At 72.6% G+C, this 57,258-nt stretch carries 51 protein-coding genes; 25 read left to right on the top strand and 26 right to left on the bottom strand.

The window, feature by feature from the left end; translation table 11 throughout:
* Positions 1-245 precede the first annotated feature (245 nt).
* Positions 246-875, top strand: a complete 630-nt coding sequence (locus OIU81_RS31875; RefSeq protein WP_329153380.1) for a TetR/AcrR family transcriptional regulator — start codon at positions 246-248, stop codon at positions 873-875.
* A 311-nt stretch (positions 876-1,186) separates the two neighbouring features.
* Here the strand turns inward: OIU81_RS31875 and OIU81_RS31865 are convergent, their stop codons facing one another.
* Together OIU81_RS31865 and OIU81_RS31860 are read right to left on the bottom strand one after the other, a co-directional pair.
* The gene (locus OIU81_RS31865) at positions 1,187-1,678 is read right to left on the bottom strand and encodes a helix-turn-helix domain-containing protein (protein WP_443074173.1); all 492 of its coding nucleotides are present in this window, start codon (positions 1,676-1,678) and stop codon (positions 1,187-1,189) included.
* Positions 1,679-1,743: 65 nt separating this feature from the next.
* Complete coding sequence (locus OIU81_RS31860; protein ID WP_329153378.1) at positions 1,744-2,445, bottom strand: alpha/beta fold hydrolase; 702 nt, start codon at positions 2,443-2,445, stop codon at positions 1,744-1,746.
* A gap of 121 nt (positions 2,446-2,566) precedes the next feature.
* Here OIU81_RS31860 and paaK point away from each other — a divergent pair, with 121 nt between their 5' ends.
* Positions 2,567-3,883, top strand: a complete 1,317-nt coding sequence (gene paaK, locus OIU81_RS31855; RefSeq protein WP_329153377.1) for a phenylacetate--CoA ligase PaaK — start codon at positions 2,567-2,569, stop codon at positions 3,881-3,883.
* 20 nt (positions 3,884-3,903) lie between these two features.
* Here paaK and OIU81_RS31850 read toward each other — a convergent pair whose 3' ends face one another.
* From OIU81_RS31850 to OIU81_RS31825, 6 genes are all read right to left on the bottom strand, one after another.
* Positions 3,904-4,767, bottom strand: coding sequence for an alpha/beta fold hydrolase (locus OIU81_RS31850; protein ID WP_329153376.1), 864 nt, complete (start codon positions 4,765-4,767; stop codon positions 3,904-3,906).
* A gap of 157 nt (positions 4,768-4,924) precedes the next feature.
* The gene (locus OIU81_RS31845) at positions 4,925-5,725 is read right to left on the bottom strand and encodes a VOC family protein (protein WP_329153375.1); all 801 of its coding nucleotides are present in this window, start codon (positions 5,723-5,725) and stop codon (positions 4,925-4,927) included.
* A 109-nt stretch (positions 5,726-5,834) separates the two neighbouring features.
* A complete protein-coding gene (locus tag OIU81_RS31840) occupies positions 5,835-7,379 on the bottom strand; it encodes an acyl-CoA synthetase (protein WP_329153374.1) in 1,545 nt (514 codons plus the stop codon).
* 60 nt (positions 7,380-7,439) lie between these two features.
* Entirely contained in the window at positions 7,440-8,999 is a 1,560-nt protein-coding gene (locus OIU81_RS31835; protein ID WP_329153373.1) for an acyl-CoA synthetase, read from the bottom strand.
* A 20-nt stretch (positions 9,000-9,019) separates the two neighbouring features.
* Entirely contained in the window at positions 9,020-10,123 is a 1,104-nt protein-coding gene (locus OIU81_RS31830; protein ID WP_329153371.1) for an NAD(P)H-dependent flavin oxidoreductase, read from the bottom strand.
* Between the two features lie 77 nt (positions 10,124-10,200).
* On the bottom strand, positions 10,201-11,763 hold the full coding sequence (locus tag OIU81_RS31825; protein ID WP_329153369.1) for a phytoene desaturase family protein: 1,563 nt from the start codon (positions 11,761-11,763) through the stop codon (positions 10,201-10,203).
* A 179-nt stretch (positions 11,764-11,942) separates the two neighbouring features.
* On the opposite strand from OIU81_RS31825, the gene OIU81_RS31820 reads away from it, so the two are divergent.
* The gene (locus OIU81_RS31820; protein WP_329153367.1) at positions 11,943-13,250 is read left to right on the top strand and encodes a glycoside hydrolase family 27 protein; all 1,308 of its coding nucleotides are present in this window, start codon (positions 11,943-11,945) and stop codon (positions 13,248-13,250) included.
* 34 nt (positions 13,251-13,284) lie between these two features.
* On the opposite strand, the gene OIU81_RS31815 is transcribed toward OIU81_RS31820, so the two are convergent.
* The 6 genes from OIU81_RS31815 to OIU81_RS31790 all read right to left on the bottom strand — a co-directional run bounded on the left by OIU81_RS31815 (position 13,285) and on the right by OIU81_RS31790 (position 20,408).
* On the bottom strand, positions 13,285-15,402 hold the full coding sequence (locus OIU81_RS31815) for a serine/threonine-protein kinase (RefSeq protein WP_329155502.1): 2,118 nt from the start codon (positions 15,400-15,402) through the stop codon (positions 13,285-13,287).
* Positions 15,403-15,436: 34 nt separating this feature from the next.
* On the bottom strand, positions 15,437-16,336 hold the full coding sequence (locus OIU81_RS31810; RefSeq protein ID WP_329153365.1) for an oxygenase MpaB family protein: 900 nt from the start codon (positions 16,334-16,336) through the stop codon (positions 15,437-15,439).
* A gap of 30 nt (positions 16,337-16,366) precedes the next feature.
* Positions 16,367-17,557, bottom strand: coding sequence for an acyl-CoA dehydrogenase family protein (locus OIU81_RS31805; protein WP_329153364.1), 1,191 nt, complete (start codon positions 17,555-17,557; stop codon positions 16,367-16,369).
* 195 nt (positions 17,558-17,752) lie between these two features.
* Positions 17,753-18,169, bottom strand: coding sequence for an SH3 domain-containing protein (locus tag OIU81_RS31800; RefSeq protein WP_329153363.1), 417 nt, complete (start codon positions 18,167-18,169; stop codon positions 17,753-17,755).
* Positions 18,170-18,345: 176 nt separating this feature from the next.
* On the bottom strand, positions 18,346-19,110 hold the full coding sequence (locus tag OIU81_RS31795) for a VOC family protein (protein WP_329153361.1): 765 nt from the start codon (positions 19,108-19,110) through the stop codon (positions 18,346-18,348).
* A 155-nt stretch (positions 19,111-19,265) separates the two neighbouring features.
* Complete coding sequence (locus OIU81_RS31790; protein WP_329153359.1) at positions 19,266-20,408, bottom strand: FAD-dependent oxidoreductase; 1,143 nt, start codon at positions 20,406-20,408, stop codon at positions 19,266-19,268.
* Positions 20,409-20,732: 324 nt separating this feature from the next.
* Here OIU81_RS31790 and OIU81_RS31785 point away from each other — a divergent pair, with 324 nt between their 5' ends.
* The 13 genes from OIU81_RS31785 to OIU81_RS31725 all read left to right on the top strand — a co-directional run bounded on the left by OIU81_RS31785 (position 20,733) and on the right by OIU81_RS31725 (position 41,153).
* Positions 20,733-21,743, top strand: coding sequence for a FecCD family ABC transporter permease (locus tag OIU81_RS31785; protein ID WP_329155501.1), 1,011 nt, complete (start codon positions 20,733-20,735; stop codon positions 21,741-21,743).
* Positions 21,740-22,816, top strand: a complete 1,077-nt coding sequence (locus OIU81_RS31780; protein WP_329153357.1) for a FecCD family ABC transporter permease — start codon at positions 21,740-21,742, stop codon at positions 22,814-22,816. The genes OIU81_RS31785 and OIU81_RS31780 overlap by 4 nt, the downstream gene beginning before the upstream one ends.
* A complete protein-coding gene (locus OIU81_RS31775; RefSeq protein WP_329153356.1) occupies positions 22,813-23,625 on the top strand; it encodes an ABC transporter ATP-binding protein in 813 nt (270 codons plus the stop codon). The genes OIU81_RS31780 and OIU81_RS31775 overlap by 4 nt, the downstream gene beginning before the upstream one ends.
* 64 nt (positions 23,626-23,689) lie before the next feature.
* Positions 23,690-24,709, top strand: coding sequence for an ABC transporter substrate-binding protein (locus OIU81_RS31770; RefSeq protein WP_329153353.1), 1,020 nt, complete (start codon positions 23,690-23,692; stop codon positions 24,707-24,709).
* Positions 24,710-24,830: 121 nt separating this feature from the next.
* The gene (locus OIU81_RS31765) at positions 24,831-26,024 is read left to right on the top strand and encodes an ATP-grasp domain-containing protein (RefSeq protein ID WP_329153352.1); all 1,194 of its coding nucleotides are present in this window, start codon (positions 24,831-24,833) and stop codon (positions 26,022-26,024) included.
* Positions 26,021-27,838, top strand: coding sequence for an IucA/IucC family protein (locus OIU81_RS31760; protein ID WP_443074076.1), 1,818 nt, complete (start codon positions 26,021-26,023; stop codon positions 27,836-27,838). The genes OIU81_RS31765 and OIU81_RS31760 overlap by 4 nt, the downstream gene beginning before the upstream one ends.
* On the top strand, positions 27,835-29,121 hold the full coding sequence (locus tag OIU81_RS31755; protein WP_329153350.1) for an MFS transporter: 1,287 nt from the start codon (positions 27,835-27,837) through the stop codon (positions 29,119-29,121). The genes OIU81_RS31760 and OIU81_RS31755 overlap by 4 nt, the downstream gene beginning before the upstream one ends.
* A complete protein-coding gene (locus OIU81_RS31750) occupies positions 29,109-30,899 on the top strand; it encodes an IucA/IucC family protein (protein ID WP_329153349.1) in 1,791 nt (596 codons plus the stop codon). The genes OIU81_RS31755 and OIU81_RS31750 overlap by 13 nt, the downstream gene beginning before the upstream one ends.
* Positions 30,896-32,143, top strand: coding sequence for a type III PLP-dependent enzyme (locus OIU81_RS31745; RefSeq protein ID WP_329153347.1), 1,248 nt, complete (start codon positions 30,896-30,898; stop codon positions 32,141-32,143). Before OIU81_RS31750 ends, OIU81_RS31745 begins: the two co-directional genes overlap by 4 nt.
* Before the next feature lie 307 nt (positions 32,144-32,450).
* A complete protein-coding gene (locus OIU81_RS31740; RefSeq protein WP_329153346.1) occupies positions 32,451-33,683 on the top strand; it encodes an NAD(P)/FAD-dependent oxidoreductase in 1,233 nt (410 codons plus the stop codon).
* A 175-nt stretch (positions 33,684-33,858) separates the two neighbouring features.
* Entirely contained in the window at positions 33,859-38,094 is a 4,236-nt protein-coding gene (locus tag OIU81_RS31735; protein ID WP_329155496.1) for a bifunctional nitrate reductase/sulfite reductase flavoprotein subunit alpha, read from the top strand.
* A gap of 265 nt (positions 38,095-38,359) precedes the next feature.
* Complete coding sequence (locus OIU81_RS31730; RefSeq protein ID WP_329153345.1) at positions 38,360-38,557, top strand: hypothetical protein; 198 nt, start codon at positions 38,360-38,362, stop codon at positions 38,555-38,557.
* Positions 38,558-38,732: 175 nt separating this feature from the next.
* Positions 38,733-41,153, top strand: coding sequence for a phosphoketolase family protein (locus OIU81_RS31725; protein ID WP_329155495.1), 2,421 nt, complete (start codon positions 38,733-38,735; stop codon positions 41,151-41,153).
* 13 nt (positions 41,154-41,166) lie between these two features.
* Here the strand turns inward: OIU81_RS31725 and OIU81_RS31720 are convergent, their stop codons facing one another.
* Complete coding sequence (locus OIU81_RS31720) at positions 41,167-41,826, bottom strand: endonuclease (RefSeq protein ID WP_329153344.1); 660 nt, start codon at positions 41,824-41,826, stop codon at positions 41,167-41,169.
* A gap of 954 nt (positions 41,827-42,780) precedes the next feature.
* Between OIU81_RS31720 and aroQ the strand changes: the two genes are divergently transcribed.
* From aroQ to OIU81_RS31690, 6 genes are all read left to right on the top strand, one after another.
* Positions 42,781-43,251 (top strand): type II 3-dehydroquinate dehydratase, encoded by a 471-nt coding sequence (aroQ, locus tag OIU81_RS31715; RefSeq protein ID WP_329153342.1) that lies wholly within the window; start codon positions 42,781-42,783, stop codon positions 43,249-43,251.
* Between the two features lie 41 nt (positions 43,252-43,292).
* Complete coding sequence (locus OIU81_RS31710; protein WP_329153340.1) at positions 43,293-44,132, top strand: hypothetical protein; 840 nt, start codon at positions 43,293-43,295, stop codon at positions 44,130-44,132.
* Positions 44,133-44,232: 100 nt separating this feature from the next.
* Positions 44,233-44,631, top strand: a complete 399-nt coding sequence (locus OIU81_RS31705; protein WP_329153339.1) for a DUF7144 family membrane protein — start codon at positions 44,233-44,235, stop codon at positions 44,629-44,631.
* A 17-nt stretch (positions 44,632-44,648) separates the two neighbouring features.
* On the top strand, positions 44,649-46,040 hold the full coding sequence (locus OIU81_RS31700; protein WP_329153338.1) for a DUF2252 domain-containing protein: 1,392 nt from the start codon (positions 44,649-44,651) through the stop codon (positions 46,038-46,040).
* 132 nt (positions 46,041-46,172) lie between these two features.
* A complete protein-coding gene (gene ku / locus OIU81_RS31695; RefSeq protein ID WP_329153337.1) occupies positions 46,173-47,132 on the top strand; it encodes a non-homologous end joining protein Ku in 960 nt (319 codons plus the stop codon).
* A gap of 109 nt (positions 47,133-47,241) precedes the next feature.
* The gene (locus OIU81_RS31690; protein WP_189096941.1) at positions 47,242-47,469 is read left to right on the top strand and encodes a DUF6458 family protein; all 228 of its coding nucleotides are present in this window, start codon (positions 47,242-47,244) and stop codon (positions 47,467-47,469) included.
* A 40-nt stretch (positions 47,470-47,509) separates the two neighbouring features.
* Here OIU81_RS31690 and OIU81_RS31685 read toward each other — a convergent pair whose 3' ends face one another.
* Complete coding sequence (locus OIU81_RS31685) at positions 47,510-49,045, bottom strand: alpha/beta hydrolase (RefSeq protein WP_329153335.1); 1,536 nt, start codon at positions 49,043-49,045, stop codon at positions 47,510-47,512.
* Between the two features lie 444 nt (positions 49,046-49,489).
* On the opposite strand from OIU81_RS31685, the gene OIU81_RS31680 reads away from it, so the two are divergent.
* Positions 49,490-50,539 carry a histone H1-like repetitive region-containing protein gene (locus OIU81_RS31680; RefSeq protein WP_329153333.1) on the top strand — a complete coding sequence of 350 codons (1,050 nt, stop codon included), beginning with the start codon at positions 49,490-49,492 and terminating at the stop codon, positions 50,537-50,539.
* Between the two features lie 6 nt (positions 50,540-50,545).
* The gene (locus OIU81_RS31675; RefSeq protein ID WP_329153331.1) at positions 50,546-51,547 is read left to right on the top strand and encodes an SRPBCC family protein; all 1,002 of its coding nucleotides are present in this window, start codon (positions 50,546-50,548) and stop codon (positions 51,545-51,547) included.
* Between the two features lie 51 nt (positions 51,548-51,598).
* Here the strand turns inward: OIU81_RS31675 and OIU81_RS31670 are convergent, their stop codons facing one another.
* Positions 51,599-51,925: a plasmid stabilization protein gene (locus OIU81_RS31670; protein ID WP_329153330.1), complete on the bottom strand. Its 327-nt coding sequence runs from the start codon at positions 51,923-51,925 to the stop codon at positions 51,599-51,601.
* A gap of 322 nt (positions 51,926-52,247) precedes the next feature.
* On the opposite strand from OIU81_RS31670, the gene OIU81_RS31665 reads away from it, so the two are divergent.
* Positions 52,248-52,778, top strand: coding sequence for a Dps family protein (locus tag OIU81_RS31665; protein ID WP_329155494.1), 531 nt, complete (start codon positions 52,248-52,250; stop codon positions 52,776-52,778).
* A gap of 90 nt (positions 52,779-52,868) precedes the next feature.
* On the opposite strand, the gene OIU81_RS31660 is transcribed toward OIU81_RS31665, so the two are convergent.
* The 9 genes from OIU81_RS31660 to OIU81_RS31620 all read right to left on the bottom strand — a co-directional run bounded on the left by OIU81_RS31660 (position 52,869) and on the right by OIU81_RS31620 (position 57,045).
* Positions 52,869-53,042, bottom strand: coding sequence for a CsbD family protein (locus OIU81_RS31660; RefSeq protein WP_329153329.1), 174 nt, complete (start codon positions 53,040-53,042; stop codon positions 52,869-52,871).
* 17 nt (positions 53,043-53,059) lie between these two features.
* Positions 53,060-53,467, bottom strand: a complete 408-nt coding sequence (locus OIU81_RS31655) for a gas vesicle protein K (protein ID WP_329153328.1) — start codon at positions 53,465-53,467, stop codon at positions 53,060-53,062.
* Positions 53,457-53,708: a gas vesicle protein gene (locus OIU81_RS31650; RefSeq protein WP_329153326.1), complete on the bottom strand. Its 252-nt coding sequence runs from the start codon at positions 53,706-53,708 to the stop codon at positions 53,457-53,459. Before OIU81_RS31650 ends, OIU81_RS31655 begins: the two co-directional genes overlap by 11 nt.
* Entirely contained in the window at positions 53,705-54,520 is an 816-nt protein-coding gene (locus OIU81_RS31645; protein WP_329153324.1) for a GvpL/GvpF family gas vesicle protein, read from the bottom strand. Before OIU81_RS31645 ends, OIU81_RS31650 begins: the two co-directional genes overlap by 4 nt.
* Positions 54,517-55,044 carry a gas vesicle protein gene (locus OIU81_RS31640; protein ID WP_329153322.1) on the bottom strand — a complete coding sequence of 176 codons (528 nt, stop codon included), beginning with the start codon at positions 55,042-55,044 and terminating at the stop codon, positions 54,517-54,519. The genes OIU81_RS31645 and OIU81_RS31640 overlap by 4 nt, the downstream gene beginning before the upstream one ends.
* A gap of 78 nt (positions 55,045-55,122) precedes the next feature.
* Positions 55,123-55,380 (bottom strand): gas vesicle protein GvpG, encoded by a 258-nt coding sequence (locus tag OIU81_RS31635; RefSeq protein WP_329153320.1) that lies wholly within the window; start codon positions 55,378-55,380, stop codon positions 55,123-55,125.
* Positions 55,381-55,389: 9 nt separating this feature from the next.
* Positions 55,390-56,103: a GvpL/GvpF family gas vesicle protein gene (locus OIU81_RS31630; RefSeq protein ID WP_329153319.1), complete on the bottom strand. Its 714-nt coding sequence runs from the start codon at positions 56,101-56,103 to the stop codon at positions 55,390-55,392.
* Positions 56,104-56,106: 3 nt separating this feature from the next.
* Complete coding sequence (locus OIU81_RS31625) at positions 56,107-56,562, bottom strand: gas vesicle structural protein GvpA (RefSeq protein WP_329153318.1); 456 nt, start codon at positions 56,560-56,562, stop codon at positions 56,107-56,109.
* An 87-nt stretch (positions 56,563-56,649) separates the two neighbouring features.
* Positions 56,650-57,045, bottom strand: coding sequence for a gas vesicle protein GvpO (locus OIU81_RS31620; protein WP_329153316.1), 396 nt, complete (start codon positions 57,043-57,045; stop codon positions 56,650-56,652).
* Positions 57,046-57,258 lie beyond the last annotated feature (213 nt).

Genomic DNA, 57,258 nt, shown 5'->3' with positions numbered 1-57,258 from the left:
GGGGCCGGGGTGGCCACGCCCATGAGCCGGTACAGGAGCAAGGCCGGCACGCCGGCGCCGAGGGAGACGAGAGCGTGGACCGGTGCGCCGATCATGCGACCGCTCCGGCCGCCGGCGCCTGGAGGTAAGGCAGCATCGCTCGCCCTCGATTCCGAGTCCGGGCGGACTCCGGCCGCATCCGACGTCGCGACCATAACATGAATATGAATTCACATTCACTTCTCGGTGGATGCGACAATCGATCCGTGACCACGCGCAACGACCCCCGCCCCCCGCAGCAGCAGCGCAGCCGCGCCGCAATGGAACGCATCCTCAATGCGACACAGGAGCTTGTGGCCGAACGCGGCGCCGCGGTATTGACTGTCGCGGACGTCGCGACCCGCGCCGGCGTCGCGGTCGGCACGGTCTACCAGCGCTTCGCCGGCCGGGACGCACTGCTCGCGGCGGCCCAGGACTGCTGGCTGGACCAGCTGATCAGCCGCGAGCTGGCCACACGGGAGGCCGTCGGAGAGGCGGCGGACTTCGAGGACCTCGTCACCCGATATATCACCGCCATGGTCATGATCTTCCGACAGAATGCCGCGCTCATCGGCGAGTTCGCTCTCCGTACCGCGCTTCATCCGCACCGTGGCGAGGCGGTCCTGGGCAAGCTCCAGGAAGTCTTCACGGGGCTGTGCGATGCACTGATGGCTCACCCGGACCGGCCCGCGCATGTCGACCGGGACCGGATCGCATTCGTACTGCGCGCGGCGCAGGCCATGCTGGAATGGCGGGTGACCGCCCCCGAGGGCGTGGCCTCGGACAACGGCTGGGCCACGCTCAGCGAGGAACTGCCGCGGATGGCCCTGTGCTACCTGCGGGACAAGTCCGACTGACCTCGATCTTCTCGTTCAGATGGTCAGCGCCGTCCACACGTCGGCGCATCGGCTCTCGTCCCTGCCTATCGTCTCGCCCTGCCGACAGGGCCGCCGATGCCGCATTCCCACCAACCCGCGGCGCGCCATCAGTCAGACCTACCGGTCTGACGGGGCTGAGCGCGCAGGGGTGCCGGTCCAGGGTCAGCTGGGGCACGTGGCCCCGCAGCTCGGTGAAACCGCTGTCGCCGGCAGCGAGGTCCTTGAGGAGCCGTTCCATACGCCCGTGATCAGTTTCCTTGTCCGCCAACGCACCGCCCTGTGCCAAGTGTTCACGCACGGCCGGGTAGAGGAGGATCGAGGTAGAGGCCCACGACATCACGGACCTTGTCGATGAACAGCGGGTCCGTGGAGAGCTTGAACGTCTGTGACCGGTGCGGGGCCAGTGCGAAGGCCCGCCAGATCCGTGAGACCGCGGGCTGCGGCCTTCCTGTGGCCGCCGCCGTCGGCCTGATCGACCAGTGCGTCGCGTTCCTGGGCTTCTCCTCCGGCGTCTTGACGATGACCCGTTCGGCAGCTACGTCGGTGATCTTCCGTGGGACACCAGGCCGCGGAGCGTCGGACAGGCCGTCCAGGCCACGTGCGATAAAGCGCTGCCGCCAGGTCCGGACCGTGTCCGGGGTGATTCGCAGCCGACGGGACACCCCCATGACCGAGTGCCCGTCGGCGCACTCCAGCACGATCCGCGACCGCTGGGCCAGAGCCTGAGCCGTCGTACGACGACGCACCCAGCCTTCCAGTACAGCCCGCCGGGCATCGGTCACCGACAACGGAGGAATCTCCAGACCAAGGCGACTCCTATCCAACCAACGGCGAATTTCCGGCTCAGTCACCAGGAGTGCGGCGCGAGGAACGAGTTGACGGCGGTGAGGAACTCCCCGGGGCGCTCCTCGTGGACGAGATGGCCGGCGCCCTCCACCGTCACCAGACGGGCATCGGGCAGCCGCTCGACCAGCTCGGCGAGGTGCGCCTGCGGGATGTGGCTGGTCTCCCCGCCGGCGAGGACCAGGGTCGGCGCGGTCACCCGCGCCACCGCCTCCCACCATCCGGGGTCGGGTGCGTTCCGCTCCGCCACCACCGCGATCTTGGCCTGCCAGTCGAACGAGGACGGGCCCGCCGGCTGCGCGGGCACCTCCTGCGGCGGGTCGGCGGGCAGCGGCGGGGCGACCTCCTCCAGGACCAGCCGTGCCACCAGGTCCGGCCGGTCCGCGGCCACCAGCAGGGCGGCCACCGCGCCCAGCGAGTGCCCGATGAGGAGCACCCGCTCCAGGCCGAGCGCCCGCAGAAATCCGACGGCGTCATCCCGCCAGCGCGCGAAGCCGTAGTCCCCCGGCCAGTCGCTGTGGCCGTGTCCGCGCTGGTCGAGGGCGAAGACACGGTGGGTACCGGCCAGCCGGCCGACCACGCCGCGCCAGTCCTCGCCGTCCTCGCCCAGGCAGTGCAGCAGCACCGCCGGCGGGGCGTCCTCCTCACCCCACACCCGGTATGCCAGCTGGACCTCACCGACCTGCACCATCCGGACCTCACTCATGCGCGGGACGCTACCCGCGAGCGCGCCGCGCCACGCCCCTTGACGTGTTCGCCGCGCGCTGATTACTTGGATCAGCACGTGGCTACCGAATGATCGGTAGGGAAACGAGGCGGTGAACTCCATGCCGGCAGCGGCTGAGGGCAGTGAGACGTTCGACGAGGCGGAACGGCTCTCCCGGGACGCGTTGCGCGACCGGCAACTGACCCGGCTGCGCGCCTCGTTGCAGCACGCCTATGACCACGTCCCGTTCTACCGGGAGTCCTTCGCCCGGGCCGGGCTGCATCCGCAGGACTGCCGTTCGCTCGACGATCTCGCCCGCTTCCCCTTCACCGTGAAGGATGATCTGCGCGCCCAATACCCCTTCGGGATGTTCGCCGTCCCCAAGGCGGAGGTGCGCCGTATCCATGCCTCCAGCGGCACCACCGGCCGCCCCACCGTCGTCGGCTACACCGAGGGCGACCTCGCCCGCTGGGCGGACGTCGTCGCCCGCTCGCTGTACGCGGCCGGCGCACGGCCGGGACACACCGTCCATATCGCTTACGGCTACGGCCTGTTCACCGGCGGTCTGGGCGCGCACTACGGCGCGGAGCGGCTCGGCTGCACGGTCGTGCCGGCGTCCGGCGGGATGACCAGCCGCCAGGTGCAGATCATCCAGGACTTCCGCCCCGAGATCATCATGGTCACCCCGTCGTACATGCTCACCCTGCTGGACGAGTTCGAGCGGCAGGGCATCGACCCCCGGACGACCTCGCTCAGGGTGGGCGTCTTCGGCGCCGAGCCCTGGACGCAGGAGATGCGCCGCGAGATCGAGGAGCGGTTCGCGATCGACGCCGTGGACATATACGGCCTGTCGGAGGTCATGGGCCCCGGCGTGGCCCAGGAATGCGTGGAGGCCAAGGACGGGCTGCACATCTGGGAGGACCACTTCTATCCGGAGGTCGTCGACCCGATCACCGGCGAGGTGCTGCCGGACGGGGCGCACGGCGAGCTGGTGTTCACCTCGCTCACCAAGGAAGCGATGCCGGTGATCCGCTATCGCACCCGTGATCTGACCCGGCTGCTGCCCGGCACCGCGCGCCCCGCCTTCCGCCGGATGGAGAAGGTCACCGGTCGGTGCGACGACATGATCATTCTGCGCGGGGTCAATCTCTTCCCCGCGCAGGTGGAGGAGATCGTGCTGCGGACACCGGGCGTCGCCCCGCACTTCCAGCTGAAGCTGACCCGCGAGGGCCGGCTGGACCGGCTGACCGTGCGCGCCGAGGCACGTCCCGACGCCACGCTCCAGGAGCGCGCGGCCGCCGTCGGACTGATCACCCGCGCCGTCAAGGACGGGATCGGCGTCTCGGTGGCGGTCGAGATCGTCGATCCGGAGACCCTGGAGCGGTCGGTCGGCAAGATCAAGCGCATTGTGGACGCCCGGCCGCGGGACAAGGGGTAGGGCGAGTCCGCGGCGTCCTCTCACCGAGCCGTCGGGCCTGTTCGGTCCGGCAGGTTCAGGCGGGCTGCGAGGTCGGCGAAGGCGGTGCGGACGGCCGTCGGGTTCTCGAGCCAGGGGAAGTGGCCGGCGTCGGGGATCCGGCGGTGCAGGACGTGCGGGCCGTGGAAGCCGGGCTGGTCCTGCCAGATGTGCTGGTCGACGATGTGGTCACGGGCGCCGCTGACGATCAGAGTGGGGAGGGTCGTCGGCTGCCAGCGGGCCCGGTAGCCGTCGTCGAAGTGGGCACCGGCCCAGGCCACCGCGTCATGGCAGTAAGTCAGACCGGCCAGCAGGGCCCGGCCGTCGGCCAGGGCGGAGGGGCGGAAGTTCCATGGCGCGGCGGCGAGTGTCAGGGCGCGGAGGTGGTCGTCGTCCGGCTGGCGGGCATAGCGCTCGGCGGCGGTGGCGACATCGGGGAGCGGGTGGTCCTCGGCGTAGCGGGCGAAGCCGGGGCGCCAGCCGGCATGCGGGGCGCTGCTGAGCAGCACCATGCCGGTCAGCAGACCTTCGAGTTCCGGGACGGAGAGCAGGAACATACCGCCGGTGGAGTGGCCGGCCATGACCACGTCGTCCAGTTCCTGCGCGGCCTCGGCGAGGGCTCCGGGCCAGTGGGCGTAGGGCTCGGCGGGAAGCCCGGGGTGACCACGGTTGGAGCCGTCGCCGGGCAGATCGACCAGCCAGGCGGCTCCGGGCACCTCAGCCGCCCGCACCAGGCCGAGCAGGGACTCCGAGCCCAGCCCCGGCCCGCCGGGCACGAACAGCCAGTTGCCGCGCCCCGCGCCCGAAGTGACCTGGCGCAGCCTGACTCCCGACGCCGTCCACCGTTCCTGCGGATGTGCACCCACCGCGACCGCTCTCTTCGTCGTGCGTTCCTCCGCCCCGGACACGACGGTAAGCCGTGCGGGCCGCCGGGCGCGTGGCATTTTCCCGCGGGCACGGGAGCCGCGGGGCAGGACCGGCGGCGCGCCGCGTCCGGGGAGCGTGCGCCCGGCGGCGATGGGCTCAGGTCGTCTTCGGCTCCCCCTTGAGCAGGGCGAACGGGGCTCCTGCCGGGTCCTTGACCATGGCCAGCCGGCCGACGCCCGGGGCGTCGGAGGGCGGGATCATGACCGTGGCGCCGTGGTCGGTGGCCGCGGCGAAGGTGGCGTCACAGTCGGCCACACCGAAGTAGGGGTGCCACTCCGACGGCGAACCGGCCCGCAGATGCTCCTGCTGCAGCTGCATGATGCCGCCGTGCGCGGAGTCGCCGGCCTTGCCGCCGCCCGGTGCGGAGACGAGGGAATAGACGGAGTCACCGCCCATGGGCATGTCCTGGTACGCCCAGGAGAAGACCGAGCCGTAGAAGTCCTTGGCCCTGGCCGCGTCGGTGGTGTACAGCTCCGTCCAGCACAGCGTGTTCGCTTCCATGACCGTGTCGAGGCCCTGGGTGTCGCCGGGCTGCCATACGGCGAAGTCGGCGCCGGTCGGGTCGGTGAAGGCCGCCAGCCGGCCCGCGGTGAAGACATCCATCGGCGCCATGCGCACCGCGCCGCCGGCCTGCTCGACGGCCTTGACCGTGGCGTCCGCGTCGGGGGTCTGGAAGTAGACGTTCCAGGCGGAGGAGGCGCCCTCCTCCGTCAGCGGGCCGACGGCGGCGACCGTCTTGCCCTCGAGCTGGAAGAAGCCGTATCCGCCGGAATCCGGGCCGGCGGACTGGAAGGTCCAGCCCAGCACGGCGGAGTAGAAGGCGGCGGCGGCGTCGACATCGGGGGCTCCGAGGTCGAGCCAGTTCGGTGTGCCCGGGACATAGTTGGTGGTCAGCATGGGTGGTCCTCCGTTGCGCGGATGGTGACGTACATGGCTGTTTCCCGCCGTTTCTCAGCATGGCAGGGGGCACTGACAGTCGCCCTTCACGCGCGCCGCGCCCGGCGGCTCAGGACTCCCCGAACCGTGCGCGCAGCTCGCGCTTGAGGACCTTGCCGCTGGCGTTCCGCGGCAGCGCGTCCACGAACACCACCCGTTTGGGGGCCTTGAACGGCGCGAGGCGGGCGCGGGCCGCCTCGATCAGCTCCTGCTCCCCCACCGGCCCGGCCCCGCCGTCCGCTCCCCCGGCGCCGGACGGACGCCGTACCACCACCGCGGTCACCGCCTCGATCCAGCGCGCGTCCGGCAGTCCGATCACCGCGACCTCGGCCACCTGCGGATGCGCGTAGAGCACGTCCTCGACCTGGCGTGAGGCGACCAGTACGCCCCCGGAGTTGATGACGTCCTTGACCCGGTCGACCACGGTGAAGTAGCCCTCCGCGTCGCGGACGGCGAGGTCCCCGGAGTGGAACCAGCCGTCCCGGAACGCCTCCGCGGTCTCCTCCGGCTTGTCCCAGTAGCCGGTGCACAGTTGCGGGGACCGGTAGACGACCTCGCCCCGGGTGCCGTCGGGCACTTCCCGGCCCTGTTCGTCGACCACCCGCGCCTCGACGAACAGCACCGGCCGCCCGCAGGAGTCCATCCGGCCCTCGTGTTCGTCCGGGCCGAGCACGGTGGCCAGCGGTCCGATCTCGCTCTGCCCGAAGCAGTTGTGGAAGGCGAGCCCGGGCAGCCGGGCGCGCAGCCGCTCCAGTACGGGGACCGGCATGATCGAGGCGCCGTAGTAGGCCTTGCGCAGTCCGCTCAGCTCACGGGTGGCGAAGCCGGGGTGGTTCGCCAGCGTGATCCACACGGTCGGCGGCGCGAACAGGCTGTCGACCAGGCCCGCTTCGACCAGGTCGAAGATCCGGTCCGGGTCGGGGCCGTCCAGGATCGTGTTCTGCGCCCCGACGGCCAGATAGGGCAGCAGGAACACATGCATCTGCGCGGAGTGGTAGAGCGGGAGGGAGTGCAGCGGCCGGTCCGTCTCCCGCAGGCCGAGGGCGATCACGGCGCTGGTGTACTCGTGCACCAGCGCCCGGTGGGTCATCATCGCGCCCTTGGGCAGCGCGGTGGTCCCCGAGGTGTAGAGCAGCTGGACCAGGGCGTCCTCGGGCACCTCGGCCATTGGGCCGGCGTCCTCGGGCACCTCGCCGGCGGCCAGCCGTTCCAGCAGCCCGTCGGGACCGCCGTACAGCGGCATGCTGCGCACCCCGTCCGGCAGCCGGTGTGCCAGTGCGGCCTCGGTGAGCACCAGCGCGCTGCCCGACTGGTCGAGGAGGTAGCGCAGATCCTCGCCCGTGAGGGCGTGGTTGACCGGCACATGCACCAGTCCGGCGCGGGCGCAGGCCAGAAAGCCGATCAGATACGCGTCGGAGTTGTGCCCGTAGGACGCGACCCGGTCGCCGGGGGCCAGGCCGTCCGCCAGCAGCGCCCGGGCCGCGGCGGTCACCGCGTCGTCGAGTTCCCGGTAGGTCCAGGCCCGCTCCCCGTAACGCACCGCGGTCCGCCCGGGCACCCGGCGGGCGCTGCGCCGCAGGACTCCGTCGACCGTATTGCTCCGCGCTCGCATCATGGCGCGATCCTCGACCGCGTCCCACCCGGGGTCAAGGCACCCGGCCGCCGGGGGGCGCCGCTAGACCGCGCGCTCGCGTCCCTCCCAATACGGATCGCGCAGCCGGCGCTTGTAGAGCTTGCCGTTGGGGTCGCGTGGCATGACGGCGATGAAGTCGAGGGACTTGGGGCATTTGTAGCCGGCGAGCAGGCGCGTGCAGTGGGCCAGGATGTCGGCGGCCAGTTCGGGGCCCGGACGGTGGTCGCCGGCGGGTTCGATGACGGCCTTGACCTGCTCGCCCCAGTCGTCGTGCGGGATGCCGAAGGCTGCCGCGTCGGCGACCGCGGGGTGGCTGAGCAGGGCGGATTCGATCTCGGCGGGGTAGATGTTCACACCGCCCGAGATGATCATGTCGATCTTGCGGTCACGGAGGAAGAGATAGCCGTCCTCGTCGAGGAAGCCAAGGTCGCCGACGGTGAAGAAGTCCCCGATCCGGTTCTTCCTCGTCTTGTCCTCGTCCTTGTGGTAGCGGAAGCCGCCGGTGCTCATCTTCATGTACACGGTGCCGAGTTCGCCGGCCGGCAGCCGGTTGCCGTCGTCGTCGAAGACGGCCAGCTCACTGATCGGCCAGGCCTTGCCGACCGTTCCGGGCTTCTTGAGCCAGTCCTCGGCGGTCGCGAAGGCGCCGCCGCCCTCGCTCGCGGCGTAGTACTCCTCGACGCAGCCGCCCCACCAGTCGATCATTGCGCGTTTGACGTGGTCGGGGCAGGGCGCGGCGCCGTGCAGGGCGTGCCGCATGGCGCTCACGTCGTACGCCGCCCGGATCTTGTCGGGCAGCGCGAGCAGCCGGTGGAACTGGGTGGGGACCATGTGGGTGTGGGTGCAGCGGTGTGCGTCCATGAGGGCGAGCATCTGCTGCGGCGTCCACTTGTCCATCAGGACGATGCGGTGCCCGATGTGGAGTGCGGCACCGGCGAATTGCAGGACGGCGGTGTGGTAGAGCGGCGAGCAGACCAGATGGACGTTGTCGTCGAACGGCTTGATGCCGAAGATGGCGAGGAAGCCGCCGAGGTGGGTCTCCTCGGGCGGTTTGCCGGGCAGCGGGCGGCGGATGCCGCGCGGGCGTCCGGTGGTGCCCGAGGTGTAGTTCATCACCCAGCCCAGCGTGCGGTCGGCGGGCGCGGACTCCGGCTGTCCGTCGAGGAGTTGGGCGTACGGGCGGAAGCCGGGGATGTCGCCGAGGGCATAGCGCCGGGTGGCCGGCAGGTCCGCCTCGTCGGCGGCCTGCCGCGCCGCGGCGGCGAACCGCTCGTGCGCCAGCAGCACCTTCGCCCCGGAGTCGGCGACGATCCAGGCGATCTCGGGGCCGACCAGATGGTGGTTGACGGGGACGAGGTAGAAGCCGGCCTGGGACGCGGCGAGGTAGGCGGTGAAGAACTCGACGCCGTTGGGGAGGACCACGGCGAAGGCGTCGCCGCGTTCCAGGCCCGCCGCCCGCAGCCCGTGGACCAGTTGGTTGCTCGCGGCGTGCAGCCGGCCCGCGGTCCATTCCTCGCCGTCCGGGGCGATCAGGACCGTGCGGTCCGGGGCGGCGGTGGCCTGCGCCCAGAAGCCGTTGGGGGGTGGGGAGTCCGGTGTCATTCCGCTGTCCTCCTCGGGTTTCACGCGCGTCCGGCGATGCGGTTGACGCGGTCGATGGCCCGCTCGAAACCGCGGGTGAGGTCGTCGAAGACGGCCTGTACGCTGCGTTCGCTGTTCATCCGGCCGACTATCTGGCCGACCGGGGTGCCCAGCAGCGGCTCGACCTCGTGCCGCTGGATACGGGAGTTGGCCTCGGCGACCAGCAGGCCCTGGAGCGGCATCGGGAGCGGGCTGGGGCCGTCCGGGTCGTCCCAGGCGTCGGTCCACGCGGTGCGCAGCTGGCGGGCGGGTTTGCCGGTCAGCGCGCGGGAGCGGACGGTGTCGCCGGGGCCGGCGGCGAGCAGTTTGGCGGTCAGCCGCCGGGAGTGCAGCTCGGCCTCCTCGCAGGTCAGCCACACCGAGCCCAGCCAGACGCCCTGGGCGCCGAGGGCGAGCCCGGCGGCGATCTGCTCACCGGTGCCGATGCCGCCGGCGGCGAGCACCGGCAGCGGGCCGACGGCGGCGACGACCTCCGGGGTGAGGACCATGGTGGCGATGTCGCCGGTGTGGCCGCCCGCCTCGTAGCCCTGGGCGACGACGATGTCGATGCCGGCGTCCTTGTGGTGCCGGGCGTGCCGGGGGCTGCCGGCCAGCGCGGCGACCAGGATGCCGTGGTCGTGCGCGCGCCGGATGACGTCGGGCGGCGGGGAGCCGAGGGCGTTGGCGAGCAGTTTGACGGGGTAGTCGAAGGCCACCTCGAGCTGGGTGCGGGCGACGTGCTCCATCCAGCCGGTGATCCGCCAGCCGGCCGTCTCGCCCGCCGCGAGAGGCGGTACCTGGTGGGTGTCGAGGAGTTGGGTGACGAAGCGGCGGTGCCCTTCCGGGATCATCGCCTCGACCTCGGCCTCGCTGACGCCTGCCACCTTCTTGGCGGGCATCACCACATCGAGCCCGTACGGCAGTCCGTCGGTGTGGTCCTGCATCCAGTCGAGGTCACGGGCCAGTTCGTCCGGGGCGGTGTAGCGGACCGCGCCGAGCACCCCGAACCCGCCGGCCCGGGTGATCGCGGCGGCGACGGCGGGGAAGGGGGTGAACCCGAAGACGGCGTGCGCGATGCCCAGCGTGTTGCTCAACTCCGTCTGCATGCGCGCAGGATGCCGCAGCGGATCGCACGAGGGAAGAGGTTTTCTGATGCAGCGTCAGAAACTTTGGCCGGGGCGGGTCACCCCTCCTCCAGCACCGCCATCGCCGCGTTGTGCCCCGGGATCCCGCTGACTCCCCCGCCGCGCACCGCGCCCGCGCCGCAGAGCAGGACGGTGGGGTGCCCGGTGGCGACGCCCCAGCGGCCCGGCGCGCCACCGGCCCGCTCGTCCTCGGGATCCGCGTACGGGAAGGCCAGGTCACGGTGGAAGATGTTGCCGCCCGGCAGGCCCAGTTCGCGGTCCAGGTCCAGCGGGGACCGGGCCTCGATGCAGGGGCGGCCCTCGGCGTCGTGCGCCAGGCAGCCGGCGAGCGGCTCGGCGAGATGGGTGTCCAGCTCGGCGAGGGTGGCGGCGAGGAGGCGGTCGCGGGTCGTGTCGTTATCGGCGGTGAACAGGCGCGCGGGGGTGTGCAGACCGAACAGGGTGAGCGTCTGGTAGCCCTGGCGGACCAGGTCGGCGCCGAGGATGGAGGGGTCGGTCAGGGAATGGCAGTAGATCTCCGAGGGCGGGGCGGTGGGCAGCGCACCGGACGCGGCCTGCCGGTAGGCGTCCTCGAGCTGGCGGTAGCCCTCGGCGATGTGGAAGGTGCCGGAGAACGCCTCGCGGGGGTCCACCCGGGTGTCCCGGAGCCGCGGCAGCCGGGTGAGCAGCATGTTGACCTTGAGCTGGGCGCCCTCGGCGGGTGGCGGCGGGGCCTCGCCCAGGAGGCGGGCCAGCTCCCGCGGGGCGGCGTTGACCAGGACCCGGCGGGCGCCGATGGTGCCCGCCTCGCAGCTCACCTCGGTGGTCCGGCCGTCCGTCGCCAGGCCGGTCACCGCGCAGTCGGTGACGATCTCCGCCCCGGCCCGGCGGGCGGCGTCGGCCAGGGCGTCGGTGAGTGCGCCCATGCCGCCGATGGGGACGTCCCAGTCGCCGGTGCCGCCGCCGATGACGTGGTAGAGGAAGCAGCGGTTCTGCCGCAGCGACGGGTCGTGGGCGGCGGCGAAGGTGCCGATGAGGGCGTCGGTGAGCACCACGCCGCGGACCAGGTCGTCGGCGAAGGTCTCCTCGACCAGCTCGCCGAGGGGACGTGCGAACAGGGCGTGCCAGAGGGCGTCGTCGTCGATGACGGCGCGGAGCCGCTCGCGGGTGGGCAGCGGCTCGGTCAGCGTGGGGAAGACCCTCTCGGCGAGCCGCCGGGTGGCGCCGTAGAAGTCCTGCCAGGCGGCGAACTCCCGGTCGGATCCGGTGAGTTCGGCGAACGCCGTCCGGGTGCGGGCCTCGCCCCCGCCGACGAGGAGCCCGGTGGGGCGGCCGTCGCGTACGGCGGGGGTGTAGGAGGAGACGGTGCGTTTGCGGACCGCGAAGCGCAGCCCCAGGTCCCGCACGATCTTCGGTGGCAGCAGGCTGACGAGGTAGGAGTAACGCGACAGCCGGGCGTCGACCCCGGCGAACGCCCGCGTCGACACGGCGGCACCACCGGTGTGGTCCAGCCGCTCCAGCACCAGCACGCTGCGCCCGGCGCGCGCGAGATAGGCGGCGGCGACCAGCCCGTTGTGGCCGCCGCCGACGATGACCGCGTCATACGAAGTCCGTTCCGGCATGCCTCTTGGTAGCACGCGCCGAACGGGGTCGCCAGGTGCACGCGGCTGAAACCTCCTCCCCGGCCGGTGCGGCTTCTTGACCGGGCAGGGGGGTGCTCCTAGCGTCCGGCCGTGCTCCGCCCCGGCACCGCCCGCGCCGTCCTCTCCTCAGGCCGTCCCGCCCACTCGTGAGGTGACCCGTGTCCCGTTCCCCGGTACCCCGCCCCGGCCGCGCCTTCGCCGGACTGACCGCCGTCGCCGCCTGCTCCGCCGGGCTGCTCGCGGCCCCCGCGCCGGCCTCGGCCGCCCCGGATCCGGCCCGCGCGCCCGGCGCCGCACAGGCCGCCGGGACGTACCCGAATCTGGCCCCCAGACCCCCGATGGGCTGGAACAACTGGTCTTACTACATGTGCAACATCAACGAGCGGACGGTCCTGGACAATGCCCGCGCGCTGGTCCGTACGGGGCTGGCGGGCAAGGGCTACCGCACCGTCACCATCGACGACTGCTGGATGAGCAGAGCGCGCGGCTCTCAGGGCGAGCTGGTGGCGGACCCCGTGAAGTTCCCGCACGGCATGGCGTATCTGGGGCGGCAGCTGCACCGGATGGGACTGAAGTTCGGGATTTACGAGGACGTCGGCACCCTCACGTGTGAGAAGTTTCCGGGCAGTCTCGGCCATTTCCAGGAGGACGCCGCGCAGTTCGCCCGGTGGAAGGTGGACTACGTCAAGGCGGACGGCTGCAATGTGCCGGTCGCGCCGGGACACACCAAGGAGGAGACCTACCGGGATGTGTACGGGCAGATGAGCCGGGCGCTCAGGGACACCGGCCGGCCGATCACCTTCTCGGTGTCGGCCCCGGCCTACTTCCAGTTCGACGGGGACAGCGTCTGGCACCAGGTCATCGGGTGGTCGGCGGAGGTCGGCAATCTGTGGCGCGGCGGGCGGGATGTGGCGCTCCAGCAGAGCACCCCGGCCGCCAAGTGGTCCTCCATCGTCTACAACTTCCGCTACAACGCGAAGCTGTCCGGCCTGCAGAAGCCGGGGCGCTGGAACGACCCGGACTTCCTGCTGGCCGGTGACACGGGCCTGACGCGGGAGGAGATCCAGAGCCAGCTGTCGCTGTGGGCGATGATGGCCGCGCCGCTGATCTCCAGCACGGACGTCGCCGGCCTGTCCCCGCAGGCGCGCACGGTGCTCGGGAACAAGAAGGTCATCGCCGTCGACCAGGACGCGCTCGGCGTCCAGGGGCATCTGGTGCAGCAGGACGACGGCTCGGCGGTGCTGGCCAAGCCGCTGAAGAACGGCGACACGGCGATCGCGCTGTTCAACTCGGGTGCGGCGCCGCGCACCCTGTCCGTCACGGCCGCCGCGGCCGGGCTGCCCCAGGCCGACTCCTACCGGCTGCACGAACTGGTCACCGGCCGCCGTACGCACAGCGACGGGGACATCGTGGCGCGGGACGTGCCGCCGCACAGCACGGTGCTCTACCGGGTCACCCCGGGCTGAGCCGGCGGCAGCACCCCGGACGCGGGCCGTCCGCTCACTGCCGCCGGCGTACGGCGCGCTCCTGGCGCCGTGCCGCGATCCGGCGGTGGACGGCGGCGGCCTCGTCCGTGCGGCCCAGCTGTTCCAGACACTGGGCGAGGTCGCTCAGGCTGGCCAGGGTGTCGAGATGGCCGGCGCCCAGCACCCGTTCGCGGGCGTCGGCGACCCGGCGGTAGTGGTCCAGTGCCTCGCCCCAGCGGCCGAGCCAGCCCAGGGCGACAGCGGTCTCCCGGCGGCTGACCAGGGTGTCGCAGTGCTCCTCACCGAGTACCCGGGCGCGGGCCGCGGTCACCTCCCGCGCCTCCACGAGCGCCTCCTGCCAGCGGCGCTCCCGGCCGAGGTTGACGCCCAGGCCGTGCCGGGCGCGCAGGGTCTCCGGGTCGTCGGCGCCCTGGGCGCGGGTACGGGCCGCGGCCAGCTCGCGGTAGAGCGCCAGCGCGTCCGCGCTGCGGCCGAGCCGGCCGAGGCCGATACCGACCTCGTAGCGGGCGGCGAGGGTGTCGGGGTGGTCGGGTCCGAGCACCGCCGAGCGGGCCGCCGCGACCTCCTCGTAGACCTGGAGCGCCGCCGTCCACATGCCCAGCTTGCCCAGTACGAAGGCGAGTTCACCGCGGGTGACGAGGGTGTCGGGGTGGCGCGCGCCCAGGACCCGGGCGCGGGCCCCGGCCACGTCCCCCAGCATGGTGTGGCAGTCCTCCAGCCGTCCCAGCCGGCCGAGGTTGAGGGCGACGTGGTGGCGGCAGTCCAGCGCGTCGGGGTGGTCGGGGCCCAGCGCGCGTTCGCGGCCGCCCAGCACTTCGGTGTAGAGCTGGTGCGCCTCGAAGTGCCGGCGCAGGCGGCTCAGCGCATGGCCGGTCTCCAGCCGGCTGGTGAGGGTGTCGGGGTGGTCGGGGCCCAGCAGGCGGGCCCGCTCCGCGGCGAGCGCGCGGTGTGCGTCGCCGGACTCCGCCCACCGGCCCAGCCGGCCGAGGTCCAGTGCGGCGGTGTGCCGGCCGGCCAGCGCGGCGAGGGCGGCGCGGCGGTCGTCGGGCAGCGGCGGGCCGGTGACGCCGGCGGCCGGGGACGCGTCGTCACGCCGCGTCTCGCTCCCGCCCGTCCAGGCATCGGTGAGCACCGTGGCGGCCCGGTCCGGTGCCGGGCCGCGCGCCGGCCGGGCGAGGTGCTGCGCCGCGCCGAGGGTCATGCCGTGGGTCCAGGAGGGCAGCGGGTGGGCGGCGACGGTCGTCTCGTCCGGGTCGGCCGCGGCGCGGGGCGCGAGCCGCGGCCGGCGGGCGTCGGCAAGGCGTTTGCCCAGCTCGTGGGCGTCCCGGGGCCGGTCGTCGGGGTCCTTGGCGAGGAGTTCGAGCATGATCTGCTCGTAGCTCTCCGGCAGGTCGGGCCGGAGCGTACGGGGCGGCTCGGGCGCCCTGTCACGATGCCCGACGAGCACCGCCCAGGTGTCACCCAGGTCGAACGGCGGCACACCGGTGGCAATCTCGTACAGCACACAGCCGAGGGAGTAGAGATCGCTGCGGTGGTCGACGCCGTGGCCGCCGATCTGCTCGGGCGACATGTAGTGCGGGCTGCCCATGGCGATGCCGGTGCCGGTCAGCCGGGCGGTGAACCCGATGTCGTGGCCGAGCCGGGCGATGCCGAAGTCGCAGATCTTGACCGTGCCGTCGGCGGTCCGGACGATGTTCGCCGGCTTGAGGTCGCGGTGCACGACGGCCTGTTCGTGGGTGTAGGCCAGCGCGGCGGTGACCTGTTCGGCGATCTCGGTGAAGTCCGGGAGGGGCAGCGGCTGGCGCCGGTTGTCCTCCAGCAGCTGGCTGAGGTTACGGCCGCTGAGCAGCTCCATGACGATGAAGAGGGTGCCGTCGTCCTCGCCGAAGTCGTGGACGACGGTGATGCCGCGGTGCTGGAGGGCACCCGCGACCCGGGCCTCGCGGCGGAAACGTTCGCGCAGGACCTGCAGGAGCGAGGGTTCGTGCTCCGGGCCGAGAGGCTTGAGGCATTTGACCGCGACCTGCCGGCCCAGCGACTCGTCGCGGGCGCGCCACACCTCCCCCATGCCGCCGCGCCCGATGGTGTCGAGCAGTCGGTACCGCCGCTGGATCAGTCTGCTTTCTTCCACCATGAATCGCCGCCCCCGTCCCCGTTTCCCGCGGTCAGTCGCGCAGCTCCCCCTGCGTGCCCCGCTTCCCCTCCAGTATGGCGGGGGAACGGCGGAGCTTGTAGGGCGCTGGGCGGGTGTCGGGACCGAGTCGCTCGACGGCGCGCAGGATGTGCCGGGGCGGGAGCTGCCAGCGGAGCGTGGCGGGAAGGGTGCGCAGCAGGCGGCCGGTGGCGCGCAGCCGGCGGGTGACGGCGGCGGGCGGGGGTGCGGGGCGCCCGTAGAGGTCGTGGGCGTACGCCGGAAGTGCGCCGTAGGCCAGGCCGGCCACCCGCTGCCACAGCAGTGCGCGGGCCGGCACGAGCACCGCCGGGGTCGGCGGCCGGCGCAGAAAGGCGTCGACCTCGCGGGCCTCGGGGGTGAGCGCCAACTCGGGCCGTACGCGGGCGAAGTAGGCGGCCAGCGCGGCCCGGTCGCCGGGGACGGCGGCCGGGTCGAGGCCGACGAGCCGGGCGCTCTCGCGCTGCTCGGCGAGGTAGGCGTCGGCCCCCTCGTCGCCGACCGGGCACCCGGAGCGGCGCAGGACGTGCAGATAGGAGTCGACCTCCGCGCAGTGCACCCACAGCAGCAGGTCCGGCGCGTCGACGCCGTAGCGTGCGCCGGTGGCGGGGTCGGCGGCGGACAGCCGGCGGTGGATGCGGCGGACCCGGGCGCCGGCCCGTTCGGCGGCCCCGGTGGTGCCGTAGGTGACGGTGCCGACGAAATCGGCGGTCCGCAGCAGCCGGCCCCAGGCGTCCCGCCGGAAGTCCGAGTTCTGCAGCACGCCGCGCACCGCGCGGGGGTGCAGCGCCTGGAGGTACAGCGCGCGCACCCCGGCGATCCACATCATCGGATCGCCGTGCAGCTGCCAGGTCACCGAACGGGGCCCGAACAGCCCCGGGTCGCCCGTGGACACCTCTGACTCGCCTCCTCTTGCCGTGCCGGGTCAGCGCCGCACGCGCGGCATCCCCAGGCCGAGCCAGGAGATGATCTCGCGCTGGATCTCGTTGTTGCCGCCGCCGAAGGTGAAGATCACGGCGGAGCGGTAGCCGCGTTCCAGTTCGCCGTGGAGCACCGCGCCGGCCGAGCCCTCCTTGAGCGGGCCCGCGGATCCGACGGCCTCCATCAGCCAGGCGTAGGCGTCCCGCCGGGCCTCGGAGCCGTAGACCTTGACCGCGGAGGCGTCCTGGGGGGTCAGGGTGCCGTGCTGGAGTGCGTCGACCATCTGCCAGTTCAGCAGCTTCATGGCATCCAGTCTGGCGTGGGTGCGGGCCAGCCGGCCACGCACCCAGCCCAGGTCGATGACCCGGCGGCCGTCGGTGAGCTTGGTGGCGGCGGCCCAGCGCTGGACGTCGTGCAGTGCGCGGATGGCCATGGTGCCGTGCGCGGCGAGGGTGACCCGCTCGTGGTTGAGCTGGTTGGTGATGATCCGCCAGCCCTTGTTCTCCTCGCCGACGCGGCGGGAGGCGGGGACGGTGATGTTCTCGTAGTAGCTGGCGGTGGTGTCGTGCGAGGCGAGGGTGTTGATCAGCGTGCAGGAGTAGCCGGGGTTGCCGGTGGGGACCAGCAGCATGGTGATGCCCTTGTGGGGCGGCGCGTCGGGGTCGGTCCGTACCGCGAGCCACACCCAGTCCGCGGTGTCGCCGTTGGTCGTCCAGATCTTCTGCCCGTTGACCACGTAGTGGCCGCTGTTCTCATCGCCTTCGCGGACGGCGCGGGTCTTGAGGGCGGCCAGGTCGGTGCCGGCGTCCGGTTCGCTGTAGCCGATGGCGAAGTCGATCTCGCCGGACAGGATCCGGGGGAGGAAGAAGGCCTTCTGCTCGTCGGTGCCGTACCGCATGAGGGTGGGCCCGACGGTGTTCAGCGCCATCAGCGGCAGCGGGACCCCCGCCTGGGCGGCCTCGTCGAAGAAGATGAACTGCTCCATCGGGGACATGCCGCGGCCGCCGAACTCCTGGGGCCAGCCGACGCCGAGCCAGCCGTCGGTACCCAGGCGGCGCACGGTCTCACGGTAGAAGCGCTTCTGGTCGGCGGGTGCGGCATACCGTGCGGCGGCGTCGTCCGGCACCAGCCGGGCGAAGTATGTGCGCAGTTCGGTGCGCAACTGCTGCTGCTCGGGGGTGTATTCGAGGTGCACGGCCCCTCCAGTTCGTCCGCTCCGGTCGTCCGGCCCGGGGGCGGCCCGCGAAGCTGACGGGTCGTCGGCTGCCGGATCGAGGGGCACAGTAGAACTTGTTCCAGTAATACGGAAGGGCGCGCGGTCCGGCCGCGGACACACGAAGACCCGGCCCGGCACCTCCGCGGCACCGGACCGGGCCTTCCCGGGACTCCATCAGCCCACGGCGTGCTTCGCCGGGTTGTTCGGCTGCACCCGGGCGTGCTGCACGTCCTTGCAGTACTTGACGTAGCCCGTGTTGGTCACGTACTTCCCCGCGACCCAGCCCGGGCGCTCACCGCGCGTCAGGTACCAGACGGAGTTGCCGCGGACGTTCTGGGTGCGCACCTTGCAGACCAGGCCGACCTGCGCGCGGTGACGGAGGTAGCCCCGTACGGAGGAGTCGGTGCTGGGGTACTGACGCTGGCTCAGGCCCTTCTTGGCGGTGACGACGCCGTAGGGCTTGAGGGGGCCGGGCGCCGCCTGGGCCGGGGCGGCGAGCAGCGTCGCACCGACGGCGAGGGCCGCGGTCAGTGCGCCCGCGCCGGCCGCGAGCTGTTTTCCTCGGGCCATGAGGGATTCGGTCGTCGACATAGAGGGTCTCCTGTTCTTGACGCGCAATGCCACCCAATGGTGCACAGTCGGACATTACGCGCACTTCACCCTCGGAATGTGGTGAAACGACGAACAGGCGGCCGATCGTGTGACAGTGCAAGGGTTGTCGGGTGACGACCCGTCATCACGGCGCGGCCGGCGCGGGGTCGGCCGGCTCAGCCCTCGGCACCGGCACGGTGGATCCCGAAGGAGCCGCCCTGCGGATCCCGGATCACCGCGACCCTGGGGCCCGCCGGGACATCCGTCGGGGGCACCAGCAGCATGCCCCCCGACTCCGCGGCCCGGGCCGCCGTTCCGTCCACGTCGGCGACGGCGAAGTACGGCAGCCAGTGCGCCCTGACGTCGTCCGGGTAGAACTCGTCCAGCGCGCTCAGCCCGCCGAAGTCGGCGCCGTCGATGCCCCACTGCGGGTAGTCCGCGTGGGTGCCGACGGTCCAGCCGAAGACGCGGGTGTAGAAGGCCTTGGCGGCCTCGGCGTCCCGGGTGGCGAGCTCGACCCAGCCGAGCGAGCCGGGCGCGTTGAACACGCCGGCACCCGTGAAGGAACGGGCCTGCCAGATCGAGAACACCGCACCCTCCGGGTCGCTCAGCACGGCGAAGCGGCCCAGGTCGAAGACGTCCATCGGCCCCATCAGCTGCCGCCCGCCCGCCTCGGTGACCGCGGCGGCCTGCGCGTCGGCGTCCCGCGTCGCGAAGGACACGGTCCAGGCGGTGGGCTGCCCGGGGGCGTAGAGCGGGGAGAGCCCGGCGACCGGGGCGTCGCCCAGGTACAGCATGGTGTAGCCGCCCGCCTCCTCGCGCGGGTCGGTCTCGGCGCGCCAGCCGAAGACCTGGCGGTAGTACACCTTGGCGGCCTCCACGTCCGAGGTGCCCAGCTCCACCATGCAGGGCGCACCGGGGGTGGGCTCAGTGATCTTCACGGTGCATCCCGTCCTCCGCGCCGGGCCGTGGCCCGGCGGTGCTGCGCGCGCGTCCGCTGCCGGTCGGCAGCCGTACGCTGCCGATGCTCCGATGGGCGCGGCCGGGCCGCAACCGGAGCGCGGGGCGGCATCCGCGGCGGCGGGCGGGCCGCAGGTCAGGGGGCCTCGGCCCGTAGCCGGCGCAGGGTGCCGTGCGGGGCGTCGGGGGCGAAGGCCTCGGCGAGGGCGGTGGCGGCGGCCTCGGCGGCCCGCGCCGCCCGGGGCCGCATGGCCGTCTCGTAGGTATGGAGCGCGGCGTCGGGGTCGCGGTCCCCGGCGAGGGCGAGGGCGAGTTCGGCGCCGTCCAGCAGCGCGAGGCCGGCGCCTTCGGCGGCGAAGGGGGCCATCAGGTGCGCGGCGTCGCCCAGCAGGGTCAGCCCCGGGGTGGGGGTCCAGGTGTGCGGGCTCGGCAGGGCGAACAGCGGACGGTTGCGGAATCCGCCGTCGTTGTCCCTGAGCAGCGCCAGCAGCCGGTCGTCCCAGCCGGCGAAGGCGTCGAGCAGCACGGCGCGGACCGCCGCGGTGTCCGTCATCGCCACCCCGGCCGCCGGCGCCCAGTCCTGGGAGCCGCGGAAGGCGGCCTGGACGCGGAGCCGGCCGTGGCCGTGGCGCCGGGCGAGCAGGCCCTTGCCCGCGGAGAGCGCCAGCATGATGCCGTCACCGACCAGGCGGGCGAGGTCCGGATGACGGGTGTCGGCGTCCTCGAACCGGGCCTCGACGAAGGTGACGCCGCAGTAGTGGGGGGTGGCGTCGGAGAGGACCGGGCGCACCCGGGACCAGGCACCGTCGGCGCCGATGACCACACCGAAGTCCTCGGTGTGACCGTCGTCGAACTCGGCGGTGTGGCGGCCGCCGCCGAGCGGGTGCAGGGTGCGCAGATAGCTGCCCCAGCGCACGGTCGCGGGCGGGAGGGAGTCCAGCAGCAGCCGGCGCAGCGCGCCCCGGCCGATCTCGGGCCCCGCCGCGCCGGGGGCCGGGGTGTGCCGGAAGCGGACGGTCGCGGTGTGGTCGAGCAGCCGCAGCTCCTGGCCCGCCGGGCGGGTGAGCCCGGCGAACTCCGCCCGCAGACCGGCCGTGCGCAGCGCCTCCTGACCGGACGTCAGCCACAGCTCCGGCACTCCGTGCCGGTCGGGCGCCTCGGCGGAGGCCTCCTGCTCGAAGACGGTGACCGGCAGCCCGTTGCGCCGCAGGACGCGGGCGCAGAGGAGGCCGCCCGGGCCGGCGCCGATGATCGCGATACGGGGCGTGGCGGGGTTCATGGCGCTCCTCGGCTGAGCGAAACGGCAGCCCCCCGGCCAGAAAAGCACAGCGGCCCACCGGGTGCCAGCACGGCGCCGGGCCGGCGCCCACCGCGGCGCTCCCGCCGGATCCACGGCCGGGACGCCGGTGGAACGGGTGCGTGGGCGGGCGGGGCAGCGGGTAGGTCACCCCAGGTCGGGGGGTGTTGAGGGCCCGTCGGGAAGCGTCCGTCCGGAATATGGGACAGATGACCGCATCCGGAGCGCGAGGTTGCGGATTTAGGTATGCCTAACCTAATGTAACGACGCGTGTCGACGACCAAACCACGTGCCACCGCACCCCCTGTGCCCGATGCGCGTCCCGCCGCGAACGTCCTTCGGCGCGTGCCGCTGCTCGTGGTCGGGCTCGGCGCGCTGGCACTCTGTGCCGCCCTCAGTCTGGCCCTCGGGACCCGGTCCGTACCGCTGTCCACCGTCTGGGACGCGCTGACCGGCGCCGCCCACGGACAGGACGCCATTGTGGTGACGGGACTTCGGCTGCCGCGCACGCTCGTCGGGCTCGCGGTCGGCGCGGCGCTCGGTGTCGCCGGGGCGGTCGTCCAGGGCATCACCCGCAATCCGCTCGCCTCCCCGACCACGCTCGGCATCAACGCGGGCGCGGGCTTCGCGGTGGTCACCGCCATCTACGCCCTGCATCTGACCCGGCCCGTCCAGTACATCTGGTTCGCGTTCGCGGGCGCCGCGGCCGCCGCGCTCTTCGCCCAGGCGCTGGCCCGGCGCGCCGGTGACCTGGATCCGGTGCGCCTGGCACTGGGCGGCACCGTGCTGCAACTCGTCCTGGTGTCCTGGACGTCGACGGTCATGCTGACCAGCAAGCGGTCGCTGGACGAGGCGCGGTTCTGGCTGGCCGGTTCGCTGTCCGAGCGTCCGCTGTCGGTGCTCTACCCGGTGCTGCCGACGCTGGTGATCGGGCTGGTCGTCGCGCTGGCCATCGCCCCGGCCCTCAACGCGCTGGCGCTGGGCGACGATTCGGCGCAGGCGCTGGGCGTGCCGGTGTCGAAGATCCGCAGCGCCGGCGGGCTGGCCGTCGTGCTGCTCGCCGCGTCCGCGGTGGCCGTGGCCGGGCCGCTGGCCTTCATCGGGCTGGCCGCACCGCACCTGGTCCGCCAGCTGCTGCGCACCTCCGACCACCGGATCGTGGTCCCCGGCTGTCTGCTCGCCGGCCCGCTGCTGCTGCTCACCGCCGACATCCTCGGACGGCTCGTCATCCGCCCGTCCGAATTGCAGGTCGGCATCATCAGCGCGTTCCTCGGCGCGCCGCTGCTGGCACTGCTGGCCCGGAAGGTGGCCCGATGAACGACCTCCTCCGCACCGCCACGCCGCACGGGGCCCCGGCGGCCGGCACCGGCAGCGGCCGCCGCCACAGTGCCGCACGCGGGCGCACCGCGCTGACCGCCGTCGTCGGCGTCGTGGTGCTCTGTGCCCTGGTGACGGTGTCCGTGGCCAACGGCGACATGCCGCTGCCGCCCGCCGACGCGGTGCAGGGCCTGTTCGGGCTCGGTGATTCCGCGACGGTGCTGGTGGTCCAGGAGTTCCGGGCCCCGCGCATGGTCGCGGCGATCGTCGCGGGGGCGGGGCTGGCGGTGGCCGGCGCCCTGCTCCAGCGGCTGTTCCGCAATCCGCTCGCCTCGCCCGACGTCATGGGGGTGACCGGCGGCGCCTCGTTCGGCGCGGTGGCGATGCTGGCCGCCGGGGCCTCGCAGGCCCTGATGCCGCTGGCCGCCCTCGGCGGCGGACTGCTCGCCGCGGTGCTGCTGGGGGTGTTCGGCTGGCGCTCCGGCGTCAGCGTGACCCGCCTGGTGCTGGTCGGTCTCGCCGTCCAGGCGGGCCTGTCCGCGGCGGTGACCTTCATGGTCGTCCGCTTCCCCACCGAGCTGGCCGGGTCGGCCCTGCAGTGGACGACGGGCTCGGTGTACGGGCGGACCTGGACCGAAGTGACGTCCGCGGGCGGTGCGGTGGCCGTGGGCCTGCTGGCCGCCTTCGCGCTGCACCGCCGGCTCGCCGTCCTCGACCTGGGCGACGACTCGGCCGGCGCGCTCGGCCTCCACACCCACTCCGCCCGGCTGCAGGTCCTGGTCATCGCGATCGTGCTGGCCTCGCTGGCTGCCGCGCTCACCGGCCCGGTCGCCTTCGTCGCCCTGGCCGTCCCGCACATGGTGCGATTCCTCGCCGGGCCGCCGACCGCCGGGACGCTGGCGCTGTCCGGCCTCGCCGGCGCCGTGCTGCTGCTCGCCTCCGACCTCGTGGCGCAATATCTGCTGCCGGTCAGCGGGCTGCCGGTCGGAGTGGTCACCGCCACTCTGGGCGCGCCATGGCTGCTGGTGCTGATGATCCGTCAGAGCAGTTCCGTGAACAGGAGTGTCCGATGACCGCCAATCAGCTTTCCACCCACGGTCTCGATCTGCGCTACGGCGACCGGCTGATCGTCGGCGGCCTGGACCTGGTGCTGCCCGGCGGGGCCGTCACCGCTGTCGTGGGCCCCAACGCCTGCGGCAAGTCGACCCTGTTGCGCGGACTGACCCGGCTCTTGGCGCCGGCCGCCGGCACCGTCGCCCTGGACGGCTCCGACATCCACCGGATGCCGGCCCGTGCGCTGGCCCTGCGGATGGGGCTGCTCCCCCAGCAGCCGGTCACCCCCGACGCGATCACCGTCGAGGCGCTGGTCCGGCTCGGCCGCTACCCCCACCAGCGGCTGCTGAGCCCGTGGTCGGCGACGGACCAGCAGGCGGTGGAGGAGGCACTGCGGCGCACCGGCACCCTGGAGCTGCGCGACCAGCCCGTCGACCGGCTCTCCGGCGGCCAGCGGCAGCGCGCCTGGATCGCGCTCGCGCTGGCCCAGGACACCGATCTGCTGCTGCTCGACGAGCCGACCACCTTCCTGGACCTGCGCCACCAGCTCGATGTCCTCGACCTGGTCGCCGCCCTGCACGCCGAGGCGGGCCGCACCGTCGTGATGGTGCTGCACGACCTCGGACAGGCCGCCCGTTACGCGGATCACCTCGTGGTCCTCAAGGACGGGCAGCTGGCGGCGGCCGGCGCCCCGGCGGACGTCCTCGACGCGGAGCTGGTCAAGTCCGTGTTCGACGTGGACTGCCGGGTGATCCCCGACCCCGAGACCGGCACCCCGCTGGTCGTCCCCAAAAGCGGTGCGAAACGGCTCTCCGCCGTCACCGTCTGACCGCCTCCCCCACGTGCGTTTTCTCCTCCCCTCCCTCCGCTCCCGGCAAGGAAGACACACCCTCATGCTGACCAGAATTCCCCTCCGCACCACCGCCCGCCGGCTGCCGGCCGCGCTGCTCACCGTCACCCTGGGCGCCACCGCCCTGACCGCCTGCGGCGACGGCACCGCCTCCGGCGACGACGCGGCGAAGGGCAAGGCCGGCGCCGGCTTCCCGCGCACCGTCAAGAGCGCCATGGGCGGCGACGTGCAGATCCCCGCCAAGCCCAAGCGCGTGGTCGTGCTGGACACCGGCGAGCTGGACGACGTCACCACCCTGGGCGTCAAGCCCGTCGGCGCGGTCTCGCCGCACATGAAGACCGAGGGCGGCTTCCCCTCCTACCTCAAGGACGAGATCGGCGGCGTCAAGGACGTCGGTCCACTGCTGGAGCCCAACCTCGAAAAGATCATCTCCCTGAAGCCCGACCTGATCCTGTCCTCCAAGGTCCGGCACGAGAAGATCTACGACAAGCTCAAGGCCATCGCGCCGACCGTCTTCACCGAGACCACCGGCGGCCCCTGGAAGGCCAATCTCAAGGTCCACGCCAAGGCGCTGGGGCTGGAGAAGGAGGCCGACCAGAAGCTGAAGGAGTACGAGACCCGGGCCAAGGCGCTGGGCGAGGCCATCAAGAAGAAGTACCACGGCAAGATGCCCTCGGCCTCGGTCGTGCGTTTCGTCGCCGGCCCGACCCGCCTCTACCAGAAGTCCTCCTACAGCGGGGTGGTCCTCAACGACATCGGCCTGGCGCGGCCGACGTCGCAGAGCTCCACCGACCCGGCCAAGACCATGCTCGACGTCGGCCCGGAGCAGATCGACAAGGCCGACGCGGACCTGGTGTTCGTGACCTCCGCGGACCTCCCCAGCAAGACCCAGCAGAAGGACGTCACGTCCAACCCGGTCTGGAAGGACCTGCCGGCCGTCAAGCAGCACAAGGTCTTCGACGTGCCCGACGAGACGTGGATGTCCGGCATCGGCATCCAGGCCGCCGAGCACATGCTCGCCGACGTGGCGAAGGCCACCGGGGTGCCGCTGCCGAAGAGCTGACCCCTGGGCGGCCCCTGCCCGCGGGGGCCACCCCCTTTCTTCGCCCTTCTTCGCCCTTTCTTCGCCCTGTCCTGCCCCTCTCGTTCCCCCGCACCGCCCTCGACCCCGAAGGGGCCCGCTCATGCGGATGTATCTGCTCGCCCTCAACCCCACCGACTCGGTCACCGAGGGGTTCCTGCCCGCCGCCGCCCGCCTCGGCCTCGACGTCACGATCCTGACGGACCAGCCATCGGCGCACCGGGACGTGTCCCCGCAGACAGAGGTCCTGGAGTGCGACGTCCATGACTTCCGCGCCGTCATCAACCGGATAGCCACCCACCACCGCGCCGACGCGGTGTTCACCAACAGCGACCATCTGCAGACCCAGGCCGCCCTGGCCGCCGACTACTTCGGGCTGCCCGGCAAGGACTGGCGGGCCACGCTGCGCACCAAGAACAAGGGCGAGATGCGGCGCCACCTGGCCGCCGCGGGCCTCGACGCCGTGCGGTCCGTGGAGCTCGCCGCCGGGCAGGACCCGTCCGCATTCACCGCCGACGACGACCTGCCCTACCCCGTGGTCCTCAAGCCCCGCGAGGGCGTGGCGAGCGAGGACGTGATCCTGGCCCGGGACCCCGAGGAACTGGTGGCCCTCGCCAAGGAGATCCAGGCGCGGCGCCCCCACGCGGCGCTGCTGGCCGAGGAGTTCCTGACCGGTGAGCTGCACACCCTGGAGACCCTGGGCGACGGCCGGGTACGGCATGTCCTGGGCGGTTTCCACACCACCATGTCCGCGCCCCCCGTCTTCATCGAGGAGCGGCTGGACTTCGTCGCCGCCCCGCCGGAGCCCGTGGTCGCCCAGGTGTCTGCCCAACTCGACGCGCTGGGCGTCGGGTTGGGCGCCTGTCACACCGAGTTCGTGGTGCACGAGGGCCGGGCGCGGCTCATCGAGGTGAACTACCGCGTCATCGGCGACCAGTGCGACCTGCTGCTCGCGCAGATCCTGGGCATCGAGCTGTTCGCGCACATCCTGCGGGCGCATCTGGGCGAGCCGCTGCCCGCGGACCTCGGTGCCCGGCGCGACGGAGCGGGCCGGGTGGACTACGCCCTCGCCGACCGGGCCGGCACGCTCGCCGCGGCGCCCGCCGCCACCGACCGGACGGTGGACGGCGTACAGCTGGCGTACCGGCCGCTGCGCGCCCCCGGTGAGCGCCATCCGCACTACGGCACCAACCGCGACTACCTCGGCGTGCTACGGGTCACCGGCACCGACCGCGGCGCGGTGGACCGGGTGGCGGACGACTTCGTCGCCGCGGAGCGCTGGGAGATCACCCCGTGAACACCGCACTCGCCACAGACGGGAGCCTCGTCACGCACCGGACCGACGACCCGGCCGGGGCGGCCGAAGAGGCCGAGCTGCTGGTGCGCGTCCTGGGTGCGCTGCTGCGGGAGGACGTCGTCGGCCTGCGCACCCGCGGCACGCTGCTGGAACGCCCGGACGGGCGCTGGCTGCGGCTCCCCGCGGGCCCGGCCGCCGGCGCCCTGCTGCTGCCGCTCGCCGCGGACGGCTACCAGAGCGCCTACACCGCCCGGCTGCCGTTCCTGGTCCGCGAGTCCGACGGGGCCCGGCTGCGCACACTCGACGAGGTCGTCACCGCGCTGCGCGACCTCGCCGACCCGGCCGACCGGGGCGGCTTCGACGCCTTCGCCGGGGAATGCCGCCAGACCCTGGCGACGATGCGGCTGCACACCCGGACCCGGGACGAGGTCGATGCCGAACTGACGAATCGTCACGGCAGCGATCCCGGCGCCTGGCAGGGCCTGCCCGGCGGCCTGGCGTACGACACGCTGGCCGCCCGGACCGACCACCCCGTCTACCCGACCGCCCGCGGCCGATCCGGTCTCGATGAGGGCCAGCTCCGGGCGTATGCACCCGAGTTCGGTCCGCAGTTCGCGCTGCGCTGGCTCGCCCTGCCGCGTGCGGCGGTCACCGTGCCGGGCGGCGCGGCGGCGCTGCCCGGTTGCTGGCCGACGCCCGGGGAGCTGGGCCTTCGCCACCTCGACGAGAGCCATCTCGCCTTTCCCGTCCACCCGTTGACCCTCGGCGACCCGCTGGACGACGCACTGCGCCGGACCGGCCTGGAGGGCGCGGCGGTACCGGCCGACCGCGAGCCGCTCACCGCGGTTCCGACGCTGTCGATGCGTACCGTGGCGCTCGATGCCGACCCGCGGCTGCACCTGAAGCTGCCGCTGGCCACCGCCACGCTGGGGCTGCGCAACCGTCGCACCATCAAGCCGGGCACGCTCGTCGACGGCGCGGCGGGCCAGCGGCTGCTGGAGACCGTGCTCGCCCGCGAGCCACGGTTCGCCGCGGCGATCCTGCAGGCCGACGAGACCTGCTACGCGCACGCCGGGGACGAGCTGCTGGCCGTGCTGTGCCGCCGCTACCCGGCCGGCCTGGACGGCAGCGCCGTCGTGCCGATGGCCGCGCTGCTCAGCCGGGCGCCGGGCGGGCGGCTGGTGATCGACCACCTCGCGGACCGCTTCTACGGCGGCAACCCGCTCGCCCTGCTCGATGCCTGTCTCACCCTGCTCTTCGACTGGCAGACCACCCTGTTCGGCTACGGCATCGCGCTCGAATCCCACCAGCAGAACATCTCGCTGGTGCTGGACCGGGCCGCCGGCGGCACCCGGCTGCGGTTGCTGTTCAAGGACAACGACGGGCCGCGCATCAACACCGTCCGGCTGCGGGAGACCCTGGGCGACGACGCCCCCGACCCCGCTGGCTTCGCCGACCCGCGGATCTTCGCCGGGAGCGACCGGCCGGTGCTGGACCTGTTCACCACCATCACCGTCCATCTGTGCGCGGGGTCCTACGCCTTCGGCCTCGCCCGGCACGGACGCGCCCCGCTGGCCCATCTGCTCGGCCTGGTCCGCGACCGGCTCGCCGAGGCCGTCGAGCGGCTGGGCACCGGGCCGCACGAGCCGGGCGCCGCGCTGCGCGCCCATGTCCTGGACGCGCCGGAGCTTCCGGTGAAGGCGATGGTCAGCGCCGGGACGCTGCTGTCCAAGGAGCGCTCGGGCGCCGCCGACATCAACAAGCACTACACCACCGGACCCAACTACCTGCTGCCTACGGGGGCTTCCCGATGAGCACCGCCACCTCCCGCCGGACCGAGCCGGCGGTCGTCGAGACCAAGGCCCGTCCGGCCCTCGCGCGCCGCCAGGTGCACGCCGTGGCCGGCTGCTACTTCGTGGCCTCGTTCGCCGCCCTCGGCCTGCCGCCGTACCTCACCGAAGTCCTGCCCGAGCTGGGCGACGGCGCCGCCCGCTGGGCCGGTCTGCTCTATGTCGTCCCCACCCTCTTCGGCGCCCTCGGCGCCCCGCTGTGGGGGCGCCTGGCCGACCGCTTCGGCCGTAAACGGCTGCTGTTGCGGGCGCAGTTGGGGCTGGCGGCGGCCTTTCTCCTGGCCGGCTGGGCCGACTCGCTCGCCACGTTCGCCGCGGCGCTGGTCGTACAGGGCGTCCTCGGTGGCACCTTCTCCGCGTCGAACGGCTATCTGGGAGCGGCCCTGGAGGGCCATGCCCTCTCCCGTGCCCTGACACTGATGCAGGGCAGCGCGCGGGCGGCGCTGGTCTTCGCGCCGATCGTGGTCGGCTCGCTGACGCCCTGGCTGTCGCCGCACCGCCAGTACGCCCTGCTGGCCGTACTCCCGCTGGCCGCGGCCCTGATGCTGGTCAAGCTCCCGGAGCCGGCCACCGCCCGGGCCGACGCGGTGCACGGGGACGGTACCGCCCCGGGCGCCGAGGTCCCGGAGCCGGCCGGGCCGGTGCCGGCCGGGCACACCCCGGACGCCCGCCCGCTGCGCGCCCTCTACGCCCTGGAGTTCGCGTTCGTCTTCTCCACCGTCATCTCCTTCCCCTACCTGATCTCCCTCATCTCCCAACGGCTGCCGGGGACCGGGCCGCTGGTGTCCGGTGTGCTGTTCGCCCTGCCGCACCTGTGCTACCTGGTCGCGGCGATGGGGGTGCACGCCGCCTTCCGTACCCGCCCCCGGACCGGGATCGCCCTCGGCTTCGGCTGTATCGCGGCCGGTCTGGCCGGGCACGGCCTCGCCGGCTCGCTCGTCTCCTTCATCGCCGTACGCCTGGTACTGGGCGCCGGGCTCACCCTCGGTCTGGTGTGCCTGTCCATACTGGCCGCCGACTGCGCCAAGGGCCGTTCGCCCGGCGGCCTGTTCGGCTCGATCGAGTTCTTCTCCAAGGCCGGCGCGGTCGCCGCGGGCGTGGCGGCCACCGCCGGCAACGACTGGTTCGGTCCGGTCGCCCCGCTGCTGACCGGCACCGCGATAGCCGTGGCCACCGGACTCGCGATCGCCGCCCCTCTCCTCGCCCGTACTCTCCGCACCCGCAGGAGTCCTCGATGCCCTCGTTGACCAATTCGCCCGGCACCGCCCCGGTATCCGCCGCCCCCACCGGTCTGCCCAGCGCCGACCAGGCCGTGGCGCACACCCTGCTCAACTGTCTGCTGCGGGAGGTCTCCGGCCCCGAGCACCAGACCGCCGTCGACGACGGGCGGCTGCTGATCCGGCTGCCGCGCCGCGGTGTGCTGCTGGGCGTCGCGCTGCGCCGTACCTCGCTGCTGGGCGCGCACCGTTTCACCGGCCCGGTGTCCGAGCGGACCGACAGCGGCTGGGCGGAGGTCGGCTGGCGGCGGCTGGCCGAGTACGTGCACGCCGAGCTGTCGCTGCGCACCGGGGTGCACAACGAGGAGTTCCTGGCGCAGGTCGCCTCCAGCCACCAGGCGGTGTCCGCCGCGCTCGCGGACCGTGCTGAGCGTGCGGAGCGGCGCCCGGACGCCGGGGAGCACACCGCGGAGGACTGGCAGGCCGCCTATGTCGTCTCGGAGCAGTCGCTGCTCTTCGGCCACCGCTTCCACCCGACGCCGAAGGCCCGCACCGGCGACCCCACCGCCTGGCAGTCCTACGCCCCCGAGACCGGCGCCGCCTTCCCGCTGCTGATGCTCGCCGTGCGCGAGGAGCTGATCGCCGAGGAGTCCACCGCCGAGGGCGCCGCCGACGTGCTGGACGCGCTGCACCCCGAGGTCCCGGACGGCTACCGGCTGCTGCCCGTCCACCCCTGGCAGTACGAGCTGCTGCGCGACCACGCGGGTCTGCGCGAGGCGCTGGAGCGCGACGACATCCGCGTCCTGGGCAGCGGCCGGACGCCGTTCGCCGCCACCGCGTCCGTGCGCACGCTCTACGACGGTGCCGACTTCCTCAAGTTCAGCCTCAATGTCCGGATCACCAACTGCCTCCGGAAGAACGCGAGTTACGAACTTTCCGGGGCGGTGGCGCTCACCCGGCTGCTGGCGCCGCAGCTCACCGACCTCGCCGGCCGCTTCCCGGGCAGCGCGGTGCTCCGGGAGCCCGCCTACCGCAGCCTGGCGCTGCCCGGCGCCGACGGGAGGCCGGACACCGAACTGCTCGAAGGCTTCGGCGTCATCGTCCGCGAGGGCCTCTCGCAGCGGCTGCTGCCGGGCACCACACCGCTGCTTGCGGCCGCCGTCGCCGACGAGTACCCCACCGGGCCTGCGCATGTCTCCCGGCTGCTGGCGGGGGCGGGCCCACAGGCCGCGCTGGAGTGGTGGGCCGCCTACCTCAATCTGCTGCTCCCGCCGGTGCTCGCCGCCTACTTCGACCACGGGCTGGTGCTGGAGCCGCATCTGCAGAACGTCCTGGTCTGCGTCGACGGCGACGGGATGCCCGCACAGGTCCTCTTCCGCGACCTGGAGGGCACCAAGCTCGTCCCCGAACACCACACCGAGCTGCTGGCCTCGCTGCCCGAGCAGGTCGCCGCACCGATGACCTACGACGCCCAGCGCGGCTGGGACCGGGTGGTGTACTGCCTGCTGGTCAACCATGTCGCCGAGATGCTCGCCGCGCTCGCCGATCTGCACCCGGACACCGAGACGGAGCTGTGGGCGCAGGTCCGCCGCACCCTGCAGACCCACGCGGACCGCTTCGGCTGCCCACCGCGGCTGGCCGCCCTGCTGGCCGGTGTCCCGCTGCCCGCCAAGGCCAATCTGCTCACCCGCTGGGAGCGCAAGGCCGACCGCGAGGCCGGCTATGTGCGGCTGCCCTCACCGCTGGCCGAGGCCGTTCTGTCGGGCGCCTGCCGCGCCGACGACACCACTCCCTGGAGCGCCCGATGACCACCCCGAGCCCCGCCCTGCCCCCCACCGTCCGCGACCGCGTCCACTCCCTGGCGGCCGAGGACCTGCCCGCCTACCTCTACGACCTGGCCGCACTCCGCGCGCATCTGGCCGAGGTGCGGGCCGCGCTGCCGGGACGCGTCGAGCTGTACTACGCGGCCAAGGCCAACCCGGAACCGGAGCTCCTGGCGGCGCTGCGCCCGTACGTGGACGGCTACGAGGTCTCCTCGGGCGGTGAGCTCGCCCATGTCGGCAAGGCCCTGCCCAGCGCCCCGCTGGCCTTCGGCGGGCCGGGCAAGACGCCCGCGGAGATCGTGCGGGCGCTGGAGACCGGCGTGGAGCGCTTCCACGTGGAGAGCGTGTACGAGCTCCACATGCTCGCGAGCCTGGCCGCCCGCCATGTGCCCGAGCGCCGGATCGCGGTGCTGGCACGCTTCAATTTGCCGGTCGACGACGGCTCGCTGGACGGCAGTTCGCTCGCCATGGGCGGCCGCCCGACCCCCTTCGGGCTCGACCCCGACCAGGCGGACGAGGTCGTCACCCTGCTCACCGACGGCACCTACCCGCACCTCGAACTCCGCGGCATCCACGCCCACTTGGCCAGCGGCCTGGCGGCGCCCGAGCAGCTCGCCGTGTCCGAGACCATCGTGACCTGGGCCGCCGCGCTGGCCGACCGGCACCGCGTCCCGCTGTCCGAGGTGACCATCGGCGGCGGGATGGCCGTCGACTACGCCACCCCGGGGCGGCGTTTCGACTGGGCCGCCTACGGCGCCGGCCTGGACCGGCTCGCCGCCGCCCACCCCGGCCTCACCCTGCGCATCGAGCCGGGGCGGGCACTGACCGCGTACTGCGGCTGGTACGCCACCGAGGTGCTGGATGTGAAGCACAGCCACGGCGAGGAGTTCGCCGTGGTGCGCGGCGGCACCCACCATCTGCGCACCCCGGCGACGAAGGGCCACGACCAGCCCTGCACGGTGGTGGAGTCCGACGCGCCCTGGCCGCACCCCTGGCCGCGGTCGGCGGCGCGGGGCGGCCTGGTCACCGTCACCGGGCAGCTGTGCACCCCCAAGGACGTGCTGGCCCGCGCGGTCCCGGCGCCGGGGCTGCGGGCCGGCGACCGGCTGGTGTTCGGGGTCGCCGGTGCCTACGCCTGGAACATCTCGCACCACGACTTCCTGATGCACCCGCGCCCCGGCTTCCACTTCCTGGACGCCGCGGAGCCGGGCACGGAAGGGACCGGCTGAGATACTCCGCCCCGACGAGGCCCGCGCGCTGACGGCGCGCTGACGGCGCGCTGACGGCGCGCTGACGGCGCGCGCGCCGCGCGGGCATCCGGAGCGGACGGCGGGAACGCGGTAGGGCCGGTCCGCGGCGCGCGAACCGGCCGTGCGCCACGTCCGGTTGGCGGCCGGGTGTGGCGCAGGCCCGCGCGGGCGACGTCCATGGGGGCGGCGCCCGCGGGGGCCGGCCACACCTTCGGCGGTACCTGTCCGGGCGCGGGACGGGTAACTGATGTCGGGTAACCGATCATCCGAGGGAGCTGAGCGCGACATGGCCCAGAACACAGCGTTTGTGATCGCCGGAGCGGGACTGGCCGGCGCGAAGGCCGCGGAGACGCTGCGCGCGGAAGGCTTCGAGGGCCCGGTGGTGCTGCTGGGTGACGAACACGAGCGGCCCTACGAGCGGCCGCCGCTGTCCAAGGGCTATCTGCTGGGCACCTCCGAGCGGGAGTCGGCCTACGTCCATCCGCCCGAGTGGTACGCCGAGCACGACGTCGATCTGCGGCTGGGCAACGCCGTCACCGCCCTCGACCCGGCCGGCCACGAGGTGACCCTCGCCGACGGCAGCCGGCTGGGCTACGCCAAGCTGCTGCTGGCCACCGGCTCCACCCCGCGCCCGCTGCCGGTGCCCGGCGCGAACCTCGACGGGGTGCACTACCTGCGGCGCCTGGCCGACAGCGACCGGCTCAAGGAGGTGTTCCGCTCGGCCGCCCGGATCGTGGTGATCGGCGCCGGCTGGATCGGCCTGGAGACCACCGCGGCCGCCCGCGCCGCCGGGGTCGCGGTGACCGTCCTGGAGACCGCGGAGCTGCCCCTGCTGCGGGTCCTGGGCCGCGAGGCCGCCGAGATCTTCGCCGCGCTGCACACCGAGCACGGCGTCGATCTGCGCTGCGGCACCCGGATCACGGAGATCACCGGCAGCGGCGGCGCGGCGGACGGGGTCCGGCTGGCCGACGGCACCCGGATCGCGGCCGACGCGGTCATCGTCGGCGTGGGGATCACCCCCAACACCGAGACGGCCGCCGCGGCCGGGCTCCGGGTCGACGACGGCGTCGTCGTGGACGAGCGGCTGCGCTCCTCCGATCCGGACATCTACGCCGCCGGCGACGTGGCCCACGCCTACCACCCCGTGCTGGACCGGCATCTGCGCGTCGAACACTGGGCCAACGCGCTCCACCAGCCCCACACCGCGGCCCGGGCCATGCTCGGCCAGGACGTGCGCTACGACCGGCTGCCGTACTTCTTCACCGACCAGTACGACCTGGGCATGGAGTACACCGGATATGCCGCACCGGACGGCTATGACCGGGTCGTCTTCCGCGGGGACACCGCGGCCCGGGAATTCCTCGCCTTCTGGCTCTCCGGCGGGCGGGTGCTGGCCGGGATGAACGTCAATGTCTGGGACGTCACCGACCCGATCAAGGCGCTGGTGGCGAGCGGGCGGCCGGTGGACCCGGAGCGGCTCGCCGATCCGGACGTACCGCTGAGCGATCTGCTCCCCTGAGCGGGGGCCGGCCGGCGGTGCTCACGGAGCGCCGCCGGCCACTGTGTGATCGCCGTAACGACGGGTGCGCGCTTGCCGTGACACCTGGTTAACGGGCCGTTCGTAGGGTCGGAAGCGCAGCAGCCGACCACGAAGGGGACCGTCCGTGACCGCACCGGAACCGCCGGCCGAGACCATGTCGCAGGTGCGGACGGCGTGCACGTACTGCGGGGTCGGGTGCGGGGTCGTGCTGGACGTCGCGACGGACGGGGAGGGCCGGCGAACGGTCCGCAGGGCGGCCGGCGACAAGGCCCACCCGTCGAACGGGGGCCGGCTGTGCACCAAGGGCGCGACCAGCGCCGAGCTGTTCGCGGCGCCGGGCCGGCTGTCGAGCGCCCTGGTGCGCGCGGACCGCGGCGACGAGCCGGCCGCCGAGGCGATGGACACCGCCGTCAAACGGACCGCCGCACGGCTGCGGGAGATCGTCGACGAGCACGGTCCGGACGCCTTCGCGCTCTATGTCTCGGGACAGATGACGCTGGAGGCGCAGTACCTGGCGAACAAGCTCGCCAAGGGGTTCGTCCGCACCCGGCACATCGAGTCCAACTCGCGGCTGTGCATGGCGAGTGCGGGCAGCGGCTACAAGCTGTCGCTGGGCGCGGACGGCCCGCCCGGCTCGTACGAGGACTTCGAGCACGCCGAGGTCTTCTTCGTCATCGGCGCCAACATGGCCGACTGCCACCCGATTCTCTTCCTGCGGATGATGGAGCGGGTGAAGGCGGGCGCCAAGCTGATCGTGGTCGATCCGCGGCGCACCGCCACCGCGGCCAAGGCCGACCTGTTCCTGCAGATCGAGCCGGGGACGGATCTGGCGCTGCTGAACGGCCTGTTGCATCTGCTGGCGGCCGACGGCCGGCTCGACGCGGAGTTCATATCCGAGCACACCGAGGGCTGGGCGGCGATGCCGGAGTTCCTCGAGGACTATCCGCCCGCGAAGGTCGCGGAGCTCACCGGGATACCGGAGGCCGAGCTGCGCCGGGCCGCCGAGTGGATCGGTGCGGCGGACGCCTGGATGAGCTGCTGGACCATGGGCCTGAACCAGAGCACCCACGGCACCTGGAACACCAATGCCCTGATCAATCTGCATCTGGCGACCGGGACGATCTGCCGCCCCGGCTGCGGCCCGTTCTCCCTCACCGGCCAGCCCAACGCGATGGGCGGGCGGGAGATGGGCTACATGGGGCCGGGCCTGCCCGGTCAGCGGTCGACGCTGGTCGCCGCGGACCGTGCCTTCACCGAGGAGCTGTGGGGGCTGGAGCCGGGGACGCTGCGGGCGGACGAGCCCGGCCGGGGCACCGTCGAGATGTTCCGGCGGATGGCCGACGGGGAGATCAAGGCGTGCTGGATCATCTGCACCAACCCCGTCGCCTCGGTCGCCAACCGCCGTACGGTCATCGAGGGGCTGGAGGCCGCGGAGTTCGTCGTCGCCCAGGACGTCTTCGCGGAGACCGAGACCACCGCGTACGCCGATGTGGTGCTGCCCGCCGCCATGTGGTCCGAGTCCGAGGGCGTGATGGTCAACTCCGAGCGCACGCTGACGCTGGTGCGGCAGGCCGCCGACGCCCCGGGCGAGGCCTGGCCGGACTGGCGGATCATCGCCGAGGTCGCCTGCGAGATGGGGTACGAGGACGCCTTCAGCTACCGCAGTGCCGAGGAGATATTCGAGGAGATCAAGCGCGCCTGGAACCCGCAGACGGGCTATGACCTGCGCGGGGTGACCTACGAACGGCTGCGGGACACCCCCGTGCAGTGGCCCTGCGCCACCGCCGAGGGGCCCGACCGCAACCCGGTGCGCTACCTCAACGACGGCGTCAGCCAGTCCCTGGACGAGCGGCCGGACGGCAGCCGCCCCCGGCTGTCCTTCCCCACCGCGTCCGGCCGGGCCGTGTTCTTCGCCCGTCCGCACCTCCCGGCGGCCGAACTGCCCGACGACGACTTCCCGTACGTCCTCAACACCGGCCGCCTGCCACACCAGTGGCACACCCTCACCAAGACCGGCACGGTCGCCAAGCTGAACAAGCTCAACCCGGGCCCCTTCGTGGAGATCCACCCGGCGGACGCCCTGGCGCTGGGGCTGGTGGAGGGCGACATGGTGGAGGTCGCCTCGCGGCGCGGCCGGGCGGTGCTGCCCGCCGTGCCGACCGACCGGGTGCGGCCCGGCAACTGCTTCGCGCCGTTCCACTGGAACGATCTGTTCGGCGAGTACCTCAGCGTCAATGCGGTGACCCATGACGCGGTCGATCCGATCTCCTTCCAGCCCGAGTTCAAGGCGTGTGCGGTGTCCCTGGCCAAGGTCGCGGGAGAGACGGGCTCCGGGCAGGGGGCGCCGGCCGGTGGGACAGCCGGTGAGACCACGGGTGGGACGGCCGGTGCGGACGCCTTCCCGGGCCCCGGCGGTGGTGCGGCGGTGGCGGCGCTGGCCGGGGTGTTCCAGCTCGCGGCGTCCGCGCCGCCGGTGCTGGCCGCGCACGAACGCCGCTATCTGTCCGGCTTTCTCACCGGGCTGGACTCCGGCCCCGCCGCCGGCACCCCGGTGCTGCCGGCCGAGGCGCCCTTCGACCCGGACACCGCGCTGTGGGTCAACGGCATGCTGGCCGGAATGTTCTCGCGCGTCCCGCAGGCCCGGCCGGCGACCGGCACGGCGGACATGCCCGCCGCGGCGTCCGGCGACGCGGTGGCCCCGGCGGTGTTCGTCCTGTGGGCCTCACAGACCGGCAACGCGGAGGAGGTCGCCGCCGACGCGGCCCGCCGGCTCAACGGCAGCGGGCGGACGGCGACGCTGCTGAGCATGGCCGACACCGCACCGGCCACCCTGCCGCACGGCGCCGATCTGCTTCTGGTCACCAGCACCTTCGGGGACGGCGACGCCCCCGACAACGGCTCGGACTTCTGGGAGACCCTCAACGCGCCGGACACCCCGCGGCTGGAGGGCGTGCGCTACTCCGTGCTCGCGCTGGGCGACTCCTCCTACGACGACTTCTGCGGCCACGGCCGGCGGCTCGACGCACGGCTCGCCGAACTCGGTGCGCAGCGGCTGGTGCCGCGGGCCGACTGCGAACCGGACTACGAGGCGCCGGCCGGGCAGTGGCTGGAGAAGGTGCTCACGGTCCTGGCGGACGGCCCGGGGACGGAGGGTCCGGCACCGGGCGGGGCGGCACCGGGCGGGGTGACGGCCACGACGGAGGCCGCCCCGGCTCCCTCGGCTCCCCCGGCTCCCCCGGCTCCCGCGGCGCCGGCCGCCGGGCCCGCCAAGCCCGCACCCGTCACCGCCCTCCTCGTCGGCAACCAGCTGCTGAGCCGGGCCGGGGCCACCAAGGAGGTGCGGGAGTTCACCTTCGACACCCGTGACGGCGACGGCACCCCGCTGGACTACGCGGCGGGCGATGCGCTCGGTGTGCTGCCGCAGAACTGCCCGGAACTCGTCGCGGAGTGGCTGTCCGCCACCGGTGCCGATCCCACCGCCGCCGTCGAGCTGCCCGGCCCGGGCACGGTGCCGCTGGAGGAGGCCCTGCACCGCCATCTGGATCTCACCCGGATCACCCCCGCCCTCCTCCGCCTGGTCGCCGAACGCACCGGTGACCGAGCCCTGAAGAAGCTGCTGCGGCCCGACAACCGGGGTGAGCTGGCCCAGTGGACCTGGAGCCGGCAGGCCGTCGACGTCCTCGCCGAACACCCGGTACGGGCCGAGGCGGCCGACTGGGCCGCCCTCCTCCCCCGCCTTCAGCCCCGGCTGTACTCCATCTCGTCGAGCCCGCTGACCGACCCCGCCCTGCTGCGTCTGACGGTCTCCGTGGTCCGCTTCGAGAACCGCCAGGGCCGCCCCCGCAAGGGCGTGGCCTCCACCTTTCTGGCCGATGCCGGGCAGGACAGCCCGGTGCCGGTGTTCGTCCGGCGCACCGACCGGTTCCGTCCGCCGGCCGACCCGGCGACCCCGATGGTGATGGTGGGCCCGGGCACCGGCGTGGCGCCCTTCCTCGGCTTCCTCGAAGAGCGGCGGGCCCGCGGCCACCGCGCCCCCAACTGGCTCTTCTTCGGCGAGCAGCGCCGCGCCACCGACTTCTACCACGAGGACGCACTCGGCGAACTGTGCCGGGAGGGGTTGCTCACCCGGCTGGACACCGCCTTCTCCCGCGATCAGCGCGCCAAGATCTACGTCCAGGACCGGATGCGGGAGCACGGCGCCCAGCTGTGGTCCTGGCTCCAGGACGGCGCCCACTTCTATGTCTGCGGTGACGCTTCCCGGATGGCCAAGGACGTCGACCGCGCACTGCGGGACATCGCCGTGGCGCACGGCGGCCTGACGCAGGAGGCGGCCGCCGGCTATGTGAAACAGCTCGCCGCCGACAAGCGCTATGTCCGTGACGTGTACTGAGGACAGCGGAGACAGCGGGGCCAGCGGAGACAGCGGGGCCACCGGGGACACTGGCGCCGCCGGGGCCGCCAGGGCCACCTGGACCACAGCCGCCGCCGCGCCCGCCGGTCCGGGGTCCGTCACCCCGGCGCCCGCCCGCCGTCGCGGGCGGGCCGCTTCCCCACCTGAGCCCGGCCCCCGTTTCCGCTGCCTCCGCCTCCCGGTCCCCTCCTGAACGGGCCGACGGCCGCCGTCCGACGGACGATGGTGAGGAAGGAGAGGAAACATGACCCTGATGAGCGCTGCCGCCGTGACCACCGCACGCGAGCCCGACGGACCGGGCCCCGTGCCGAGCGAGCCGGAGCCGGTGCCGCGGGACCCGGCCCCGGCCGGACCGGAACCGGACGAACCGGCTCCTGCCCCTGGCCCTGGCGAGCCCGGCGCGAAGCCGGACGACGACCCGGCCGCCGAGCCACCCGACTGAACCGCGGTCCCCCCATTGCCGCGCGGCACGGCGACCGGAAGCGGGAGGCGAGGGGTGCCCGTCCACCGGGCGGCGGCCCGTCGGCTGCGCCCGCCCATGAAGTGCCCGTCGCGTGGGCACACGCACAGTGCCGCCGGTGAACACCCCTCGCACCCACCACGGTCAGGAGATGAGCATGCCCGACGCGGCCCCCACAGCAAGCGCAGCAGCCGCAGAAGACACCGCAGACACCGCGCCGGGCCCCCTCGGCGCCGATGAGCTGCACGCCCTCGACGCCCATTGGCGGGCCGCCAACTACCTGGCCGCCGGGCAGATCTATCTGATGGCCAACCCGCTGCTGACCGTCCCCCTGCGCCCCGAGCACATCAAGCCGCGGCTGCTGGGCCACTGGGGCACCTCGCCCGGTCTGAACCTCGTGCACACCCATCTCAACCGCGTCATCAAGGCCCGCGAGCTGGACGCCCTGTGCGTCTGGGGGCCGGGGCACGGCGGCCCCGCCGTGGTGGCCAATTCCTGGCTGGACGGCACGTACGCCGAGACCTACCCCGATGTCACCCGGGACGAGGCCGGCATGGTCCGGCTGTTCCGGCAGTTCTCCTTCCCCGGCGGGATCCCCAGCCATGTCGCTCCGGAGACCCCGGGCTCGATCCACGAGGGCGGCGAGCTCGGCTACTCCCTCACCCATGCCTATGGCGCGGCGTTCGACAACCCGGAGCTGCTGGTCGCCTGTGTGGTCGGCGACGGCGAGGCGGAGACCGGGCCGCTCGCCGCGTCCTGGCACGCCACGAAGTTCCTGGACCCGGTGCACGACGGCGCGGTGCTGCCCGTCCTGCACCTCAACGGCTACAAGATCGCCAACCCGGCGGTGCTCGCCCGGATCCCGCAGGACGAGCTGGATGACCTGCTGCGCGGCTACGGTCACGAGCCGCTCCATGTCACCGGCGACGACCCGGCAGCGGTCCACCAGGCGCTGGCCGCCGCGATGGACCACGCCCTGGACCGCATCGCCGACATCCAGCGCCGGGCCCGCACGGAGGGCGTCACGGAGCGCCCCCGCTGGCCCATGATCGTGCTGCGCACACCCAAGGGCTGGACCGGTCCGCACGAGGTCGACGGACAGCCGGTCGAGGGCACGTGGCGCGCCCACCAGGTCCCGCTGCCCGGCGTACGGGACGACGCCGGGCATCTGCGGCAGCTGGAGGACTGGCTGCGCTCCTACCGCCCGGACGAGCTGTTCGACGCCGGGGGCCGGCCGCGCCCCGAGGTGCTGGCCTGCGTGCCCGAAGGCCCGCGCCGGCTGGGTGCCTCGCCGCACGCCAACGGGGGTGTGCTGCTGCGGGATCTGCCCCTGCCGCCGCTGGAGCGCTTCGCGGTGGAGGTCACGGCGCGCGGCGGTGCGCTGCACGAGCCGACCCGGGTACTGGGCGGGCTGCTCGAAGCCGTCATGGAGGCCACCGCGCAGCGCCGCGACTTCCGCGTCGTGGGCCCCGACGAGACCGCCTCGAACCGGCTGGAGGCCCTCTACGAGGCCACCGGCAAGGCCTGGCAGGCCGAGCGCCTCGACACCGATGAGCATCTCGCCCATGACGGGCGGGTCATGGAGGTGCTCTCGGAGCATCTGTGCCAGGGATGGCTGGAGGGCTATCTCCTCACCGGCCGGCACGGGCTGTTCTCCAGCTACGAGGCCTTCGCGCACATCGTCGACTCGATGGTCAACCAGCACATCAAGTGGCTGCGGACGTGCCGCCGGCTGCCCTGGCGGCGCCCGGTCGCCTCGCTGAACTATCTGCTGACCTCACACGTCTGGCGGCAGGACCACAACGGCTTCTCGCACCAGGACCCCGGCTTCGTCGACCACATCCTCAACAAGAGCCCGGAGGTGGTCCGGGTCTATCTGCCACCGGACGCCAACACCCTGCTCGCGGTGGCCGACCATGTGCTGCGCAGCCGCGACTACGTCAATGTGATGGTGGCCGGCAAGCAGCCGAGCTTCGACTGGCTCACCCTCGACGAGGCCCGCGCCCACTGCGCGCGCGGCGCCGGCGCCTGGGAGTGGGCGGGCACCGAGGACGGCAGCAGCCCGCCGGACGTGGTGCTGGCCTGCGCGGGGGACGTGCCCACGCTGGAGACCCTGGCGGCGGCCGCCCTGCTGCGCCGCCGTCTGCCGGAGCTGGCGGTGCGGGTGGTCAACGTCGTCGACATGGCCCGGCTGCTGACGCCCGGGGAGCACCCGCACGGCATGCCGGATGCCGAGTACGACGCGCTGTTCACCCGCGACAGGCCGGTCATCTTCGCCTACCACGGCTACCCGTGGCTGATCCACCGGCTCGGCTACCGGCGCGCGGGCCACGAGAACCTCCATGTGCGCGGCTACAAGGAGGAGGGCACCACCACCACGCCCTTCGACATGGTCGTCCGCAACGATCTCGACCGGTTCCGGCTGGTGATGGACGTGGTGGACCGGGTACCCGGCCTCGGGGTGCGCGCCGTCGCGCTGCGGCAGGAGATGGCCGACGCCCGTACCCGTCATCACGCCTGGATCCGGGAGCACGGCACCGACCTTCCGGAGGTCGCGGGCTGGACCTGGAGCGGCTGAGCCGGGCGCCGGTTCAGGCCCCCGCCGCCTCCCGTACGTCCTCGGCGACGGACCGGTCCAGTGCCGCGCGCACCAGCCCGGAGGCGAAGGCTGCGGTCCGGTCCGCCCCGACCAGGCGCGCCAGCTGCCGGGGGTCGCCGGGCAGGCCCAGCCGCTCGGCGCCCTGGACGGCCTTGGCATCGAGGTACGGGGCGAATTCCGGCCAGACGTCCTGCACCTCCCGCAGGAAGATGTGGGAGCCCGTCGGCCCCAGGCCGGGGACCTTCTGCAGTTCCCGGCGCAGCGCGGTGACGTCGCCGCCCGCCGCCGCTCGCATCCGCCGCAGATCGCCGCCACAGGTGTCCAGCAGCAGCGTGGCGCCGTCGCCGAGCTGGGTGGCGGTGCGCTCGTCGTAGCGCCGGTAGCCGCCCTCCCCCAGGGCGTCGACCCGCTGCTGCCAGGTCGCCGCGGCCATCCGCCGCGGGGTGCGCAGTCCCGCGTCGAACAGGGCACGGGCGGCCGCCACCGCCACGGACGCGCGGATGCGCGCGCTGAGCAGCCCGGCCAGCACCAGCACCTGGTACAGCGGCTGCGGGGTGTTGCCCAGCCGGATCCCGCTCTGTGCCGCGAAGGTCTCGCCGTGCCGCTCCAGCAGGGCGTGCGCCAGGGCCCGCTGCCCGCCGCGGGCGCTCACGGCGCGGTCCCGTACGGGCCGTCGGGGTCGAGGGGGAAGTCGAGGGGGATAGTGCCGGCCACGCCATGTCCTCCGTCGCTCCGGTCGGTGCGTCCGCGGTCACCCTCCCCGGTCCGCCGCACGGGAAACGGCCACTGCTCCAGGGGGCGCAAGGGCGCGCCGCTCACCGCAGCGCGTCGGGCCGCCGGCGCGCCGTGCGCAGCGACCGTCCGCGGGCCGGCACCTCGGACCACGGGCGCGCGGCCGCCTGCGCCAGGACGGCGGCGACATCCCGCAACGACCAGCGCTGCGCGGTGAGTCCGGGATCGTCGAGCCGGCCGCGGCCGATCGGCGTGGCGTCCGGGGACGCGTCCGGCGGGGCGCCCGGGTGCCGCCTGTGTCGCCAAGTCCCGCGGTCCGTCGCAGAGTGGGCACGGATGCGGTCCGTGCGCGGCCGTGCGCATGGTCGGCGCCGGACCGGCAAGGAGACCGGCAACCCCGCGGAGGGAGCGCCCGGCGCCCGTCCGCCCAGCAGCGACCATGAGGAGCAGATGACGGTGCGAGCGCACGCAGGACAGTCCGCCACCCCCCGTCCGGACCCCGTTCCGCCCACTCCGGGTCCGGGCCCCGGGCCGCCCGGACCCACCCCGGGCCCCACGCCCGGCCCGGCCCCCGTCCCCGGACCCGACCCGGTGCCGCCGCCGGTGCCGGGCCCCGAACCGGACCCGGTCCCGCCGCACCCCGCGCCGCCGACACCGGGTCCGCAGCCCGGCCCCGCGCCCGATCCGCTGCCCGCGCCGGGCACCGCCCTGAAGGCCGGACGGCCGGGCGGTGACAGCGGCCGGCACTGAACCGGCGCCCGCAGGCGGCCGGTACCGGCCCGTGAGCCGGACCGGCCGCGGCGTCCCGCACAATGAACCCACCGGTTCCTACAGACGCCGGGCGCGCACCGCGCACCTCTGCACGGGAGAGAAGATGCCGAACCCGGACGCCGACCACGCCTCCGCCGCCCCCGTCCTGGTCCTCAACGGGCCCAATCTCAATCTGCTCGGACTGCGTGAGCCCGAGATCTACGGGCGGGACACCTTCGCCGACATCGAGGCGCTGTGCCACCGCACCGCCACCGCGCACGGACTGCGGGCCGATGTGCGGCAGAGCAACCACGAGGGCGTCCTCATCGACGCCGTGCAGGAGGCACGGACCGCGCACCGCGGGATCGTGATCAATCCGGCCGGCTACAGCCACACCTCCGTGGCCCTGCGCGACGCGCTGGCCGCGGCGGACGTCCCGATCGTCGAGGTGCATCTGTCGAACATTCACCGGCGGGAGGAGTTCCGGCACTTCTCCTATGTGTCCGGGGTCGCCGACGCGGTGATCTGCGGGGCGGGGGCCCACGGCTATGCGCTGGCGCTGGCCCATCTGGCCCGTCTGGTGGACACGGCCTGACGGGGCCCGGCAATCGCGCACGGGGTCGTTAGTCTCGGCGGGTGGGGCATTCCGAGGAACGCGCCGAGGGTGCGGGACCGTTCATCACCCGGCTGACCTGGCGCCTGGAGGAGGGCGGCACCGCCGTCTGGGAGTCCCGGGCGGCCCGCAAGCGCGGGACGCTCGCGGTGCGCCCCGCCGGTGCCGCCGAGAGCGGTGTGCGGCGCGCCGACGCCATGGCGCTGGCGCGGCTGCGCAGGCTCAACGGCGTGGCCGCGGCCTCCTTCACGGTCGGCGGCCTCCTCTTCGCCGTCGGTGCGGCGCTCTCCCAGTTCAGCACCGCGGGGCCGACCGTGTGCGCCACGGTCTACTTCGTCGGCGGCGTCTTCTTCACCCTGGGCGGCTACGCCTCGCTGGCCCAGACCGTCAACGCGCCGCGCCGGGAGGGTACGGCAGGTGAGCTGACCACGCACGCGTTCCGGTGGTGGAGCTACGAGCCCGGCCGGGTGGACTGGCTGAGCACCTTTCTGCTGTTCCAGGGGACGCTGGTGTTCGGCGTCAATCTGCTGGATTCGTTTCTCCAGGGGCTCACGGCACGGCAGACGAACCGGCTGGTCTGGACGCCCGACATGATCGGCTGTGCGCTGTTCCTGATCTCGGGGCACCTCGCGGTGATCGAGGTCTGCCACGGCCGGCCGTGCCTCCACGCGCGCAGCCTCGGCTGGTGGATCGTCGCGGTCAATCAGCTCGGTTCGGCGCTGTTCATGGTGTCCGCGCTGGCGGCCTTCAGCCGGCCCGAGACCGGCAGCCTGGTGAACGTCGGCGTCGCCAACTGGGGGACCCTCACGGGCGCGCTGTGCTTTGCGGTCGCGGGCGTGCTGCAGGCCTGCGAACGTCCCTGACATGCGGGTGCGGCATACCTGTGGAACCGTGGTCTCACGGCGTGATCACCGGCAGTTCCGGTGTGGACACGGCCAGGTTTCTCAAGCAGAGGAGTGACCCATGGCCTCTCGGAAGCAGACTGTGGGCGGATGGACCGCATTCGCCGCAGTCCTCATGATCTTCGGTGGCGCGATGACCCTCCTGGAGGGCATCTCCGCCATCGCCAAGGACAACGTCTTCGTCACCACGACGAACTACGTCTTCTCCTTCAACCTCACCGGATGGGGCTGGATCCATCTCATCCTGGGCCTCGTCATCCTGCTGGCGGGCATCGCCCTGCTGAGCAGCGGCGCGGCCTGGGCGAGGGTGGTCGGTGTGATCGTCGCGGGCCTCAGCGCGCTCGCGAACTTCCTGTGGATCCCCCACTACCCGTTCTGGGCGATCGTGCTGATCGCCATCGACATCTTCATCATCTGGGCGCTGTGTGCCGGAGACCACCGCCACGCCGTCGCCGTCTGAGTCGACCGGCGCGCCTGATGGCCTCCGGACCCACCGCACAGGAACGCGCGGACGCGGGCAGGGCACTTCGCTCCGAAGTGCCCCGCTCGCGTCATGAGGAGTTCAGCCCGGCGCCGGACCGTGCCGACCCGGTGGACCTCATCGAGCGGCAATCGGCCCTCCGCCTGCCGGAGTTGGTCCCCCTGCGCTACGGGCGGATGCTGGAGTCACCGTTCCGGTTCTACCGCGGCGCGGCCGCCATCATGGCCGCGGATCTGGCCACGACACCGTCGACGGGGCTGACGGCCCAGCTGTGCGGGGATGCCCATCTGCTGAACTTCCGGCTGCTGGCCTCCCCCGAGCGTCATCTGATGTTCGACATCAACGACTTCGACGAGACCCTGCCCGGCCCCTGGGAGTGGGACGTCAAACGGCTGGCGGCCAGCTTCGCCATCGCGGGCCGCCAGAACGGCTTCGGCGAGCCGGAGCGGGCCGGCATCCTCCGGGCCGTCGGGGCTTCCTACCGGGAGCAGATGCGCCGGTACGCCACGATGCGGACCCTGGAGGTCTGGTACGCGCACGCCGACATGGCCGAGGTCGAGGCCGAGGAGGACCGGGAGCTGGGCGCCAGGGGCCGTGCGGGGCTGTCCCGGATGATCGAGGACGCCCATGCGCACGACACCCTGCAGGCGTTCCGCAAGCTGACCCGGCGCAGCGGCGGCGAGGTGCGGATCGCCGCGGATCCGCCGCTGATCGTGCCGCTGCGCGAGCTGCTGCCGGGCGCCGAGGGGGACCGGCTGGCCGGCACCCTCGGGGATCTCATCACCGGCTACGGCCGCAGTCTGCGCGCGGACCACCGCAGGCTGCTGGAGCAGTACCGGGTCGTCGACATGGCCCGCAAGGTCGTCGGCGTCGGCAGCGTGGGCACCCGCTGCTGGATCATGCTGCTGCTCGGCAAGGACTCCGACGACCCGCTGCTGCTGCAGGCCAAGGAGGCCGGCGAATCGGTGCTCGCCCCGTACGCCGGGCCGAGCCGGCAGGACAACGAGGGGGCCCGGGTCGTGGCCGGCCAGCGGATGATGCAGGCCGCCAGCGACATCTTCCTCGGCTGGCAGCAGACCACCGGCATCGACGGGCACCCCCGCGATTTCTATGTGCGCCAGCTGCGCGACTGGAAGGGCATCCTGCAGACGGACGCCATGGCGCCGATCGGCATGCGGCGGTTCGCGGTGCGCTGCGGCGCCACACTGGCCCGCGCGCACGCCAGGTCGGGCGACCGGATCGCGATCGGCGCGTACCTCGGCTCGGGCACGGTCTTCGACGAGGCGCTGGCACTGTTCGCGGAGCGCTACGCGGACCAGAACGCGCGCGACCACCAGGCGCTGGTGGCGGCGGTCCGTTCGGGCCGCGTCCGGGCCGAGTCCGGCTGAGCGGACGGACGGCCTCCGCAGGCGGCCCCGGGCGGCCCCGCCACCCGTTCGGCACACCCGGTACGGCAGCGGATGTACGCTCCGGCCGCCCCGCCTAGCATGGATCCGAATGGCTCCGACGAAGGCGGCCCCATGCGCCCCACGGCGAAGTTCTCCATCAGCTTCGGCCTGGTCACGATCCCGGTCGCGGCGTACAACGCCACGGACAGCTCCACGTCCGTCAGCTTCGTACGGATCCACACCGCGGACGGTGGCCGGGTGCGCAATCAGCCCGTGTGCTCGCTGGAGGGCGTGGAGATCACGCCGGACGAGATCGGCCGGGGCTACCGGCCCGGCGAGGGCGACACGGTCGTCCCGCTCAGCGACGAGGACCTGGACGCACTGCCGCTGCCAACCGCGAAGACCCTGACGATCCTGGCCTTCGTGGCCGGCGGCGACATCGACCCGCTGCAGATGGGCAAGGGCTACTACCTGGGCATCGACAGCCCCGCCGCGGCCAAGCCCTATGTGCTGCTGCGGGAGGCGATGGAGCGGCATCAGCGCGTCGGCCTCGGCAAGATCGCACTGCACGGGCGGGAGACGCTCGCCATGATCCGGCCGATGGCGGGGGCACTGGTGATGCAGGTGCTGCTGTGGCCGCATCAGATCCGCCCGATGGACGGGGTGCTGCCCGAGCGGCCGGTGGAGGTCCATGCCAATGAGGTGGAGGCCGCCGAGACGCTGATGGACTCCTTTGGCGAGCTGTCCGAGGACGATGTGCACGATCACTACCGCGAGGCGCTCGAAGAGATCGTGGCGGCGAAGCTGGCGCATCGTGAACCGCACTTCGAAACCGGCGAGGAGCCACCCGCCGGACAGGTGATGGACCTGATGGCGGCCCTGCAGGACAGTGTGCGCGCGGCCCGGAAGTCCCGCGGTGAGGACGCGGACGCCGAACCCGCCGGATCCGGCCCCGGCACGAAGAAGAGCGCCGCCCGCAAGACCGCGGCGAAGAAGAGCGCCGCCGGAAAGACCGCGGCCGGAAAGTCCACCGCGAAGAAGACGGCCGCGGCGAAGAAGACCTCCGGCAGAGGCGGTCGGCGGGCCGGCTGAGCCCGGCCGGGGCCACCGCCCGCACCGCTCCCGCACATAAGGCGACCACCTCGGGGTACCCGGGAGGTCAACGAGCATTACTGCCAAGAGAGTTATGGAGGTTGACACCATGGGAATCGGCGGGTGCATCGGCCTGCTCGCAGTGGGCGCGATCCTCACCTTCGCGGTGGACTGGCACATGGCCGGGATCAACCTCGACCTGGTCGGCATCATCATGATGATCGTCGGCATCATCGGCCTCGCCACCTACGTCAGCATCCTCAAGCGGCGGCGCACCCAGCCGCCGTCCCCCGGCGCCCCCGTCGTGGACGTCGAGGACACCCGCTACTACAAGTAGCCTCCGCCGCCGCGCACGGCCCTCCCGCGGGGCGGGCCGGTCAGCCGCAGGAGGTATGGGGCTTGGGCAGGGTGCCGTTCAGGAGGAAGTCGTCGACGTGGCTCTGTACGCAGGGGTCGCCGGTGGTGTAGGCGGCGTGCCCCTCACCCCGGTAGGTCAGCACGACACTGGAGTTGTCCAGCACCCGTGCCATGCCGAACGCGCCCTGGTAGGGCGTCGCCGGATCATTGGTGGTGGCGACGAGCAGCATGGGCGGTGCGCCGGGCGCCGAGACGTCACGGGAGGAGTCGTCGCCCGCCACCGGCCAGTCGTAGCAGTCCAGCAGGGTCGGGGCGATGTCGGGGCCGAAGAGCGGGGAGGCCTTGGTCAGTTCGCGTTCCGCCCGGGGATAGTCGTCGGCGCCGTAGCGCTCCGAGGTGTCCCGGCAGGAGATCGCCCGCAGGGCCAGCTGGTCCTGCGGCGGTAGCTCGTCCCGCCCGACCTGCCGCGCCGGGAGCCGGGCGGCGCTGCCGCCGCCGCTGCCGCTCAGCCGGAGAATCCCCGAGGCGTCACCGCGCCGCAGCTGTGCCAGCGCCTGGCGCAGCTGCGGCCAGTCGCTCCTGCTGTAGAGGGCCTCCCGCAGGGCGTACACATAGGTGGTCTCATCCACCGTCTCCCCCTTCACCTTCATCGGCGTATCGCTCAACTGGTGGTACCAGCTGAGGAGTTGCTGTTGCGCCTGGTGCGGGTCGGTGCCCAGCGGGCAGTCCGCGGAGCCGATGCAGTCGGCGGCGAAGTCGTCCAGCCCCCGCTGGAAACCCCGGGCCTGGGACACCGCGGTCTGCCAGGTGTTCTTGGTGGGATCCTCGACGCTGTCCAGCACCATCCGGCCGGTCTTGTCGGGAAACTCATGGGCGTAGACCGCGCCGAGCTTGGTGCCGTAGGAAAAGCCCAGGTAGTTGAGCTTGTCGTCATGGACCGCGGCGCGCAGCACGTCCATGTCCCGGGCGACGTCGGGGGTCCCCACATAGGGCAGCAGCCCGCCGGAGTAACGGCCGCAGGCGTCGTTGATGCGTTTCTCCTTCGAAGCCAGGCTGTTGTCGGCGCCCGCGGCGGGAGGCGGGGCGAGGGAGCTGCCGCAGGAGACGGGTTCGGAGTGGCCGGTGCCGCGCGGATCGAAGCTGACGATGTCGTAGCGCTGTCCCAGCCGGGCGAAGGCGCTGCCGCTGTCGATCAGATAGTTGACGCCGGAAGCACCGGGCCCGCCGGGGTTGAGCACCAGCGAGCCGAGCCGCTTGCCGGGCCCGGTGGCCTTGAGCCGGATCAGCTGGATCTGCATCGTGTTGTGGCCGGGGTCGGTGTAGTTCCGCGGCACCGACATCCGGGCGCAGTCCAGGCGCTCCCGGAAGCCGGGCGGCTCGGTGGCACCCCCGCTCTGCGCACCGCTCTGTACGTCCCCGCCGCACGGCTCCCATGAGAGATGCTGCTGGTAGAACGGCGTCAGATCCTGGTCACCGGCGGCCACCGCGGCGGGAGTTCCCGCGGCGACGCCGCACAGCGCCACCGCCGCCGCCACGGCCCACAGCCGTACGGACACCGTGCGCCGGCGAACACGCCGCGCTCCCCCTACTCCCACGCGCGACGGTGCACGGCGTATTCCCGGCATATTCCGAGCGTAGGGCCGTTGCACGGCGTCCGCACACCTGCGGCGGGGCATCCGGCGCCTCCGTACGGCCCCGTGAGCAGCACTTCCGCGGGACGGGCCGAAAACACCCCGCGGTGTTCCTCCGTTCCTCTGTGTCGTATCCCTGCCGTATCCCTGCCATATCCGTGCCATATTCGGGCCGTATCCGGGCGGAATTCCACCACGCAATGGGATCGACCGCATTCACCGTGTCACCACAAGGGCTCTCAGTGCGCTTCGAGATGCGGAGGTCATCACACGGCTCACTCTGGAGTTAGGGCGGAGCATCACCGCTGGGCGGTGGTCGCCTGCACAGACGCCGATTAGGCCGGACGACCGGGAAAAGGTGGCGTACCCATGAATGACGGATCCAAGGCCCTGTTGGCCGCCGCACTGGCCGGCGGCTATCTGCTGGGCCGCACGAAGAAGGCGCGGTTCGCCCTCACGGTGGCGTCGTATCTCGCCGGGCGCCAATTCGGGCTTGAACCGCGCCAGCTCGTGACGGAGGGGATACGCAAACTCGGCGAGATCCCCCAGGTCGCAGAGCTGGGTGACCAATTGCGCGGAGAAGTGCTGAACGCCGGCCGGCAGGCCGTGACCACGGCCGCCAACCGCGGTCTGGGCACTCTCGCCGACACACTGCACGACCGGACCCTGAAGCTCGAAAGCGGCGAGGAGGAAGGCGAGGAAGAAGAGGAGGAGGAAGGAGAGGGAGAGGAAAAGGAAGCGGAGTACGAGCCGTACGACGAGGGTGAGGAGCCCGAGGAGGAAGAAGAAGAGTACGAGGAGGGTGAAGGCGAAGAGGAGGAGCCGGAGGGCGAGTACGAGGAAGAAGAGGAGGAGGAAGAAGAAGAGGAGCCGGAGGAGGAGCCCGAGGAGCGGCCCCGCCGGCGCACGCCGCAGAAGCGCACACCGGCGGCGGAACGGGAAGCCCCGTCGAAGCGGGGCGGGCAGCAGCAGGCCAGAAAGGCCGCCCGGAAGAAGGCCGCGGCCGGCCGTACGGCCCCGAGGCGGACGGCACCCGCCAAGAAGACGGCACCCGCGAAGAAGACCGCGGCGAAGAAGACTGCTGCAAAGAAGACCGCTGCAAGGAAGACCGCTACCAAGGCCCCGGCCAAGAAGGCGGCTCCGGCCAAGAAGACGGCGGGGAAGGCAGCCAAGAAGGCGCCCGCGAAGAAGACCGCCGCCAAGAAGACCGCGGCCAAGAAGACGGCAGCGAAGAAGACGGCGGCGAAGAAGACGGCGCCCGCCAAGAAGGCCCCGGCCAAGAAGACGGCAGGGAAGGCAGCCAAGAAGGCCCCCGCGAAGAAGACCGCCGCCAAGAAGACCGCCGCAGGCAGGAAGGCAGCCCCCGCGGCGAAGAAGAGCGCCAAGAAGACATCAGCGCGCGTCGAGCGCCGGAGGTAACCGGTCATGGCCAAGACGGGACAGGACAAAGCGGATTCCGGACTCGACCGACTGCGGGACGAGCTCGGGGACTATGTGACGAGCTGGGTGGGAAACCTGGCCGAACGAGCCGGCGACAAGCTGACGGATGTGACGGGCCAGCTGACCGATGTCGCCGAGAACGGCGGATCCCTCTCCAAAATCGGAGCCAATCTCCTCGGCGGCGACTCACCCGTGAAGGCCGCCCTCAAAGGGACGGCGGAGAACGTCAAGGACAACGTCGTGGGCAAGGCCAAGGACGTCCTGGGCGGCGGCAAGAAGCGCAAGTCCGGGGATCAGAAGGTCACCAACATCATCGAGGTCCTCGATATCGGCGTACCGCTGCGTACGGCCTACGACCACTGGACCCAGTACGAGAAGTTCAGCAGCTTCACCAAGGGCGTACGCAATGTGTCGGTGCAGGACGAGACGACCACGGACTGGAAGGCCAAGGTCGGCCCGTCGACCCGGGGATGGAAAGCCACGGTCCTGGAGCAGATCCCCGATGAACGCATCGTCTGGTCGTCCGAGGGCGCCAAGGGAACGACGCACGGTGCCGTCAGCTTCCACGAGCTGGCGCCGAGCCTGACCCGCATCGTGCTGGTCGTCGAGTATTACGCCTCGGGATTCTTCGAGAAGACCGGAAACATCTGGCGCGTCCAGGGACGCCGGCTGCGGCTGGACTTCAAGCACTTCCAGCGCTACGTGACCCTCACCGAGGAAGAGCCGGAGGGCTGGCGCGGCGAGATCCGCGACGGCGAGGTCGTACGGACGCACGAGGAGGCCGTCGAGGCCGAAGAAGCCGAAGAGGCGGAGGACTCGGAAGAGTACGACGGCGAGGAAGCCGAGGACGAGTACGACGAGGACTACGAGGACGAGGAAGAAGGCGGCGCCGAGGACCGGGGCGAGGAGGACGAAGACCTCGACGAGGACGAGCCGGCCGAGGACGGCGAGGAAGAGGAGTGGGAGGAGGACGAGGAAGAGGAGTGAACGGAGCGGCGGCCGGGCCCGGTCCGCCGGCCGCTCCGTCCGGGGGCTCGCTCAGCGGCCGAGGGCGTGGCGCAGCTGCTCCTTGGTCATCGAGGAACGGCCTTCGACGTGGCGCTTCTTCGCCTCCTCGTACAGCTGGTCCCTGGTCGGCCCCTGCGCACCGCGGTGGGAGCGCTCGCCGCCCCGCTGCGGAGCGGACTTCGGGTCCCGGGTGGAGACCTTGCCCGGCGATTTCGCCTCGCCGGCGCGCGCCCGCTCCTTGTTCACCGTCCGCGCGGCGATTTCCTCGGCGCGCTTCGTGGACGTTCCCCGTTCCTGTGCGCCTTCCTTGATGTGCTCGTACTGACGCTCACGCTTCTTGCTCGAACCGGCAGGCATGCTGACCTCCTTGACGTGGGCAGGCGGCCGCGCCGGGCCGTGTGCGGCGGCGCCGCGGCGTGCCCGTCCGACCGTATGTCGCAGCTACCACTTCAGCCCGAACGGCGTCGATGCGCTACTCGGAGCGCGCGGCGGTGTGCCGCCCGGCCGGCCGGACGCCCCCTTACGGGTGCCTACCGGCCGCTTTCCCTAACGGCGGCGAGGAAATGTTTCCGGGCGGCACTGCCGGGCACCCGCATCACCATCACAGGAAGATCGACCTGTGGCGAAAGGAGAGTTCACCGTGGCCGCGAGCAATTCCCCCGCATACACCGTGCCCGGCATGACGGAGGCCGAGGGAGGAGAGGTCATCGAACGCCTTCGGCTGAGGCTGCATGCGCTCAATGATCTGGCGCTGACGCTCAAGCATGTGCACTGGAATGTCGTGGGACCGCATTTCATCGCCGTCCACGAAATGCTCGATCCGCAAGTCGATTCCGTCCGCGCCATGGTCGACGCCACCGCGGAGCGCATCGCGACCCTCGGCGGCTCCCCGGCCGGCACGCCGGGCGCGCTGGTCGCGGAACGGACCTGGGAGGACTACTCCGTCGGGCGGGCGGACGCGATCGCGCATCTGGGTGCGCTGGATGTCGTCTACTCGGGCATCATCAAGGACCACCGGGCGGCGGTGGCCGCCACCGACGGGGTCGATCCGGTGACCCAGGACCTGCTCATCGAGCATCTGCGGTCGCTGGAACTGTTCCAGTGGTTCGTCCGGGCGCATCTGGAAAGCGCCGGCGGCACGCTCAGCACCGAGGCGGCCCACACCGAGGCCGCGGCGGGCCGGGTGGCCGTCCAGCAGGCGCGCCGATAGCCCCGGCCCGGAACCGGGCCGGAAGGTCCCGGCGCCTGCCACCCGCCGGCCCCGCCCCCCGCACGGAATGCGAGGGCGGGGCCGCGCCGTTCAGTGCCTGAGCGAGTCCCTGCCCCTTTCCATTGCCTGCTTCATTTTCCCCCTGACCTGTTCGACTTTCCCTCTCCGGGCCAGGCCCTTGTTTCCCAGCGCTTTCCCGGTGGTTTCCATGGCCTTTCCCTCGACGATATGGCCGAGGTTTCTGGTCTTCTTCCCGATGCCCATGTCGCACTCCTTCAGGGTCATTCATCCGGTGGCAGCAGCGTCCCGAGCGGACCGAGGTCCAGATTGAGATCCTGCATCTTCAGGTCGTATTGGGCGCAGAGTTCCACCATGCGGTCGTGCAGAATCATCAGCGTCGCTCCCAGGCGCTCCTCCTGCTCCTCGGTGAGGTCTCCGGAGTCGACCCGTTGCAGGGCCTGGCGCTCCATGAGCTGGCGCAGCAGCTCGACGAGGGTGAGCACGAGCTTGATGAGGTCGCGTTCCACGGTGTCCGGGTCGGTGCGCAGCCGGTGTGCCGGGCTCCGCCGTTCCCTGCCGCCGGGCGGCGGTTCGTCCTGCGGTGCCGCGGGCAGCAGACGGAACGCCCGGGCGGCCGCGTCGGCGACATCGTCGAAGCGCTGGGCGGGGCGGCGGTCCTCATCCGTCATGGCCGTCGCGTACCGGGGAGGCGGTGGTGGACCACGGGGCGGGGATCTGCTCGCTGATGGAGACGATCAGCGCGCGCAGGGAGATGCGGACGAGGTCGATATCGGCGATGGAGAGGACGACATCGCCGGTGAGGACCACCCCGCCGCTGAGCAGCCGGTCCAGCAGGTCGATCAGCGCGATCTGCCGGTCCGGCAGCGGCTCCCGGTCCACTGCCGGCGGCTGTCCGTCCGCCGCCCTCACGGTGCGGCCCGCTTCATCGGCTCGGTTTCGGGCGGCGTGGCGAAGGAGTACGGGGCCCAGGGCCCGGTGACCTCGACGCGGACCCCGGTCAGGCCCTCGGCGGCCCGGAGGACGTCGGCGCGGAAGCGCTCGGCGTGTCCCACCGGCACGAGATAGGCGTCGTTGATGACGTTCTCCCCCGGCCCGCGGGCGAGTTCGCCCTGCTGGGCCCGGTGCTGGACCCGGTCGACGGCATGGTGCCGGGCGGCGTCCTCGACACGCCGGGCGATCTCCTCGGCGTCCCGGTAGGCGTCCTCGCGGGCGTGCCGCTGGGCCCGGCGATGGCTGAGGTAGGCCCGTCCGGGGCTCAGGTCCGGTGCGGCCGGCGGGGCGGCCGGGCGGTCGGTGGCCGCGGGCGCCTCGACATAGATCTTGACACCCCACTCGGTGTGGGCGGTGAGTTCGGACAGCCGGCCCGCGAAGGCCTCCTGGCGGGCGTCGAGCATCTGCCGCACCCGTTCGTCGTCGAGATACACCGTCGCCAGCCGGAGCGGCAGGACGGTGGTGCGCTCGGCCAGCGCGCCGATCACCCGGTGGTGGGCGCGGGCCACCGACTCCAGCCAGTCCAGGTCCTCCAAGTGGGCGCGCAGTGCGGACTCCTGGAAGTCCTGCTCGGGCACCGGGCTCACGGCGGCCACCATCTCGCCGCGGTGTCCGGCGCGCACCAGGTGCACCGGCGCGTCCGCCACGCCGGGCAGGCCGGACAGCGCCTGTGTCAGCGTCCCGTCGTCGTCGCGGGCGACGGCGTAGGCATAGCTGATGGTCTCCGTCATGACTCGTCCCGCCGCTTGCTGCGGGGGCGGGGCGCGGGCCGCCTGGCGCGGGAGGTCCGTGCGGCCCGGCGGGGCGCGGGCCGGCTCTCCGCGGGCTCGGCCTCTTCCTCGTACTCCTCCTCGTACTCCTCCTCGCCCTCGCCCTCTTCCTCGTACTCGTCCTCCGCCTCGGCCGCCGGCAGTTCCTCGCCCTCGCGCAGCGCCTCGATCTCGGCGCGCAGCCGCTTGTTCTCCTCGGCGAGCGAGTGGTAGCCGTCGGAGGCGCGGGAGGAGAGCGAGGGGTCGTGCTCCCACCAGTCGATGCCCATCTCCTTCGCCTTGTCCACCGAGGCGACCAGCAGCCGGAGTTTGATGGTGAGCAGTTCGATGTCCAGCAGATTGATCTGGATGTCACCCGCGATGACGATGCCCTTGTCCAGGACACGTTCCAGGATGTCGGCGAGGTTGGCCGAGGAGCCCTGCCCGCCGTACGGGCCGGCCCTGGACGGGTAGTCGCCCGTCCTCCTTGCGACGGGTTCGTTCACGGCCGCTGCACCTCGATTCCCGGCTGTCGCGGCACCGGGCCGCCGCCGCGCGGCGCTCCGGCTCCCCGGTGACCGCGGTCAGCTGCCGGTGCCGGTGCCCTGCACATGAGCCCTGATCTCCTCCAGCCGGTCCAGCAGTTCGTCCTCGCGCCGGTCGAAGGTCTCCTCATCGATCTCGCCCGCGAGCAGCGCGCGTTCGAGCGCGGCGAGTTCCCGCTCGATGGGTGCGGGGTCGTAGTACTCCTCCTCCGCGGCGTCGACGACGCGTTCCATGACCCAGGCCACGCCGCGCACGGGCGCCAGCGGAAGGGTGGCGAGTTGGCTCAACAGTCCCATGGGGACTCCCTAGACGAAACTGTAGGCGGGCAGCGGGCCGAGCAGCCGGAGGTCGAAGTCCTCCCCCAGCTCCTTGGCGAGATCCTGCTGCGCGCCGAGGAAACTCTTCTCGTTGTCCTGCTCCACCAGGAAGGACACGCTCAGGAAGTCGTCCCCGGTCGCCTGCGACAGGCGCTCCTCGCGGGCGAATCCGCGCAGTGCGTCGACGAGTTGGCCGGCGAGCGCCTCCTGTCGGTCCTGTACTTCCCGGGCGATCAGTTCACCGAGGGCGAGCGGCATTTCCGGCCCGCCGGTGCCGCTTCTGAGCTGTTCGTTCAGTGCGCGTGCCTCGTCCGACTCCGAGAGGATCTGCCGCAGCAGCGCCTCCTCGGCCTGGGCGGCCTTGAGGTGGTACTCCACGCAGCCCTCCAGTGCCTCCAGCCGCTCGGTGAATTCCTCCGCACGCTCCTCGAGCACCTCCCGCACGGCATCGTCGTCCGTGGTGGTGAAGCCGAACTGCAGGGGCAGGACGGTGCCGTCGGCCATCAGCGCCTCCTGGACGGCCTGATGCGCACCGAGGTCGCGGCGTTTGGGGCGCAGCTCCTCGGGGGCGTCGCTCACGACGGCGGCGAGTTCCTCGCTCCGCACCGTGCGCAGCGTGGACGGCGGGTCGCCCACCCCGTTCAGGGCCTTCAGGTGCTGGGGGTGGTTGGTTGCGACGATGGAGTAGACATAGACGGGCATCGCTCACTCCTTCCGGCGCCGGGCCGGCCGACGAGCCGGCCGCTCACGCCGGCCGGCGGGCTCCTTGTGCTTCTCCTCGTGCTCCTCCTCGTCCTCGCCGCCGCCCTTGAGGGCGTCGCTGACGGCTTCCGCGGCCCCGGACAGTGCGCCCTTGGCCTTGCCGTGCGAACCACCCTCGGTGACCTCGCCGACCAGATCGGTCAGCTGGGAGGGCGCCTTGCGGCCCTCCTCCAGGTCGAGGCGGTTGCAGGCCTCGGCGAAGCGCAGGTAGGTGTCGACGCTCGCGACGACGATGCGAGCATCGATCTTGAGAATTTCGATGCCGACCAACGACACCCGCACGAAGACGTCGATGACCAGACCGCGGTCCAGGATCAGGTCGAGGATTTCGTAGAGATTGCCGGAGCCTCCCCCGCCACCAGGGGCGAGGGTCCCTCCGCCTTGCGGCACCACAGTCACGGTGCCTCCCTTCACCGGCTCACCCCGCGGGGCGGAGCGGCCGAGTCGTTCGCCTGGCGAACGTGGTGAGCGGCGGCCTGCCGGTCCTCAATGCCGGTCGATCTGGCCGCGGGTGTAGCGGCGGGTGCGTTCGTACGCCACCAGCTCGCCTTCCGTGTCCAGCGTCACCCGGTATGTCGCCATCACGCTCGTGGTTCCGGGCACCCGTTCCAGCTCCAGGACTTCCACATCCGCCTGCCAGCCGTTCTCCGTCGGCTGCACCGCGGAGACGGACTCGGGCGCCCGCCCCAGCAGCTCTTCGAGCTGCTCGGACGCGTACCGCATGGCGCGTGGCGCCGAAACGCGGCGGGCCGCGCGCTCCGTCGTCCCGCTCTCGCGGCTGTCGGCCCGGGTACTGCTGGTCTTTCTGGCGGTTTTCCTGGCGGTCTTCTTACTGGACGGACGCCGGACTCGTTCCGTGTCGTCCTCTTCGCCTGTGGCCATGTTTCTCTCCGGATTCGGAGGCGACATGCTGCCCACGCCACTTCCAAGAGGCGCCACTACATGATATACGGCCTGGGCTGAGCGCATCTTGGACGATCCCGCCCCTGGCGGGACCGGGTGCCGGGGGAACCGAGTGCCGCGGCCCGGTCGGCGGCGTAACGTCGGCACTGACCCGGGAGAGACGGCGCGACGGTCTCGGCACGGGGAAACCGG

This window comes from Streptomyces sp. NBC_01454 (assembly GCF_036227565.1).
In the GTDB taxonomy this organism is placed as follows: domain Bacteria; phylum Actinomycetota; class Actinomycetes; order Streptomycetales; family Streptomycetaceae; genus Streptomyces.
Note: the sequence above shows the minus strand (reverse complement) of the source record. Positions and strands in the feature narration are given on the sequence as shown.

Coding starts and splice junctions, on each gene's coding strand:
- OIU81_RS31860 (WP_329153378.1), bottom strand. CDS start 2,445: ATGAGTGAGGTCCGGATGGTGCAGGTCGGTGAGGTCCAGCTGGCATAC.
- paaK (WP_329153377.1), top strand. CDS start 2,567: ATGCCGGCAGCGGCTGAGGGCAGTGAGACGTTCGACGAGGCGGAACGG.
- OIU81_RS31845 (WP_329153375.1), bottom strand. CDS start 5,725: ATGCTGACCACCAACTATGTCCCGGGCACACCGAACTGGCTCGACCTC.
- OIU81_RS31840 (WP_329153374.1), bottom strand. CDS start 7,379: ATGATGCGAGCGCGGAGCAATACGGTCGACGGAGTCCTGCGGCGCAGC.
- OIU81_RS31835 (WP_329153373.1), bottom strand. CDS start 8,999: ATGACACCGGACTCCCCACCCCCCAACGGCTTCTGGGCGCAGGCCACC.
- OIU81_RS31830 (WP_329153371.1), bottom strand. CDS start 10,123: ATGCAGACGGAGTTGAGCAACACGCTGGGCATCGCGCACGCCGTCTTC.
- OIU81_RS31825 (WP_329153369.1), bottom strand. CDS start 11,763: ATGCCGGAACGGACTTCGTATGACGCGGTCATCGTCGGCGGCGGCCAC.
- OIU81_RS31800 (WP_329153363.1), bottom strand. CDS start 18,169: ATGTCGACGACCGAATCCCTCATGGCCCGAGGAAAACAGCTCGCGGCC.
- OIU81_RS31790 (WP_329153359.1), bottom strand. CDS start 20,408: ATGAACCCCGCCACGCCCCGTATCGCGATCATCGGCGCCGGCCCGGGC.
- OIU81_RS31780 (WP_329153357.1), top strand. CDS start 21,740: ATGAACGACCTCCTCCGCACCGCCACGCCGCACGGGGCCCCGGCGGCC.
- OIU81_RS31775 (WP_329153356.1), top strand. CDS start 22,813: ATGACCGCCAATCAGCTTTCCACCCACGGTCTCGATCTGCGCTACGGC.
- OIU81_RS31770 (WP_329153353.1), top strand. CDS start 23,690: ATGCTGACCAGAATTCCCCTCCGCACCACCGCCCGCCGGCTGCCGGCC.
- OIU81_RS31765 (WP_329153352.1), top strand. CDS start 24,831: ATGCGGATGTATCTGCTCGCCCTCAACCCCACCGACTCGGTCACCGAG.
- OIU81_RS31755 (WP_329153350.1), top strand. CDS start 27,835: ATGAGCACCGCCACCTCCCGCCGGACCGAGCCGGCGGTCGTCGAGACC.
- OIU81_RS31750 (WP_329153349.1), top strand. CDS start 29,109: ATGCCCTCGTTGACCAATTCGCCCGGCACCGCCCCGGTATCCGCCGCC.
- OIU81_RS31745 (WP_329153347.1), top strand. CDS start 30,896: ATGACCACCCCGAGCCCCGCCCTGCCCCCCACCGTCCGCGACCGCGTC.
- OIU81_RS31740 (WP_329153346.1), top strand. CDS start 32,451: ATGGCCCAGAACACAGCGTTTGTGATCGCCGGAGCGGGACTGGCCGGC.
- OIU81_RS31735 (WP_329155496.1), top strand. CDS start 33,859: ATGTCGCAGGTGCGGACGGCGTGCACGTACTGCGGGGTCGGGTGCGGG.
- OIU81_RS31730 (WP_329153345.1), top strand. CDS start 38,360: ATGACCCTGATGAGCGCTGCCGCCGTGACCACCGCACGCGAGCCCGAC.
- OIU81_RS31725 (WP_329155495.1), top strand. CDS start 38,733: ATGCCCGACGCGGCCCCCACAGCAAGCGCAGCAGCCGCAGAAGACACC.
- aroQ (WP_329153342.1), top strand. CDS start 42,781: ATGCCGAACCCGGACGCCGACCACGCCTCCGCCGCCCCCGTCCTGGTC.
- OIU81_RS31705 (WP_329153339.1), top strand. CDS start 44,233: ATGGCCTCTCGGAAGCAGACTGTGGGCGGATGGACCGCATTCGCCGCA.
- OIU81_RS31700 (WP_329153338.1), top strand. CDS start 44,649: ATGGCCTCCGGACCCACCGCACAGGAACGCGCGGACGCGGGCAGGGCA.
- ku (WP_329153337.1), top strand. CDS start 46,173: ATGCGCCCCACGGCGAAGTTCTCCATCAGCTTCGGCCTGGTCACGATC.
- OIU81_RS31690 (WP_189096941.1), top strand. CDS start 47,242: ATGGGAATCGGCGGGTGCATCGGCCTGCTCGCAGTGGGCGCGATCCTC.
- OIU81_RS31680 (WP_329153333.1), top strand. CDS start 49,490: ATGAATGACGGATCCAAGGCCCTGTTGGCCGCCGCACTGGCCGGCGGC.
- OIU81_RS31675 (WP_329153331.1), top strand. CDS start 50,546: ATGGCCAAGACGGGACAGGACAAAGCGGATTCCGGACTCGACCGACTG.
- OIU81_RS31670 (WP_329153330.1), bottom strand. CDS start 51,925: ATGCCTGCCGGTTCGAGCAAGAAGCGTGAGCGTCAGTACGAGCACATC.
- OIU81_RS31665 (WP_329155494.1), top strand. CDS start 52,248: ATGACGGAGGCCGAGGGAGGAGAGGTCATCGAACGCCTTCGGCTGAGG.
- OIU81_RS31660 (WP_329153329.1), bottom strand. CDS start 53,042: ATGGGCATCGGGAAGAAGACCAGAAACCTCGGCCATATCGTCGAGGGA.
- OIU81_RS31655 (WP_329153328.1), bottom strand. CDS start 53,467: ATGACGGATGAGGACCGCCGCCCCGCCCAGCGCTTCGACGATGTCGCC.
- OIU81_RS31645 (WP_329153324.1), bottom strand. CDS start 54,520: ATGACGGAGACCATCAGCTATGCCTACGCCGTCGCCCGCGACGACGAC.
- OIU81_RS31635 (WP_329153320.1), bottom strand. CDS start 55,380: ATGGGACTGTTGAGCCAACTCGCCACCCTTCCGCTGGCGCCCGTGCGC.
- OIU81_RS31630 (WP_329153319.1), bottom strand. CDS start 56,103: ATGCCCGTCTATGTCTACTCCATCGTCGCAACCAACCACCCCCAGCAC.
- OIU81_RS31620 (WP_329153316.1), bottom strand. CDS start 57,045: ATGGCCACAGGCGAAGAGGACGACACGGAACGAGTCCGGCGTCCGTCC.